The following is a 56858-nucleotide window of genomic DNA, read 5'->3' as shown; positions in this document are numbered from 1 at the left end:
TTCGACACCGCGGTGGATGCGAGATTGGCGGTCTCGATCACCTTGGTGACCGCATCGTACCAGGGCGCGGTCCGCTCCAGCTTGCGCTCGGCGCGCGGCAGCTTGGCCTCGTCGTAGAACAACTGGAATTTTGGCGCGGCCTCGCTCCAGCGCTGCTTCAGCGTGCTGGCGAGTTCGTCGCGGCGGGCGAATTCGACGGTGGGGAGCGCCGCGCTGATGGCGTCGAAGCCGGCCTGTTCCGCCTTCTCGGCAATGCCGAGCTTGGCGCGCGGGTCGTCCTCGCCGAGCAGGGCGCTCTGGGCATCGCCACGGTTGCTGCGCAGGGCAACCACGCCATGGAAGATCGACTTGTCGGCATTCGCGAGCCGCTCGGTCTCCAGACTGTCGCTATAGCGGCCGAAAGCCCCGACCATCTGGATGGCCGTGCTGGTCAGCGCGCCGGCCGCCAGCAGCGTCATCAGGACCAGGAGGAGCGTGCTTACCGATTTCTTAAAAATGGACATGGGTCGAGGGATCTAACTCTCAGGAGAGGCCCACCTTGCACCGCCACGTGCCAATGTTTCGTTAAGGTTTGAGTTGAATCGAAGCGATCCAACCTGCACGCATTCGGAATACTATCCTATTCTGGTGAAATCCGGCGGGCGGCGCTCCGCAAACGCCGTAAACGCCTCGCGCGCTTCGGCGGTGCGCAGGCGCTGCGCAAACTGCTCGCCTTCGGCCTGCATCTGCGCGACCAGCGCCTCGCCGTTGCGCATCAGCCGCTTGGTCGCGATGAGGGCCCCGGCCGGCTGGCGGGCGAGACGCTGCGCCAGCGCAAGCGCTTCGGCATCGAGCCTATCGAGCGGCACCACACGGTTGGCGAGTCCCCATTCCAGCGCCGACCTGGCCGGCACGGTTTCGCCAAGCGCGAACATCTCGTAGGCGCGGGCATAGCCGATGCGCGCCGGCATCAACAGGCTGGAGGCGGCTTCAGGCACCAGCGCGAGGCTGACGAACGGCGTCGACAATTGCGCGTTGTCGGCGAGCACGACGAGGTCGCAATGCAGCAGCATCGTGGTGCCGACGCCGACGGCACGGCCCTGCACGGCCGCGACCAGCGGCCGGGTGCAACGCGCCAGCGACTGGATAAAGCGCACCACGTTGCGGCTGCCTTCGGACTTGCCGGCCGCGACCGCCGCAAACTCGCCGACGTCGTTGCCGGCGGTGAACATGTCGCCCTCGCCGCGGATCAGAATCACGCGGGCGGACGGGTCGAACTCGGCGGATTCGATCGCGTCGGCGAGCTTGCCGTACATCGCATCCGTCAGCGCGTTCTTCTTGTCGGGACGTGCCAGCGTGAGGGTGAGGATTCCGCCGCTATTCTCGATCCGGACGTGCTCGGTCATTAGTCTGCTCCGTGTTATTCGTCTGAACGTCTTGCAAACTTGTCCTGAATGCTCGTCAGCCAGCGTGCGACGATGTCGATTTCCGCGGCCGTGAAACCTTCCGTCAGCGCCGCATTGACCTCCGCCGCGCTAGTCTTGGCCTGCGCCAGCGCGGTGCGCCCCTTCGGCGTCAGCCAGATGCGAAAGGCGCGGCCGTCCTCGCGATCGGCCCGCCGCTCGACCAGCTTCGCAGCCACCGTCCGGTCGACGAGACCCGAAATGCCGGCCGGTCCCATGTCGAGCGCCGCCCCAGCCTCGCCCATCAGCGCGCCATCCTGCTTGCCGAGAATGAACAGCAACCCCGCCTGCGCCGGCGTCACCGCGCTCTCGGGCCGCGCCGCCATCCAGCGCTGCAGCCGGCGCTGGGCGACACTCAGCAAGTAGATCAGCCGATGGTGCTGCGCGCCGGCGCCGTTATTTCGCATGCGAAATAGATAGTGAAACGCAGGCGCGTTGTCAAACGGGCCCTCTTGGTTACGGCGCGCAGGTGAAGCTCGCCGCTTCCGTCACCGGGCCGCTCTTGTAGTGCGGCCAGGCCGGCCAGCGGCACAGCGGCAGCGCGCGCGTCGCGGCAAACGACGGCGCCTCGACCTTCTGCTCCCTGACCTCTAAGTCGCCGGGCGCTTTGCCATTCTCGACCCAGTCGACCAGAACGCTCAGCATATCGACATTGGCGGGCGCGCCGGAGCCGACATGGTCGACGCCGGGCGCGGTGTAGAGGCGCGCGAACTCCGCGGTCTCGGCCTTGCCCATCTTGCGCTCGACGCTCTCGAAGTAGCGGATGCCGGCATAGGGGCTTTGGGCGTAGTCGGCCATGTGCTCGAGCACGATCAGCCGGCCGCCCCGCGCCCGGAACCGACTGAGATCGGGATCGGTGGAATCCATCAGGCTGGACACTTCGAGCAGCCGCGCCTTGTGCTCTTCCACCTTGTAGGTGGTGACGTCGAGCTTCGGATCGCGCGCGAAGACATATTGGATGCCGCCGGCGCCGTAGATCCAGGCGATGCCGTTGTTCGGCGCGGGCGGCTGCGCCGGCGGCGCGGTGCCGAGCCACCAGGAGACCCAGCCGCCGGTCGGCCCGACCGCGGGGATGTCCTCGCCGGAGACGCCCCAGCCCGGATAATCGTCGAGGCCATTGGCGAGCGCGAAGGGGAATTTATAGGTGGAGTGCAGCGTGTTCACCGCCTTGATCTGTGCATCGGTGAGACACTGGTCACCGCTCTTGCCGGCCGCGCAGCGCAGCGTCTCGACCTTGAAGGCGGCCTTGCAGCCGACGGGATCCTGCACCAGCGCATCGTCGGAGCCGTCGGGCTTGTCGCAAGCCGCGCGCACGGCCTCGCCTACGAGCTTGACCTGCGCCGGGTTGATCCAGCCCTCGCCCATGGTGACGAGACCCGAGCGCGTACCGGCATGCTGCAGTCCGACCCAGTTGATCACGGGCACGCGGGCGAAGATTCCGTCGAAATCATCGGGATAGCGCTGCGCCATGGCGAGGCCTTCGCGGCCGCCCTCTGACGAGCCCATGAAGTACAGCTTCTCCGGCTTCCTGCCGTAGGCACGCTGCATCAGCCCGACCGCAGCGTCGCGCACCTTCTTGTAGGCGCGATGGGCGAAATTCTCGAACGCTTCGTCGTTGAGCGCAAAGACCTGCGGCGGCTCGCCCTGCTTGGTCTCGTGGCCGGAGTCGGTGCCGTAGGTGACGAAGCCGCGCGCCAGCGGCGAGGGCTTGTCGAAGGGGTAGGCCGGCGGCAGCGCAAGGCCCGTGATCAGCACACCATTGAAGCCGCCACCGCCATATTGCAGCGAGCGACCGTTCCATTCGACGGGAAGGTTGACCTGGAATTTGATCGGGGGCGCCGTGGGATCGGTGGGATCGATATGGCCGAGCACCTTGCAGAAGCGCGGATTGGCCGGCGTGATGCGTGCCGATGGCGTCGGCCCACGCTCGGCGACGGCCAATTGGGATGGCGCCTGCAAGGTCGCGGAATCGATCTTGACGGCGTCAGCGCCGCCGACGAGGCCTTTGCAGACGGTCTCGGCGTCTTCGGCCAGCGTTGCCGCTGAGGCACCACTCGCGCTCATTGCGGCCCCAGTGCCCACCAGCCATGCACACAGCTTCGCTCTGTTGCGCTTCATCGTTTCCACCCGGCTTGTCCTGTTGCGTTCGGCACTTGGCCGCATTCAATGCAACCTTCGCCCGTCCGTCAATCGCTGACGCCGGCTTTCCGTCAGAACGAGCCCAGCGCAGTGCCCAGGGCGATCACCGCCAGCAGCGCCAGGAGCGAGGTCACGATACCGACCATGACGATATCGAAATAGCTGTCGCGATGGGTCAGGCCGCAGATCGCGAGCAGGCTGACCACCGCACCGTTATGCGGCAGGATGTCCAGCGTTCCCGCGCCGATCACCGCCACGCGATGCATCAGCGCAAGGTCGATGCCGTGGCGCGCGGCAAGTTCGACATAGGTCGGGCCGAGAGCATCGAGGGCGATGGTCAGGCCGCCCGATGCCGACCCGGTCAGCGCGGCCAGGATGTTGGTCGCGACGGCGAGCGAGACCAGCGGTCCCCCTTCGATCGCCAGCACCCAGTCGCGCACGATCGTGAACGCCGGCAGCGAGGCCACGACGGCGCCGAAGCCGACGAGGCTGGCGACGCTGAACGCAGGCAGGACCGACGCATTGGCCCCGGCGTCCATGGTCCGGCGCAGCACCGGCAGGCGCGCCCAGTTCAGCGCGATGGTCGTGACGATGGCGGCAGCCAGCGCCACCGCGACCGACCACACGCCTGCGACCGCCGCAAGCGTCGTGTCGCCAAAGCGCGGCTCGGCGAGATAGCTGACATCGAGCCGCGGCAGCACCACCAGCGACATCACCAGGTTGACGGTCACGACAACGACGAGCGGCGCCATGGCGTTCAGCACGGGCGACGGCCGCTCGCTGCGATGACCGTGCTGTAGCTCCGCCGGATCGAACTCGCGGGCAGTCGTCGCGCGCTCGCGCACGAGCTCGTCAGCAGCGGCCTGCTCGATCGCGCCCTCGGCGTCGTCGCCATAGCCTTCACCGGCGCGGCGCGCCGCAGCTTCGGCGCGATGCAGCCACCACAATCCCGCGCCGAGCATGATGAGCGAGCCGACGATGCCGAGGCCCGGCGCGGCAAACGGCGTCGTGCCGAAGAACGGCATCGGAATCGCATTCTGGATCGACGGCGTGCCAGGTAGGGCCGACATGGTGAAGGTCGACGTTCCCAGCACGATCGCGGCCGGGATCAGACGACGCGGAATCGAAGCGGCACGAAACAGCGAGCGGGCCATTGGAACGATGACGAAGAACGCAACGAACAGGCTGACACCACCATAGGTGACCAGCGCGCCGGCGAGCACGACCGCCAGGATCACGCGGCGTTCGCCGAGGCGCTCCGCCATGAAGCCGGCGACCGACGTCACCGCGCCACTGTCGTCCATCAACTTGCCGAAGACGGCACCAAGCAGAAAGATCGGAAAGAACTGCGCCAGAAATCCCGCCGCGTTCACCATGAACACCTGGGTCAGGTTCGCGAGCAGCGGCTCACCGCCGAACAACGCAGCAATGAGTGCGGCGAACGGCGCGAGCAGCAGGACGCTCCAACCGCGGAAGGCGAATAGGACGAGCAGACCGAGTCCGACGAGGAGGCCGAGGAGACCCATGCCTCAGCACTCCGACAGCAGGACATCGAGATCGGCGGTCGAGCGGCGGCCGATCTCCGCGCCGTGCTCGGCGAGGAAGTTGTCCGCGGCCATGCGTCCCTCGGCGCGCAGCATCGAGACGAACTCCCACTCCGCGTTGAGCTTCGAGGAGGCCCCGAACTTCGCCAGCATGTCGCTCTTGATCCGGTGCGTGCGCATCTTCGCCCAGCGCGCGCCCTCGCCGCTGCCCGGATCGGCCGCCTGGCGCAGCAGCGCGATCATGCGCAGCTCCTTCATCAGCGGCGAGTTGAAGGAGATTTCGTTGAGACGGTTGAGGATCTCCGCAGCCGTCCGCGGTTGCTCCGGCCGCTCGGTCGGATTGATCTGGACGAGAATGGTGTCATGCGCGTCGCTTTCGCGGACCAGCGGCGTGATGGTCGGGTTGCCGGCATAGCCGCCGTCCCAATAGGGCTCGCCGTCGATCTCGATCGCGCGGAACATGGTTGGAAGACAGGCCGATGCCAGCAGCACGTCGGCCGTGATCTCCGCGTTGCGGAAGATACGTCCGCGCCCGGTGCGTACCCGGGTCGCGGTGATGAATAGCTGGATCGGCGAGCGCACGAGCCGTTCGAAATCGATGCTCTCGGCCAGCACCGCGCGCAGCGGATTGTAACCGGTAGGATTGAGGTCGTAGGGCGAGAGCACACGCGACATCAAATCGGTGAGGATGTAGAACGGCGACGTATCGAGGGTCCAGCGCCCCATCAAGCGGTCGAGCGGAGAGCGCTGTAGCGGGCTGAAGGCCGCGGCCTTCGAGATACGACGCCAGTATCGGTCAAGCGCCTCACGCGCCCCCTCGGCGCCGCCGGCCGTCCACCCGTCCGCCAGGACCGCCGCATTCATCGCGCCTGCGGAGGTTCCGGAGATCGCGGTGATCTCCAGCCATTTCTCTTCCAGAAGACGGTCGAGCACACCCCAGGAGAAGGCGCCATGCGAACCGCCGCCCTGCAGCGCGAGATCAATCAGTACGGCGTCCCGTTCCATGGCGGACACTCACGCAACTGAAGCTCAAATTCGACGCGATTGGAACACGTCGAATTCGACCGCAGTGTGGGAGCACCGGCCGCAAGATGCAACCGGAACGTGGGCGGTTTAGTGCTCAAATACCAGCCGCGCCCCGACCGTTCCCTCGAGGCCGCGGATCTGCCGCAGCAGCTCGCCGGAATCCTGACCGCCGAGATCGGCGTCGAGCACGACGTAGCCGAGGTCGCCGGCGGTCTCCAGATATTGCGCGGCGATGTTGATGTCGCGCTGGAGGAAGACCTCGTTCAGCCGCCGCAACATGCCGGGCACGTTGCGATGGACATGGCTGAAGCGTGCACCGGAGGGACGAAGATGCAGCTGCACCTCCGGGAAGTTGACCGCGCCCATGGTCGAGCCGGTAATGAAATAGTCGACCAGTTTTCGCGCGACTTCCCCACCGATGCGCTCCTGCGCCTCCTCAGTCGACCCACCGATATGGGGGGTGAGGATGACGTTCTCGATGCCCTGAATGGGACTATTGAAACGATCGGCATTCGACGAAGGCTCGACGGGAAAGACGTCGACGGCCGCACCGGCGAGATGACCGTCGCGCAAGGCACGCGCCAGCGCATCGAGATCGACCACGGTGCCGCGGCTGTTGTTGATCAGAAACGAGCCCGGCTTCATCGCCCGCAGCTCCCTCTCGCCGATCATGCCCGCAGTCTCCGGCGTCTCCGGCACGTGCAGGCTGACGACGTCGCTCTGCGCCAGCAGATCTTCCAGCTTCTCGACCGGCTCGGTGTTGCCGTGGCGAAGCTTGTCGGTGCGGTCGAAATAGATCACGCGCATGCCCATGGCTTCGGCCAACGTCGAAAGCTGCGAGCCGATATTGCCGTAGCCGACGATGCCGAGCGTGCGGCCGCGCACCTCGCGGCTGCCCGCCGCCGATTTGTCCCAGCCCCCGGCATGGGCCGACACCGAGCGCGGAAAGATCCGCCGCAGCAGCATCACGATCTCGCCGATGACGAGCTCGGCGACGCTGCGCGTGTTGGAGAACGGGGCGTTGAAGACGGGAATACCGCGCTTGCGCGCCGCCGAAAGATCGACCTGGTTGGTGCCGACGCTGAAGCAGCCGACCGCGAGAAGCTGGCCGGCCGCCCCCAGCACCTCATTGGTGATCTGCGTGCGCGAACGGATGCCGAGCAGCGACACGCCTTCGAGCGCGCGCCGCAGATCCGCGCCGTCCAGCGCCTTGGTCAGCCGCTCGACATTGGTGAAGCCCGCGCCCTTGAAAAGGTCGACAGCGCTATCATTGACGCCTTCGAGCAGCAGCGCCTTGGCGCTTCGCTCAGGGCTTTGGCCTGGGGCGGACATGGCATCTCCGTAGATGGCAGCTTTGCCTTCGCACATAGACCGCGGGCGGTGCGCAGCACAATAGGGAACGGATACGGGGAGAAGACGGCCGGAGCTGAGGATGCGCTTGGCATCCCAGAGCTCGGTCAAATCACATAGAACCCGTGCGTGCCGTCGCGGCGGAGCTGCTCGACGAGGCCGTATTCCCAATCGAGATAGGCCTGCATCGCGGATTCGGCCACATCGGTGCCTTCATAGGGCCGGCGATAGCGATGGGCCGGGTTGGGCTTCGGCAAGACCTGCGGTGGACCGATTTCCAGCGCGCAATCATAGCCGCCCTCGAGCACATAGACTTCCCAACCCATCTGCGCCAGCCAGGACGCCGTCATGTCGGCGCGGACGCATCTGTCATCGGTCAGGACGATGCGCGCGCCGCGCACGGGCGCGGCCATGTCGGTTTCCTGCACGAGCTGGCCGCCGGGATAATGGCGGAAGCCGGGGAGATGGCCGGCCGCATAGTCCTCGGCATCGCGCACGTCGAAGCGATACAGCGTGCGATCGGTCTCTGCGACCAGCGCAGCCATCTCGTTCGCTCCGATATGGCGAACACCGGCGCGATAGGCGACGTCGCGGGCATTGGCTGGACCGCCCTCGAACGGGCCGATCGCGCCGCGCCTGTCGGCGCCGTGATTGAGCCCGTGCCGCGCCAGGGTCCAGCCGATGGTGCCGTTGCGCAGCGCCCGCACCTTGTTGGGCACGCCGGCATTGATCAGCGATTGCGTGCCGATGATAGAGCGGGTGCGGCCGGCGCAGTTGACGATGATCGTCGTTTCAGGGTCGGGCGCGGCCTGCCCTGCCCGCAGCACCAGCTCCGCGCCGGGCACGCTGACCGAGCCCGGGATGTTCATGGTCGCATATTCGTCGAAGCGGCGGACGTCGAAGATGGCGATGTTGGCCTTCTCCGCGATCAGCTTTGCCACCTCGTCGGCGCTGAGCGAAGGCGTGTGGCGACGCGACTCGACCAGCTCACCGAAGGCCTTGGAATACGAGTTGACGTCCTCGAACACCTCGAAGCCCGCATCGCGCCACGCCTTCAGCCCGCCGTCGAGTGCGCTGACATTGGTGTAGCCGAGTGAAGCCAGACGCTCGGCGCCGGTCGCAACCAGCCCCTCGCCGTCATCATAAAGCACGATCGCAACGTCCTTGCGCGGCAGCCGCACCTCGGCCTCAACTGCAAGCCGGTCGGCGGCCATGTTGGCGGCGAACAGCGGATGGCCGGTGGCAAAGGCGGCCTCGTATCTGAGATCGAGCAGCGCGATCTCTTCGCGCAGGAGCAGGGCGCGGCGGATATCGGCGGGGGTGACGGTCGGAAGCTTCATGGCGAAAACCTGACAAGGACGTGCCCACGGGCTTTTGAACGATTGTCGAGGTGTTGGCTAGCCTCTTCGGCTGCAACTCACTCGCCCGGAACGAGCCGCCCAAGCGGCGGCTGCGCCGGGCGCCGCAGCTTGCGGCGCGACAGATAGAGCAAAATGCCGGTGACCGAGAACAGCGGCATCAGGGCCGCGGCAATCATGAAGGCGAGCTTGCCGGGCCAGCCCAGGACCGCGCCGCGATGGATATCGAGCATGTTGGCGATGATCTTCTCGCCGAACGTCTTGTCGGCGTAACGTTCCGTGGAGGCGACCTGACCGGTGACGGCATCGATGCGGAATTCATCGCGCTTGGTGTCGAGCGTCGAATCCTTCCCCCACGACCGGATCCGTATCGCCGTGCCAGGCCCCGGCGGCAGCGTCAGCCAAGCCCTGGCGAAGCGGTCGCCCTCCTCACGCCGGAACGTCGTCCACGCCAGGTCGAACCCGATCGGCTGGGCCGGCTCGGAACGGGCCGCCGCACGCGGCGCCTTCGCGGACATTCTTGGCTGCATCTTCGCGGCAGAGACTTCTGGACGCGACAGCAGCCAGACGACGCCGTCCTTGTACCAGTCGAACGAATACCACAGGCCCGTGAGCGTCATCACAAGATAGACCGGAAGAACCCAGGTGCCGATGACCGCATGCAGCGAGCGATGCAGCCCGCGTCCGCCGAGACCGAGATTGGGCTTGAGCCACATCTTCACGCTGCGCGCGCGAGGTGGCCAGCGCAGCACGAGGCCCGAGACCAGCATGACGATCAGGCCGAGTGCGGCCACACCGGTGATCTGGCGGCCCCAGCCCTTGGCATCGCCAGGGATCAGCAGCCAGCGATGCAGCTTCCGAACCGTCGCGAAGAACGCCTCGCCGCGCGGCGCACCCAGCACGCGCGCATCATAGGGGTCGACATAGAGCGAATTCCGCCGCTCGCCCTGCTCGTCGCGCGCGAAGCGGACCCGCACGGCCGCAGTCGGATCGCTCGACAACATGACGGCCGAGACCTGACCGAAATTTTGCCCCGCCCCCAGCCGCGCGACCAGTTCGTCCGGCATCAGCGCCGGCATCTCGCGCGGCACGACGTGCATGATGCCGGCGTTGAGATGATCGACGATCTCGTCCTCGAAACTCATGATCGCGCCGGTCAGCGCGATCAAGGCTAGCAGCAGCGCGAGCACCAGGCCTGCGATGGAATGGACCTGGAGCAGGACAGTTTTGATCATGTGCCCGGGCCGCGTGGCCATGGCTAGAACTTCACCGTCGCCGAGAGAGACACCCGGCGCGCGTCGCCGATAGCGACGTTTAAATTATTCACGGCTGAGGGATAGTAGACCGTGTCGAACAGGTTCTTGACGTTCACCTGGTACACCACCGGAAACTGCTCGTGTTTCGTCTCGTAAGTCGCAAAGAGGTCTGCGACGACATAGGACGGCAGGAAGAAGCTGTTGATCGAATCGCCGGGACGATCGCCGACATAGCGCGCCCCGCCGCCGAGACGGAACTGGCCGGGCAATGCGGTGCCGAAGTCGTGGACCAGATAGAGCGAAGCGGTGTTCAAGGCGACGTTTTGCAGCTTCTTGCCGAGCAACGTCAGATCCTCGGAGGCCGTCACGCGGGCGTCGGTATAGCCATAGCTCCCAATCAACGCCCAATCGTCGGTGAGCCTGCCGGTGACGTCGATTTCGAGGCCGCGCGAATGAGCGCGGCCGACGGTGTGAAGCTCCACCACGCCCGCGCTGTTCGTCTTCGTCGTTTGCACATTCTTCTTGTCGAGGTCGTAGAATGCGACGGTTCCGGAGATGCGCTGGTTGATGTCGAACTTCACGCCGGTCTCGTACGACACACCCTCCTCGGGCGCGACCCTGGAGTCGATCACCACGCCGATCGGCGCAATCGTCGAATTCGGCTTCAGCGATTCGGTGTAGCTCGCATAAAGCGAGATCTGATCGGTCAGCTTGAAAATCGCGCCGCCAAGCGGGAGCACCTTGTCTTGCGACACGTTTGTGTTGGTGTAGAACGGCTTTCCGCGTCCGGCGATCTGATCGTAGTCCATATAGCGCACACCACCGACCAGTGCGAACCGCTCGGTCAGATGCAGCGTGTCCTGGAAGAACAGCGACCACTGGCCAAGCTTGTCGGTCTGGGCGCTGTCGGGGTTCGACACCCTGGTTCCAGGCCCGATCAGCCCATAGACAGGATCGTAGACGTTGAAGGCGGGAGTTGTCTGCCGGATCAAGACGTCGCGATAGATCGTGCGATACTGACCGTCGCCGCCGAATAGCACCTCGTTGCGCATGTCGCCGAGCCAGAAGCCGCCCGAGACATAGGATGTCCCATAGCTGACATTGCTCAGCGAGCTTCCCGTGCCGTCGTTGCTGCGCGTCTCGACGCCGGTCGTGAAATTGATGCCGGTGATGCGGAGCTGGTTGGCGCTGAAGGTTTCGGTGTTGTAGCTGTAGCCTGCGTAGAGCTTCCAATCCTGGTTGAAGCGGTGCTCGACCGAAGCCTGGATCAGATCGGACGTGCCCCAGGTGTTGTTGAAAGGCTCATCCAGCCGGCGCGTAGCGGGCACGGCCAGCGGCGCCTTCGTCACCGGATTGAACGCGGTGCCGCGGTCGAACGGATAGATGAACTCGCGGTGCTCGTAGTTCAGCTGCACCGTGGTGTCCTGGCCGTACCACGCGAGCGAGGGCGCAACCAGCATCTCGCGGTGACGACCGAAATTCCGCCAATAATCCTCGCTGACGCCGTAGCCAATGAAACGATAGGCGAGCCCCTGGTCGCCGATCGGACCGGTGACGTCGAGCAGGCCGTCGGCACCGGTCTTGGAGGCACTGAAGGCCGAGCCGAGCAGCGTGACCGAGCCATGCTGATAGAGCTCGGGCCGCTTGCTGATGGTGTTGACAATGCCGCCGGGATCCATGATGCCGTAGAGCAGCGAAGCCGGACCTTTCAGCACCTCGACGCTTTCGACCGCAGGATTGAGACTGCGGCCCTGCACCAGCGGCATGCCGTTGCGCATGATCGAGCCGTCGCGGTTGTCGCCGAAGCCACGGCGGATCACCGCGTCCTGGCTGCCGGCGAGCGTGTTGGTCTGGGTGACGCCGGAGACGTTGCTCAGCGCGTCGTCGATGTTGCGCGGGAGCTGGTCCTTCAGCACCTGCGCGGGCACGACGTTGACGGCCTGCGAGGTGTCGAGCGGCGAGGCGCCGCTGCGCAGCGTGGTCGCGCTCGGCATCGCGCGGTAGCCGAGCTTTGCGGCTTGCTGTGCGGCGGCTACGGCAGCGGCGCGCTCCGACAGCGTCGGCGCCGCGGGTGCGGGATTGCGGCTGGGCTGGCGGCGCGCCGCCGTTTGCGCGCGGCGTGACGACTGCTCCGATGCACGTGCCGGCTTCGGTCGTGGCGCCGGCGCCTCCACCGTCACCGGCGGCAGAGCCGATTGCGCCTGTGCGCTCGTCGTGATGGAGGGATATTCGATGAGCAGCACCGCTGCTCCCATGAGAAGACCTGCACGGCTCTTGCCGGCACGAGTTCGATGGCCGTTGTCACGTTGGCCATCCACGAAGGCACGCACTTTCATTCCACTTCAAGTCAGGAGCATTGAAGTGTGCGCCTGTAACAGCCGCCGCGATCAAGGAGAACCGTAGCCGGGCTTGAATCGCTCTAGTGTTGAATTGTTCTAAGAGGAGGCGGATGCTGAACAGCAATCATGAATTGCCGGTGCACCGCGCATGACACGCTGCACGCGAAATCGTGGCCCGATATTTCACGATCACGCGATGGCGGGAGCGATCAACTCGTCGAGCTTCCGCTTGAACGCACTGCCGTCCGACAAAGCGCGGAGCGGCGGACGCACGCGCAACCAACCTGCATCGCCGGTCTGCGCCGCAAGGATCGCCTTCAGCGTTGCGACAAGGGAGGGCGTCTTCAGCACGACGTCGACCGCCGCCTGCATGCGCGCTTCGACGTTCTTGCCGTCAACCATCGCCTTGACCAGCTCCGGCGCAATGTTGGCCATGCCGCAGATGGTGCCGGCGCCGCCCGCAGCGATCGCGCGGGCGATGTCGGGTTCGTTGCCGACGGTGATGGCGAGCTCGGGCGCGGCGGCACGGAATGCTTGGAACTGCTTGAAGTCGCCGCTGGAGTCCTTCAGACCGGCAACCACTTGGCCGTAGCGCTTGCGCAGGCTTGCGGCGACTGTCGTCGGGATCGCAACGCCCGAGACTTGCGGAATGTGGTAGAGCGAGGCGCGCAGGCGATCGTCGGCAACACCGTCGATGACGGCCGCAAAGGCGTCCTCGATGCCTTCATGCGTGACACTCCGATCGAAATAGGGCGGCAGCAGCAACACGTGGCGCAGGCCGAGGCCGAGCACGGCGCGCGTCAGCGCAATGCTGTCGGTGATGGCCGGAAAGCCGCCGCCGATTCCGATGCGCTCCGCCGCGACCCCGGCCTTGAGCATCGCTTCGATCGTCGCAATCCGTTCGGCGGCGTTGAATGAGGTCCCCTCGCCGGTGGTGCCGAACAGCACGACGCCGTCGACGCCCTTGCCGAAGAGGTGCTTGGCGTGAGAGGCGAGCTTGGCGGCGTCGACACTGCCGTCCGTCGCCAGCGGCGTCGCCGACGCCACCCAGAACCCGCAAATTGCCTCGGCCATCACACCACCTTTTGCTGCCGCACCCGGCCAAGCCGCTGATCTCCAACGATCTTTCGCGCTTGCCGAGACCTTGTTTTCACTTTACTGTTGCTCTTGTACCTTACATACAACATTGGTGCAAATCCTCCGCGCCATGTGCGCGGCCAGATCTTGAGGAGGTCTCGCATGGGCATGGTGACCCCCACCGGACGCCCCGACCAATTGCTCGGCGCGTTGCGCGACAGGCTCGGCGCGCTGGCAGTGCTTGTTGGCACAGATGTGCCGGCGCGCAATTGCAACGACTGGAGCGCGAGCCTGCCGCAGACGCCGCGCGCGGTGATCCGCCCCGTCGATGCGCAGGGCGTCGCCGATGCGATTGCGACCTGCCGGCAGGCGCATCTGCCGTTCGTGCCGCAGGGCGGACTGACCGGACTGTGCCGCGGTGCTTCGCCCGAAGCGGGCTGGGTCGCGATCTCGCTGGAGCGCATGACCGGCATCGAGGAGATCGATCGCGCCTCGATGACGATGACGGTGAAGGCCGGCACGCCGCTGGAGACGATCCAGAAGGCGGCGGACGAAGCCGGCTTCTTCTTTCCGCTCGATCTCGGCTCGCGCGGCTCCTGCGCGATCGGCGGCAATCTCTCGACCAACGCCGGCGGCAACCGCGTGATCCGTTACGGCATGACGCGCGAGCTGGTGCTTGGTCTCGAAGTGGTGCTGCCGGACGGCACCGTCATCACCAGCCTCAACAAGCTGATGAAGAACAATGCCGGCTATGATCTGAAGCATCTGTTCATCGGCTCGGAAGGCACCCTCGGCATCATCACGCGCGTGGTGCTAAAACTGTTCCCGAAGCCGCGCTCGACCATGGCCGCGCTGTGCGCGCTGAAGGATTATGCCGCGGTGATCGCGCTGCTCGACGCCGCGCGCTCAGGGCTCGGCCCGCTGCTGTCCGCCTTCGAGGTGATGTGGCCGGATTATTGGGACGTGATCACGAATCGCGCCGGCGTGAAGCCGCCGGTCGCCCCAGGCCACGGTCTCTACGTGCTGGTGGAAGCGCAGGGCACCGACGAGAGCATGGATGCGCCGCGTTTCCAGAGCTGGCTCGAGGAGCTGATGGAGCGCGGGCTGCTGGCGGATGCCGCTGTCGCGCAATCGCTGGCGCAGACGCAGAGCTTCTGGCGCGTGCGCGACATCTGCGCCGAATTCGGCCAGGTGCTGGGGCCGCACATCTCCTACGACATCGGCCTTGCGGTGGCACGGATGGACGAGTTCGTCACACGCTGCAAGGCGGCGCTCGCTGCGGGCATCAAGGGCTGCGAGAGCGTCTATTACGGCCATATCGGCGACGGCAATCTGCATCTCGTCTCCTGGGTCACCGGCCTTTCCGTCGCGCAGCAGCCGAAGGAGGAGATGGACGCGATCATCTACGGTCTGGTCCGCGAGCTCGGCGGCAGCGTCTCGGCCGAGCACGGCATCGGCACGTTGAAGAAGCAATGGCTGGGCCATGCCAGGAGCGAGGCCGAGATCGCGCTGATGCGCACGCTCAAGGCGGCGCTTGACCCCGATCACCTGCTCAATCCCGGCAAGGTGATCTGAGCGCACAATGCGATCGCTCAAGCTCGATACGCCGAAATCGCTGTCGCAGCGTGTGATGCTGCGGCTGCGCCAGGCCATCATCGACGGCGAGTTCGCGTTAGGCGCTGCCATCTCCGAGGAGATGGTGGCCAATTCCTTCGGCGTCAGCCGCACACCGGTGCGCGAGGCCATGGGCCAGCTGCAGGCGCAGGGACTCGTGGTGATCCGACCCCAGGTCGGCAGCTTCGTCTTCACGCCGAGTGCGGACGACATCCATGCGCTCTGCACCTTCCGCATTGCGCTCGAGCCCAAGGCCGCCGAGCTCGCCTTCCGCAATGACCGCGACGGCGCGATTGCGTCCATGAGCGCGGCGATCGCGGCGATGGAGCCGGCCGTCGCGGCAAAGGACAACATCGCCTATGGCCGCGCCGACACCGCTTTTCACGAGGCGCTGTTCGCCCATTGCGGCAACCGCTATCTCGCCGAATCCTATCAGCTCGTCTCCGGCCGCGTCGCCGCGCTGCGCACCAATCTGACCTCGCCGATCGACGTGCGCACCCGCACGTCCTTCGACGAGCACCGCAAGCTGCTCGATCTGTTCGCGCGCGGCGAGTTCGCCGCCTTCGAAGGCCTGATGACGACGCACATCACGAATTCGGGAATGGTCTATGCCACGGCGCTGAAGGTGGATTGAGCGCGTCTACCGCTCCTCCTTCGATCCCGGCCTGTCCAGAAAATCCAGCGCGGTGTTGATCTGCTCGAGCTGGTGCTCGATTCGGTCGCGATCCTCCACCGATGGCGCCTGTTCGAGCTGTTCCACCAGCTTCTGCTTCCGCATCAGCAAGTTCTCTATGACCGTACCCACGATTCCCCCATCGCCAGAGGCGACGTCACGGACGCCGAGACGATGGAGGCGCGCGCAACCCGGGCCCGCGTCGAACCCTCCATTTGAATGTTGCTGGGAGCGATTGGTTCCTCCGGCGCCGTGCCGGATCGCACTACTTCTTGGTGATGTTCCAGTAGACCGGGACCGCTCCCTTTACGAGGCCGTCAACGTTGCTGCGTACCGCCCGCACCAGATAGAGCTGTGCAGCCGGCCAATACGGCACATAGTCGACGGCGCGGAGCTGGAGGTCGGCTGCGATCTTCTTTTTCTGCTCGGGATCTGTCGCCAACGCGAATTCGTTGCGCAGCTTTTCGATTTGCTCGTCGCAAGGCCAGCCGAACCAGGCCTTGTCGCAGTTTGCGCGCAGCCCAAGGTGGCCGACCGGCTCGAACATGTCGGCGCCCGTCGGTCCCGACATGAACAGTGACCAGCCGCCCTTGTCGACGGTTTCCTTGGACGCGCGCCGTCCAACCAGCGTGCCCCAGTCCATCGCCTGCGGCTCGACCTTGAGGCCGATCTGGCGCATCATCTGCTCGGCAACGAGGCTGAACGTATTCGTGGGCCCGCTTTCGGTCGCATGCAGCACCACGACCGGCGTACCGTCATAACCGCTCTCGGCAATCAGCTTCTTGGCTTTTTCGATATCGGGCTTGGTCCAGCCGGCGGCCGTGAAATAGGGTGACGAGCACATGTAGAAGCTCGGGCAGCTCTTGTAGAGCTTGGGGTCGCTGACATAGGCTCGCGCGAACTTGTCCTGGTCGATCATGTAGCTGATCGCCTGCCGGACCTTTGGATTGTTGAACGGCGGGACCGAAATGTTCATGCGGAACACCATCTGCATGCCGAGCGTGTCCTGCGGCATCGTCTTGATGTCGGGATTGCCGGCAAGCGTCGGCAGGAAGTCCGGCGGCACCTCCTCGAAAATGTCGATCTCGCCGGCCTGGAGTGCATTGAGCGCGGTCTGCGCATCCGGGATGTAATGCCATTCGACCCGGTCGACCTTGGCGAGCTTACCGCCGGCAAGCCCGCTCGCCGGCTCCGCGCGCGACTTGTAGGACGGGCTCTTGACGTAAACGACCTTGGAGCCCGGAACCCACTCGTCCTTCTTCATGATGAAGGGACCCGAGCCGGTCGCATCCGTGATGGCGGTGTCCGCCGGCGTCGCAGCGATCCCCTTCGGCATGATGAAGGGCACATTGGAGCTCGGCTTGGAGAGCGCCTCGATCACCAGCCCCCACGGGCGCTTGAGCTTCAGTTCGAAGGATTTTTCGTCCTTGACCGTCAGGCTGTCGCTGACGGAGGCAAGCTGTTGGCCAAGGCCATCGCGCTGCCACCAGCGCTTCAGCGATACGACCGCATCCTCCGCGGTGACCGGCTGGCCGTTGCTGAAGGTCAGGCCGCCGCGCAGCGTGAAGGTGTAGGTGAGTTGATCGCTGCCGACCGCAAAGGACTCCAGCATCTGCGGCTGCGCGACGAGCTTCTCGTCCAGTGAGAACAGCGTGTCGTACACCATATAGCCGTGGTTACGAACCATATAGTCGGACGTGATCACGGGATCGATCTGCTTGAGATCGCCGAAGGGGCGGATCTTGAGCACCGTCTCCGCAACGGCAGGCGATATTGCACCCAGCCAGCCTGCCGCCATCATGACCGCAAATATTCTGTTCGGCGATCTCATTTGATACTCCTCCCGTTTTCTGTTTCTAGGCAACTGCGTCGGGGGCTACGGCCCGGCCCGGACCCGGCGCGCCGAAGCGTGGCAGCGATCCTGCGTGATGACAGGCGACGGCATGGCCGGGCGTGACTTCAGTCATCGCCGGCGCCGCTTGCGCGCAAATGTCCGTCGCGAACGGACAGCGCGTGCGAAAGCGGCATCCGGACGGCAGCGAAGCGGCACTCGGCACCTCGCCTTCGAGAGCCGCGCGGCGGCGCCGGTTGCGCGGGTGGACCGCAGGGACGGAATCGATCAACGCCCGCGTATACGGATGCGCCGGTGCAGCGAATACGGCCTTCGCCGGCCCCTGCTCGACGATGGCGCCAAGATACATCACCGCCACGTCGTCCGCGAGATAACGCACCACGGCGAGATCATGCGAAATGAAGAGATAGGAGATTCCGATCTCGCGCTGGACATCCTTCAGGAGATTCAGGATCTGGGAGCGGATCGACACGTCCAGCGCCGCGACCGCCTCGTCCGCGACGATCAGCGCGGGATCCGCCGCGAGCGCCCGCGCGATGCCGAGGCGCTGCCGCTGTCCGCCCGACAGATGATGCGGCAGACGTGCGCGAAAATGTTGGGGCAGTCCGACCTGGTCGAACAGACGCGCGACCTTCCGCCGTCGCGACACCGCATCGCCGATGCCGAAATTCTGCAAGGGCTCTTCGACGATCTCCGCCGCGGTCATGCGCGAGTTGAGGCAGGCGAAGGGATCCTGGAACACCATCTGCACCTGCTGGCGCTTCCTGCGCAGCGTCTCGCCGGAGAGATTGCCGAAGTCCTCGCCATTGATGTGGACCGAGCCGGCCGTCGGCCGCAACAGGCGCACGACCATGCGGCCGATCGTGGTCTTGCCGCAGCCGCTTTCACCAACGAGGCAGAAGGTACGTCCGCGCGCGACGACGAAGCTGACGTTGTCGACGGCGCGAAGATCGCGCCGGCCGAACAATCCGAACGGCCCCTGCCGTGAGGTGAAGATCTGGGTCAGACCTGAGACCTCGAGGACGGCGCTCATGCCGGCACCATCGCGCCGGCCTTGCCCAGCCAGCATGCCGTCAGGTGCTCGTCAGCGCCCGACAACAACGGCGGCTCCGAGTGACACACCGGCATCGCCGCGCCGCAGCGCTGGCGAAAGGCGCAGCCCGTGCCGAGCGAGACCGGGCTCGGCACGCTGCCGGGAATCTCGGCGAGACGATCGCGGGTGCCGCTGTTGAGCTGGCCGATCGCCCCAAGCAGGCCGCGCGTATAGGGATGGGCCGCGGCATCGAAGATGCCGTTGACGCCGGCCTGCTCGACGATGCTGCCGGCGTAGAGCACGACGACCCGGTCGGCCATTTCCGCGACCACCCCGAGATCGTGCGTGATCAGGAGCACGGACGTGCCGAACTCGCGACGCAGATCGTCGATCAGGGTCAAGACCTGGGCCTGGATGGTGACGTCGAGCGCGGTGGTCGGCTCGTCGGCGATCAGCAATGCAGGGCGCAGGGCGAGCGCCATCGCGATCATCACGCGCTGCCGCATGCCACCGGAAAGCTGGTGCGGAAATTCGGAGGCCCGTCGCCGCGCATCCGGAATGCGGACGAGATCGAGCAATCCGACCGCCTGCCGCCGCGCGTCCGCCTCGGACACGCCACGATGCTCGACGATCACCTCCGCGATCTGCTCGCCGACCCGCAGCAGCGGATTGAGCGACGTCATCGGCTCCTGAAACACCATGGCGAGACGGTCGCCCCGGAGCTTGCGCAGTTCCTCGGCGCCGAGCGTGACGAGATCGCGCCCCTCGAAGAGGATGCGGCCGGAAGCGACCTGCATGACGCTTCGGTTGAGCAGACCGATGATTGAGAGCGCGGTCAGGCTCTTGCCGCAGCCGCTCTCGCCGACGAGGCACAGCGTCTCACCCGGATCGATCGCAAACGAGACGTTGCGGACGAGCGGCACCGGGGTGCCTCGGGTGTTGAGCGTAATGGAGAGGTTCTCGACGGAGAGCAACGGCGCACTCATCGCATCTCGCCTCCCACAAAGCTCGGATCGAGCAGGTCGCGAAGCCCATCGCCGAGCAGGTTGGCGGCGAGCACCGTCATCGCCAGCATCAAGGCCGGGAAGCCGAGAATCCACGGCGCGATCTGCAGGAACTGCCGTCCCTCCGACATCATGTTGCCCCAGCTCGGCACGTCGGGCGGCGTGCCTGCACCGAGAAACGACAGGATCGATTCCAGGATCATCGCGGAGGCAAAGACGTAGGTCGACTGCACCATGATCGGCCCGGCAGCGCCGGGCAGGATGTGACGATGCAGGATGGTCACGGTACGCCCGCCACAAGTGATGGCGGCCTCGACATAGACGCGTTCGCGCAAACTGAGAACGCTGGCGCGCACCACGCGCGCCATGCGGGGAATTTCCGGGAGGCTGATCGCCGTGACGATCACGATGGGCGAAGCGCCAATCAGCGCCACGAGTGCGATCGCGAGCAGGATCGCGGGGATCGCCATCACCGCATCCATCGCGCGCATCACGATCTTGTCGACGCTGCGGAAATAACCGGCGATGACACCGATGCACACGCCGATCAGCGTGGTGAGAACAGCAACGGCAATGCCGACCGACAGCGAAACCCGCGTTCCCACCAGCGCGCGGGCAAACACGGAACGTCCGACTTGATCGGTGCCGAAGGGCTCCGCCGGCGACGGCGGTTGAAGCCGGTTCAGCGGGTCCAGCGCAGCGGGATCCGCGGTGATCCACGGGCTCACGACGGCCGTCACGCCAAAGGCGAGCAGCAGAACGCAACTCAGAGCCAGTATCGGCTGGCGAACCGGCAGGCTCGCGATCTTCGCAAACCGGTTGACACCTATGTCCGGCGCATCGAGCCCTTCAGCTGCGTGGGTCATCGCCATCGGCTCGTCCTGCATCAGTACCGGATCCGCGGATCGACGACAGCATAGAGAATGTCGACCACGAGATTGACGACGACATAGACGAAGGCGAACAGCAGGATCAGGGCTTGCACCACCGGATAGTCGCGCCGGAGAATGGAGTCTGCGGTCAGCCGGCCGAGGCCGGGAATGGAAAACACGGTCTCGGTAACGACGACGCCGCCAAGCAGCGCGGCAAATCCGATGCCGACGACCGTGATGATCGGGACTGCGGCATTGCTGAGCACGTGCCGTACGATGATTTTGCGGGCCGCGAGCCCCTTGGCATGGGCGGTGCGGACATAATCTTCGCGCAGCACCTCCAGCACCGCAGCGCGCGTCACCCTCGCGATCAAAGCGATATAGAGGAAGCTCAGCGAGATCGCGGGCAGCACGAGCGAATGCAGGCAGGCCAGCACGCCCTGCGACAGCGGCTTATAGCCCTGCACCGGAAACCAGTGCAGGCCGAGTGCGAGCGTATAGACAAGCGCGAAAGCGACGACGAAGACCGGCAATGAGAAGCCGAGCACCGCCCCCGCCATGGTCAGGCGCGCGACGAGCCCCCTCGGACGATAGGCGGCGACGAGGCCGAGCGGCACGGCGACGACGACCGCGATCGTGATCGTCATGAGAGAGAGAAGCAGCGTCGGCTCGATCCGCTGGGCGACGAGCTGCGAGACCGGGATGCGGCTGAACAGCGACAGGCCGAAATCGCCGCTCAGGATGCGGCCGGCCCATGCGATGAAACGCGGCAGCAGCGGCAGATTGAGTCCGAGCGCCTGGCGCACCGCCTCCACCTGTGGCGGCGAGGCGAAGTCACCGGCGATCAGCACGGCGGGATCACCCGGCACGAGGCTGAGCAGCAGAAAGACGAATACCGCGACGGCGAGCAGCACGGGGATGGCCGCGAACAGCCGACCGACCACATAGCCGGTCATGCCGAGCGCCTGCAAATGCAGACCGGCGATCGCCGGACGCCATCCAGCCCACGCACCATTGCCTCCCTGGTCTTAGTTAAACGTTTTTCTAATGAAGCACGGAAGCTGGTCTATCGCAACGGTATTGTACACTTATCATGCTCTTTTGGCTTGCCTCCGGTCAATCCAACCAATACAAAAACGTTTAACAGGAGAATGGTTGATGCCGGCAGGGCCATTGCCCACTATCCACGAGGTCGCCCGGCTCGCCGGTGTCTCCGTGGCCACCGTGTCGAAGACGCTCAACCGGTCGGGCAAGGTCAGCGAGCTCCTCCAGGCGCGCGTCAATGCGGCAGCACGCAAGCTCGGCTATGCACCGCATGCCAGCGCCCGCAGCCTGCGCAGCGGCGCCACGCGCATCCTCGGGCTGCTCGTGGCGGATCTCGCCAATCCCTACTTCCTGAAGCTCGTCGAAAGCATCGAGTGGCTGTCGAGCGCCGCGGGCTATTCCGTCATTCTCTGCAACAGTGCCGAAGACCCCGGGCGCGAAGAGCGGCATCTTGCCATGCTGCTGTCGCAGCGCGCCGACGGCGTCATCGTCATCCCAACCCGGCGCGGCTGGAGCGGACGCCAGGCCGCGCTGGCGGACTTGCCGATGCCGGGCATTCTGGTGGACCGACGCATCGAGGGGCTCGACCTCGATTCGGTCACGACCGACAACGTTGCGCTGGGACGGCTCGCGGCCGAACATCTCGACGATCTCGGCCATCGCCGCATCGCCGTGATCATGGGATCGCCCGAGCATCAGATCGCGCGCCACCGCCTCGATGGCCTCAGAAGCGGCCTGGCCTCGCGCGGCACCACCCTCGACGAACGGCTGATCGAGAAGGACAATTTCTCCGAGGCCGCCGGCCATGCCGCCGCAATGCGGCTCCTGCGGCATGCGCAGCGACCGACCGCGATCTTCGCCACCAACAATCATCTTTCGCTCGGACTGCTTCGTGCCATTGCCGAGAGCGGGCTCACCATTCCCGACGACCTCTCCGTCATCGCGGTTGACGAGCCTCCGTGGGCCGGCCTGGTGCGGCCGGGCATGACCATCGTGACGCAGCCGTCCGAGGCGATTGCCCAAACCACGGTCTCGACCCTGCTGTCGCGAGTTTCGGAGGGACGTTCCGGCGTCGAGGGAGAGGCGAGATCGATCCAGCTTCAGCCGGCGCTGGTGGTGCGCGGGTCCACCGCCGCGATCCGGACATAGAGATGAGTGATGCGCCCGGCCTTGCGCCTTCCACCGGCATTCTTGCGCTGTCCGCCGTCGACGCCATTGCCGAGATTCGCAAAGGCCATCTGTCGCCGCTCGACGTGGTCGATGCCGCGATCGACAGGATCGAAGCGACGGATGCGGGAATCAACGCGATTCCGGTTCGCTGCTTCGAGGCCGCACGGGGTGAAGCACGGCGGCTTATGCAGAAAAAGGCGGCCGGTGAGGACTGGCCCCTGCTCTGCGGACTTCCGCTCGCGGTCAAGGACAACACCGATGTCGCAGGCGTGCCGACCAGCGGCGGCAGCGCGCTGACGGCCCGCGGCGCCCCCGAGATATCGACTCCCGCGATCGATCGTCTCCAGCGCAATGGCGCCATCGTCGTGGGCAAGAGCAATCTGTCGGAGCTCGGCGGCGCCAACACCACCAACGCGCTGTTCGGCGCGACGCGCAATCCGTTCTTTCCTGCGCTGACCGCGGGCGGCTCCTCCGGCGGATCGGCAGCGGCGCTGGCCGCGCATCAGGTCTATCTCGCCCATGGCAACGATGTCGGCGGCAGCCTGCGCACGCCGGCCGCATTTTGCGGTGTTGCGGGGCTGAGGCCCACACCGGGCCTCGTGCCGAGAAAGCCGCTCTCCGATCCGTTCGACACCGTTTTCGTCGAGGGACCGATGGCGCGGACGATTCCCGATCTTGCCTTGATGCTGGATGCGATGGCCGGCTTCCATCCGCCCGATCTGTTGTCGCGCGAGCATCCCGCATCGTTCCGCAACGCCGCCGCACGACCCGGATGGGCGGGGCGCATAGCGGTGTCCGAGGATCTCGGCCTGCTGCCGGTCGATCACGACATTCGTTCCGCCTTCCGCGGCGCGATCGACCGGCTCCAACCCGCAGGCTGCAGGATGAGCGAGACCGCCCCTGATCTCGCCGGGCTGCCGCGCGTGATCCGCGCGCTACGTGGTCTCGCCTATCTTGCCACCTGGAGCAGACTTTGGCCGCAATCGCGCGCGGCCTTCACGCCCGAGGTGGCAGGCGACATCGCCCATGGTGAAAGCCTCTCCGCAACAGACATCGCGGCCGCGATAGAGCAGCGCGCGGCCATCTATCAGCGCATGCAGGACTTCTTCGGCGACATCGACGTCCTGATCTGCCCGACCGTGCAGGTCGCGCCCTTTCCGGTCGAGATCATGTGGCCGGCCGAGATCGAGGGGACCGCGTCGAAGATCTACATCGACTGGATCATGATCACCTATGTCTGGTCGATCCTCGGCTGCCCTGCGCTGGCGGTGCCCGCCGGCCGCGATGGAGCCGGCATGCCCGTCTCCTTGCAGATCGTCGGCCCACCGCACAGCGAGGAGCGCCTGATCTCCTTCGCGGCGCGGATCGAGCAGGCGTTTTCCTCGCCATCCTGAGGGAAAGGCGATGTCCCGCGGAACCTGATCTTTCACGCGCCCGTCGGTTGAATTCATCGCCTCGGAGCCCTATGCGTAGGCGCCATGGACACCCAGATGATCACCGCCGAAAAGCCGCTGATGGCCCAGGCGCGCCCGCGCAAGCCGGCGCCGTTCCTCCCCATGAGCCGCGCCGAGATGAACGCGCTCGGCTGGGACGCCTGCGACATCGTGCTGGTGACTGGGGATGCCTATGTCGACCATCCGAGCTTCGGCATGGCGATCATCGGCCGGCTGCTGGAGGCGCAAGGCTTTCGGGTCGGCATCATCGCGCAGCCGGACTGGCATTCGGCGGAGCCGTTCAAGGCGCTCGGCAAGCCAAGAGTGTTCTTCGGCGTCACCGGCGGCAACATGGATTCCATGGTGAACCGCTACACCGCCGACCGGCGCATCCGCAGCGATGACGCCTATACGGCGGGCGGCGAAGGCGGCAAGCGGCCGGACCGCTGCACCATCGTCTACGCCCAGCGCTGCCGCGAGGCGTTCAAGGACACCCCGATCGTGCTCGGCGGCATCGAGGCCTCGCTGCGCCGGATCGCGCATTACGATTACTGGTCCGACAAGGTGCGCCGCTCGGTGCTGGCGGACGCCAAGGCGGACTTGCTGCTCTACGGCAACGCCGAGCGTGCCGTGGTCGAAGTGGCGCACCGGCTCGCGGCTGGCGAAGCGCCGCGCGAGCTCGACGACATCAGGGGCGTGGGGCTGTTCCGCAAGGTCCCGGACGATTACGCCGAGCTGCACGCCGACGATCTCGAGTCCGCCGACGAGGGCGCATCGCGCCAGAAGGGCTTAACCGTGATCCGCCTGCCGGCGCTGGAGCAGGTCGAGCAGGACAAGGAAGCCTATGCGCGCGCCTCGCGCGTGCTGCATCGGGAGAGCAATCCCGGCAATGCGCGGCCGCTGGTGCAGCGCCATGGCGACCGCGACCTCTGGCTCAATCCGCCGCCGATCCCGCTCACGACGGAAGAGATGGACGCGGTCTACGATCTGCCTTACGCGCGCGCGCCGCACCCGTCCTATGGCGATGCCCGCATCCCCGCCTGGGAGATGATCAAGTTCTCGGTGACGATCATGCGCGGCTGCTTCGGCGGCTGCACCTTCTGCTCGATCACCGAGCATGAGGGCCGCATCATCCAGAACCGCTCGGAAGGCTCGATCCTGCGCGAGATCGAGCGCATCCGCGACAAGACGCCGGGCTTCACCGGCGTCATCTCGGACATCGGCGGCCCCACCGCCAACATGTACCGGATGGCGTGCAAGGACCCGAAGGTCGAGGCGGCATGCCGCCGGCCGTCCTGCGTCTTCCCCGAGATCTGCCCGAACCTCAACACCTCGCATGACGATCTGATCCGGCTCTATCGCAAGGTGCGCGAGACCAAAGGCATCAAGAAGGTGATGGTCGCCTCCGGCGTGCGCTACGACCTCGCCGTCGAGAGCCCCGAATACATCAAGGAGCTCGTCACCCATCACGTCGGCGGTTACCTGAAGATCGCCCCTGAACATACCGAGCGCGGCCCGCTCGACAAGATGATGAAGCCGGGCATCGGCGCCTACAACAAGTTCAAGCGCATGTTCGACGAGGCGGCCGAGCGCGCCGGCAAGAAATATTATCTGATCCCCTATTTCATCGCGGCACATCCGGGCACGACCGACGAGGACATGATGAACCTCGCGCTGTGGCTGAAGAAGAACCGCTACCGCGCCGACCAGGTGCAGACCTTCCTGCCTTCGCCGATGGCGACCGCGACCGCGATGTACCACACGGGCGTCAACCCCTTGCGCGGCGTGCGCCACGGCGGCAGCGACAAGGTCGAGGCGATCAAGGGCCTGCGCCAGCGGCGCCTGCACAAGGCATTCCTGCGCTACCACGACCCCGACAATTGGCCGCTGCTGCGCGAAGCCTTGATCGAGATGGGCCGCCGCGACCTGATCGGCTCGCAGCCGCACCAGCTCGTGCCTGCGCACCAGCCTCCCGGCACCGGCAAGGCCGCCGGCACCAAGCGGCCAATGCGGCCCGGCGGCAAGACGCAGCGGTTCACGACCAAGGGCCTGCGGGTGATGAAGTAGCGGGCGTGAGCCGGATCTGGCACGGTTTGGTGTGGCGTCTTCGCGTCGGCAAGACGAAAGCTCGAAAACAACCCCATGCACAGTAGCCGGGGGTAGCAAGATCAACGGCTTACGAGCGCGATGAGATCGGCGCGAACATCGACCGCAAATCGAGGCATGATCGGCCCGGGGAAACGGTCAATTTTCTGTTTTTGCGAAATTCGCTTGATCGTCGGGCAAAACAGGCGTATGATGCCACCAGCGCGGAACGTGGATGAGACGAACCCGTCCTGCTGCTCCGTATCGATAGCTTGAGCTCACCGCGCCGCGCCCGAATTTCTCCGGCTTGGCTTGCAGGTTCGCCACGAGCGCCCTCTTGCCCGTCCTCAACGCGCTGACGACGCAGCGGCCGCTGTGGCACAGCCTGGCGCAAGGCGACTGGGTGTTCGCCGGCATCGACGTGACGTGCTGGGCACTCGCACTGCTCCACGTTGTTCTGGCTGTTCGCACCGCCCGGAACCGATCCATTGTGCAATCGAAGCGCATGCCGCAGGTGCCGGTCGCCATTGCTTCAAGCGGTGCGGCAGAATGATCCATCTGCTTGCCCTTGGGCTGTGTCTGGCGGGCTTTGCTGCGCTGGCTTTCGCCACGCACCGCCAGCAGCGCGATATTTTCGGCAAGGCGCTGCCGCGGGTGACGACCTATGGACTTCGGGCTGCCGGTGCAGGGGTGCTGCTGCTGGCGCTCGGCATCCTCGTGGCCGCAAAGAGCTGGAGCGTGGGCCTCGTGATGTTCAGCGGTCACACCACGATGGCTGCCGCCATCGTGTTTTGTGCGCTGATCGGGTGGGGAAGACTGGCTGCCCGCACGGCGCGACGTCGACAGAATGATGCTCGCATCCGCTCCGTCACTCGACGTTGAAGGTATTCGTTTCGTGATCAAGCTGGCCAGAAACGGTTGTGGATGCGGCAAATAGATGGTCGTGACTTTGTCTGCTTCTGGTCCAAAGCTGACCTTGCCGCGCTGCCTGCCTAGCGTCAGCTTTTGACCCGAAGCCGACTCTTTGTGATCATCGCCTCCAGTCCGCTTGGAAATGCCTGCCAAAGGCGGACCGAACGTCCGCGACGGTGGTCGACTTCGTTAGGCTTTGATCCAAAGCCTCTCGGTGCGAGAGGTGGATAAACCACCTTACGCAACCACGTAAGTCGCACATCCGCAGCGCGAGACCAGATGTCGAAAGGTAAGAAGAAGTTTTGACCATGCACATGCACCTGCGCTTTTCGTCAGCAACTGAATTGCATCAGGTTCAAATTGGGCAAATGCGACCAGAAGCCGATTCCGGGGACATTTACTGATCCTAACGCCAGATTTGGACATATCAGGCGCCCATTGCCCGTAGCGAAAAAGAAGCCGCCGCGCACTCAGGACGACGATCCAGCCTGGGCGATCTCTGCCCGATAGAGGATTACCCGAGTCGATTATTGACCCGAACCGGACATCGACCTGAGCGGGATGTCTACATCGAACGACAAACACTGCACCCTCGGCTAAATTATCATCCCTTAGCGGCACTTCAGGTCGTGATATTGAGACCACGGGCGCCGTGAGGCGGCGGCTGTTTGAAAGGAAAGCTATGTATAGTCCTTCTCAACAACTCATTCACCTGGGCCTTGGCTTCATGGTCTCCCAAGCCTTGCGCGTTGCGACAGATCTCAACGTTGCGGATCGCTTGGTCGCCGGAGAGCGGAGCGTCGACGATCTGGCGGAGGAAACGCATTGTCACTGCGATGCGCTCTATAGGATTATGCGGCTTCTCGCCGCCGAGGGGGTCTTTAGCGAAACCTCGGCCCGCCGCTTCCAACTCACCGAATTGGGCGCAGCCTTGCTTTCCGACGCGCCCTCAAGTCCCCGCGACCTGATCCGAATGATGAACAGGGAGCCCTATCTCGCCTTCGCTCAGCTCACTCATTCAGTGCAAACGGGTTTGCCGACGTTCGAAACCGTATTTGGAAAGCCCAGGTTCGATTGGCTGGCGGACCATCCGGACGCGGCTTCGCTATTCCAGCAGGCGATGATCGCGCTTAGCCAAGGCGCCAATGAAGCTGTAGCAGAGGCGTGTGATTTTGGTGCGTTTTCTCAGATTGTCGATGTCGGCGGCGGCCATGGACAGCTGCTTTCGGAGATCCTAAAGAGACACCCTCACCTTTCCGGCATATTGTTTGACCTACCGGCGGGGGTTGAGGCAGCGCGGGCTGATGCGGCAAGTTTCCCGCCACAGACCTCGTTCGTGGCCGGCAATTTCTTCAACGCCGTTCCCGCCGGTGCGGACGTCTATATCATGAAAAAGGTCATTCACGATTGGAATGACGAGCAAGCGGTACGCATCCTGCGCAATTGCCGAGAGGTAATGAAACCCCACGGACGAGTGTTAATTGCGGAGACTATTATTCCCCCGGGAAACGAACGAAATACGATCAAGCTAATCGATGCGAACATGCTTGTCGTTACGGGGGGCGTCGAGCGAACCGAGAGCGAATTTGCCGCTTTGCTTGCCGCCGCAGGTCTGCGGCTTGAGCGGGTCATTTCGACCGCCCGGGCTATCTCAGTTCTTGAGGCAAGCCGAGCCTGAAGTCTTCGAAAAAGCATCGGGTCATACATGCGCAACGAACCTTTAGATCGTCGAAACCTCTGCATGTCAGCTTTTGCCCCATCGCTGCGGCATCCCGCGACCGAGGATATGTCGGCTGTCAGGGGTAGACCGGGCCTAACCTAAGCCGGGCCAGATCGCCGCGATTGACCCATCGCGGCCTCCGTGTTGCCAAGGAGGGGATTTGCCATCGGCAGCGTTGGAGCAGATGAGCTGGCCGGTGCCAGCCGGCCCGGAACCCTTTCAATAGTATTTTCTTGAACAGATGGATCGAGGCTCGATCGTCGGTGGAATCCGACAAAAAATGAGCTCCGTAGACGTCGTTGTTCCCTGCTTCAGGTATGGGCACTTCCTGCGAGAGTGCGTCGAGAGCGTTTTGACGCAATCCGGTCCCGAATTGCGCGTGCTCATCATCGATGATGCGTCACCTGACAATACCGCGGAAGTTGCGCAAGAGTTACGGTCCGATTCCCGCGTCGATTACCGCAGGCACATCTCGAATCAAGGTCTCATCGCGACCGCCAACGAAGGCATTGCCTGGGCGAGCGCCGACTATATGCTTCTGCTGTCTGCGGACGACTACCTGCTGCCCGGTGCCCTGTCGAGATCGGTCGATCTGATGGACAATCACCCTTCTGTCGCTTTCACCTTCGGAGGCGCGGTTGTTCTAGACCAGCGCGGGGATCATCCATTCTACAGAAGCTATTATGGAACGGAAGTGGATCTCCGAACGCGCATCTTGTCCGGACTCGAGTTCATCACTCTTGGTCGTGCACAATGTATTGTGGTGTCACCGACCGTCGTAGTTCGCACGAGCCTGCAGAAAAAACTGGGCGGGTATCTAGCAGACTTGCCCTACGCCTCCGACATGGAAATGTGGTTGCGGCTCGCCGCACATGGCGACGTCGGATTCATTGGTGCGGACCAGGCCGTGTATCGATACCACTCACTCAACATGTCGAGTGAGCCTTCACCGGAGCTAAACCTGCTCCAACGCAAGGCGGCTATCGAACATTTCCTGAATGGCGGCGCCGCGATGCTGACAAACGATCTCAGGAACTGGTTGACCCGCCAATTGGCACTTGACGCGATCGTCCGCGCAAGCATTGCCTTCAACGAAGGAGCGATAGACACCTCAGCACGCCTTGCCGAACTTGCGTTGAGTATTGACCCAAGCGTTCAACATTCACGTCGTTGGTGGTTTCTTGCCTGCAAGAAGGTGCTTGGATTGCGAGGATGGCAGCTGGTGCGGCCTTCAGTTGAGTTGTTCAGATCCATCTTCCGGAACGAGCGGCGCTGAGTAGCCGAGCTCGCCGCGACGCATAGGCTGCCCGCTAGAGCCATTGGCGCATCATTTCCGCTTCTGGCCCGTAGCCGAAGGTTCCGGTGGCTGTCGGCGCGTCGGTTGCGGGGTGTAGCGCGGAAGCCGCTGAGATCGGATCCCATTGCCAGCATGTGCGCCCATGGCCGACCCACGAGCGTCCTCCGCCAGGAGCCGCTTGTGGCCCAAGAGGGACATATCGGGTTGCGAAGCAGAATGCCTGCTCTCGTTCACCACATTTAAACCTTAAGATTGTACGAAGAGTGCTCACCCACAGGCTGCAGGAACATGCGAACAGCCCTCGTACGGAAGCCAGCATTGGACTTCGGGCAATGAAGGCCTGGCAGACCAGCTGCATCGTGGCTGTTCTCGCATCCGTGGGACTCTTTCTGGCCGCCGCTAACAGACCGGCCGCGACGGTGCCCGATGTCATGTCGCAAGCGGCAGCGAGCATACCGGCTGCAGCGAGCATGGCGGCTCCCACGAACGTGGTGACGCCGGCCGCCTACGCAGAGGCATCCGCCAGACTTGCGGCAGCGCTTCGGGAAGAAAGAGCAGAGCCGCGCGCGGTGATGTCGGCAGGTTCGGCACCGCTACGCACCGAAGCCGAGATCGTCGATCAACCCGTCGCGCCGAAATTGGCCTCGTTGGGACAGGATGTCGTCCAATCGCTGCCGCCGGAACGCGATGCGTCCAACGGAGCTCCGAAAGCGGCGTCGACGCGGGATTTCCGTCATCTGGCCTACTACGTCTGGTCCGAACTGCCGCCCGCCGAGAAACCGGCGGAGATCGTCTTGCGTGCGTTCAGGGACATTCCGCTGGGAACGCCGACCGAAGAAATCAAGCGCGCTGCCGACGCGTTTGGTCTCGATTTCAATTTCATGATGGCGGTTGCCAAGATCGAATCCGGTTTCAACCCCAATCAACGCACCGGGTCCTATATCGGGCTGTTTCAGCTGAGCTATTATGAGTTCGGAAAGTTCGGCTTCGGGCAAATTCGCAGTCCGCGGGATAACGCCGTCGCCGCCGCCTACAAGATCATTACCGAGGGCGTCCTGTTCGAGTGGATCACCCACCGTAAGCCGGACATGAGCGATCTCTACCTGATTCATCAGCAGGGCTGGGAAGGCGCCGCCGAGCACATCAGCCGGCCCGCTCGCGCCGCGTGGAAATCGATGTGCGCCACCAGCGAAGGCAAGGAGAAGGGTGAGCGGTGGTGCAAACGCGCGATTTGGGGCAATGCACTTCCGGCCTTCAAGCGCACCTGGAAATCGGTCGACAACGTGACGTCAGAAGCGTTCGTCGGCATGTGGCGCGGCCGGGTCGCCGAATTCTACACGAAATATGTGGCGACTGCTGCGGCGGCGGCAAACTAATAAGTCGGTCGTCGGCAGCGCCGCGCATGCTTGCTTGTCTTTAGCGCAACTCGCCGGCCGTCGGCCTTACCCAGGGTGTGTTGGGCCCTCACCTGAACGGGCTATTGAGCCGTGTAAACGCAACGCAACCCGATATAGACCGCGTGAAAGTCGGCCGATTTCCACTGTACGGCCGACGCTTTTGTCTTGTCCGCACCGTACCACCACGACCCGCCGGCCGTCAGTGCCTCATCGCCCCGCCGATCCGCGAGCCATTCCCAGACATTGCCACCCATGTCGTACAGACCGTTGACACCCCGCTTGGTGGTACCCACGGCTGCATGCCGCGGCCAGCGATCTCTATCGGATGTGTTCATGCCGTCAGGTCTATCGCCGACAGGATAAGGATAGGTGCGTCCATTTACGAAATCGTCGGTAGGATTCGCACGCGCTTCGGTATAGGCGGCTCTTTCCCATTCTTCCAGGGTCGGCAAGCGTCCGCCCACGGCTAAGCAGTAGTCACGAGCTTCGTTCCACGACACATGCACCGCCGGCTCATCGTCGCTGCCCGGTTCTCCGAAAGGCGTCGCCCATGTCCAGCCGCGGCGACGGATCCAGCCGCTCGCGAATTCGTGTCCGCCTCCTTCCTGTTCGGCCGCGGTCTTCAGAGCTTTGTCAGCCGCGAAATTGCGAAACTGGCCGATCGTGACCTCGGTCCGGTCGATGGCAAACTTGCCCAGATTCTCGCGTTGGGCAGGCTCGGCGAATGCAACGCCGGTAACGGCCATCAAGCCACATCGCAAAGCAATCGAGCGCCATTTCATGTATGAACTTCTCCTGTATTGCTTCCAGGTGAGAAGGGCAGGCGTCGACCCTGCGCGCCTGCCATTCATCGATCAACTCATGCGCTGACGCAATGCCGCCTGCGAACGGCGGATGACGCCCTGGTACATGCTCTGCTTGTCAGGATACCATTGCATCGACGCGAGATTGGCGAAGCCGGGAATGCTTTCCATATGCCGTGCCATCCGCTGCCGCATGGATTGATCCGGCTGAGGACCGCGCAGCGCGCCGACATTCTCGGCCGCGTGATCCGGGTTCGATGTCGCGGCAAGAACGGTCGTCACCGCCGGATGGCCCATGACCCATTTGATGAAGAACTGCGACCAATTCTCCGCAGCGATATCGCGGGCAAAATCGGGCAGCGGCCGGCCCTCGACGATCTTGTGCAAGCGGCCTTTTTCCAGCGGCATATTTGTGAGCACGCCGACGCCCTTGTCGCTCGCCGCGCGAAGGACGCGCTCCTCGGCGTGACGATTGAAGATCGAATAGTTGACCTGGATGATGTCCACCAGATCCTTGTCGATCAATCCTGCGAGAATGTTGTGATAGTCATTCTCGTGGACGGAGGCGCCGACATAACGAATCCTGCCCTCTCTCTTCCATACGCGCAGCAGTGGCACGATCGCGTCGACATTGACCAGGCTGTGGCAGTGGAGCACGTCGATCTTGTCGCGCCACAGCCGAAGCCTCGATTGCTCCATGCTGGCCAAGGCGTGGCTTTCGTCGGCCAGGTAGCCGCCGGTCGACCAGATCTTGTTGCTGATGAACATCTGGTCCGTCACGCCCATCGCGCTGAGAAATCCACCGACGCTGACCTCGCCGGTACCGTAGAGCGGCGATGTATCGATCACCCGGACGCCGGCATCTATATATTTCCTGGTGACCTCTCGCAGCGCGTCGCGATTGCTGCCGGGCAGCAGGTCAAAAGTCAGAAACGTTCCCAGTCCGAGCGCGGGCAGACTTTCGTTGGTGCGGCCGATCGTTCGGGTGAGTACCGGCCCCGCCGCAGGCGCCCGCGATGCAGTGCCGGCTGGCGCTTGCGCACTGGCGCTCGAAACGCCGACCGCAGTTGCGTGAACAGCTGTCGCCGCGACGGCGCCCATCGCGGTGGCGGCGCCGAGGAACTGCCGGCGGTCGGTCGAGGTCGGCCAATCCTGTGGTGTCTTGTCCATTGCAAATCTCCGTGATTTCGCCTGCGGCACTTGTCGCCTGCCAATAGAAAGGATCGACCTCTCGCTTTGTCGCGCGGGATTCTGATCAAATCACCCCGATCCTGACGCGACGATGCTCCCTTTCCGGCCTGCAAGGAATTGCGGTTCCAAGCTTGAATGTGTATTCAGGCGACATCGCTTCGCAGGAAGTCGCGATGCACCGTGTCATTGAGAATGCGTCGACAATCGATCGGTTGAGTTCCCGGCCGGATGGCTGGCGGCGCACTCAATGGGCGAACGGCGCATTCGAAACGGCGTACCGGCCGATGACCTCCATCGTCGAAGGACGCATCCTGTCGCCAAATCACCTCATCATGGCGACCCTGTCCGGCGGCGCCGAGCGACATGAAATCTCGGCCGATGGCGGGCATCGCTATGACGGGCCCGATTTGCCGTCGACCGTTTCATTTCTCCCGGCTGGCTGCGAACGACGGCTTCGGCTTCACAATGTGGGTTGGCGATGGGCAGCGATCGCCCTCGACCCCGCCAGGATTTCAGCAATCGCCGGTGCATCGATCGAAGGACTCGGCCCCCTGTCGGGCTCGGAAGACAGCTTCGTCTGGAACATGCTCGCGGAGTTCGAACGAGTTGACGCGCTGGAGGGAGGTCTCGACGCGATCTATTGCGACACGATGAGCCTTGCTCTCGTTGTATACCTTGCACGCCGATACGGTGGTGCAAGCGTGAAGGATACATCGATCAAGCTGCCGGCGTGGAGGTTACGGCGCGTCACCGAATTCATCGACGCGCATTTAAGCGCGACAATTCGGATTGCCGATCTCGCTGATCTTGCGCAGCTCTCGGAAGGCCATTTCCATCGCGCATTCAGGGCAGCGACGGGGCAGACGCCGCTGGCATTCGTCCATGCGCGGCGAGTCGCGATGGCAAAACAACTGCTGGCGAGCAGCAAGCTTTCGGTCGCGCAGATGGCGCTACGCGTCGGTTTTATCAGTCCCGCGCATTTTGCCCGCGTCTTCCGGTTAATGACCGGCCAGAGTCCATCCCAATATCGACGCTCATTCCATCTTTGACGGGGGAAAGTAGCGCCTGACGGCCAATGGCGGACAACGGCAGCCGGCAAATAGCCGACGACACGCCTCAACCCTGCGTCATTTTCCGACGAGCCTGCGGCCCCGGCGTCAAGACGCAGCGGTTCACGACCAAGGACCCCTGCGGGTGATGAAGTCGCGGCACTGCCCGCGCTACAGCGCGAGCACGACCTCGCCCGACACCGCGTCCGTCACGCCGCGTCCGTTGCCCTGGTCCTCGAGCACGGACCTGAAGCTGTCGAGGGTCTTGATCATCGCCGAGCGGGCCGCGACCAGCGCGTCCTGGCTGGACCACGTGCCGATGAGGCAGAAGGTCTGATCGCCGGTCCTGATGATGACGCCGTGCTCCAGTCCCGGCCATTTGGCCTTGCCGTCTCGGTGCGCATCGAGAAAGGCGCCCTCCTGGCCCGGCTTCACCTTGAACTTGACGACGTTGTAAACCTGCATGATGCGCCTCCGGAAAATGATTGGATGAAAATGCGAGCGCCGTACCAGATCGGGTTCGGACCGATATCTTTGCACCCCCGCAACAAAAAGTCGAAAACAACCCGACGCACGGGCTTCACACCTCGTGGAACCAACGAGGGTGTCGCGCGTTGCCGCGCTGCTCTTGAAGGTGACGCGGCTGAAGCCGGGTCGCATTTCTGGGCCAATCAAGACGGGAAAGCCGGGCGAGCCAAACCAGATGCGTCGTATCCGACTCGTGATCGCAGATCGCCGTCCGATCGTCTTGCAGGGTTTTGCCACGCTATTTGCGACCGAGCGTGACTTCGAGATCGTTGCATCCTGCATCAATGGAGCCGATTGCCTCGAAGCCGTCCGGACATTGGCGCCGGACGTCGCGCTCGTCGAGGACCGATTTCCCGACCTGACGGCCTCGGCCATGCTGACCGCCGTCAACACCGAACGCCTTCCCACACGGCTGGTCTTCTACACCGCATCGATCGCGCGCGGCGATCTCGCTGCGGCCGTCGCAGCGGGTGCCTGCACCGCCATACCGATGCGCGAGGAGCCCGAAAACCTGTTGCAGTCGCTGCGGCTGGTGGCGCCGAACGCGCACCCGGCGGCCCGCAAGACAGGCAATGGCGCGTCTGGCGAAAATGGCCTGGCAGCGCTGACGGACCAGGAGCGCAGGATCATGCGTCTGGTCGCCAGCGGCATGTCGAACAAGGAGATTGCGCGCGAGCTCAAGGTCGCCCCAGGCACCATTCAGGCGCGGATCGATCACATATCCGCGCGGCTCGACATCAAGGGCCGGACGGAGCTCGCAAGCTTCGCCCTGACGCGCCTTTACGGCGGGGTCGGCGCGCTTGCAGCTCTGATTTGGGCGGCGCTCGAGGACGTTCGATCCGCCGGCGCGACCGAAGTCGATACTGTGGATGCCGACACTGTCACGGTCATGACCGCAGATGGCACCGGCGCGATCGTGACCATCAAGATCACCTCCGCAAAAACGACTCCTGCTCCGGGCAAGATGGCCAGAGCCGTCCGTATCGAGAACTCCCCGACGGACATGCCGACGCGGGCCGCCAAGCTCATCGAATCCCGAGCCGATATTGCTGGCAGCACGATCACAGTGCCGCCACTCAACCCTGCAAGGCCGGGCTTGAGCAGCGCCGGCACGTTCATGATGACGGCAGTCGGAGTCTCGCTCCTGAGCAGTCACGCCCAGGCGTTCACTGCTTGGGAAAGACCGAGCGATGTCTTTGCGTGGGCTGACGCGAACGCCCCCCGGGAGTTGGTCGCCCTCGATAGTCCCGGCAGGCCCGATCTCGACGGCTTCGACAAGCTGCCCTGGCTCGATCCCGACACACACCATGAATCATTCGCGTTGGAAGCTGCCCGAGGCGACGCCATGGCCAGAGCCGACGAGGTTCAGATCATCGATGCGGCCGCGCGCGAGGACGGCTTCGGCGACAACGGCAACCCTCATATCGGATCCGGCGCCATCGACGCTCTGAGTGATCATGGCGGCTTGGAACAGGCGGCCGCAACGGGCGCGAGGAATGCCGAACGCGCCACGACACAGGCAGCGGCGATCGACGCACGCGATCATGGACAAGCGCAGCGCGATTTGCACGCTTCGGAAGACGGCGCAGCAGCCGGCAAGCCGGAGACCGAGCACGGGCCACCCGACCACGCATCAAGCCAGGGAAAATCGCACGCTTCGGAGAAGGATGAAGCAGCCGGCAACAAGCATGCCGAGCTCGGCCCGCCGGAGGGCGATTCCGCTCGTGGACAATCGCAGCGTGATTTGCATGGTTCGGAAAACGGCGCAGCGGCCGGAAAGCATCAGGACAAGCAGGGCTCGACCGGGCACGACTCCCATCATGGGCAATCGCATCACGCTTCGGAATCCGGTTCCGCAGCTGCCAAGCAGCTTGCCGACGATGACGGACCCGCAAGCCATGCCAATTCCGGCCAATCGCAGCGTGACTTGCACCAGGCGCATCCAAACGCTTCTCAAAATCCGCATGCAGAGCCGGGCCAAAAGGCTGACGGCCACAACCCGGCGAACCACGGCGCCGGTGCAGCACAAGCGGCTGCCGCGCCCGGGGCCGGAGATTCCTTTCATTTCAGGAACGATATGCCATCGGCCAAGGGTTCGGATCATCGCGAGAGTGGCTATGGCACCGACACGGCAGAACACGGCCCGCACCGCGCCGGACATCCCGAACTGTCGCTGATCCCAGATGCAGACCTGATTGGCCATTCGCACGCGGAGCAAAGTGCCGTTGATCACGCGAGGGGCGTTGAGCATCATCCAGTGCATGATTGGTTTGTGTAGCTGACCAAGCAGAAGCTGCCAAAGCAAGAGGACGAATGACGCCGCTTCGCTCGACGATCTCCCGCGCGGCCGCCGCGGGCTCAGCCGGCGTTAACCATGGTCGACGGTTCCGGTCCCAGCAAAATCGCTTCGAAGTTTCTTAAATCTTGCTGGGTACTCCTCCTGGGCGTGGCGACCTGGGAGAAGACATGAGCAAGCGGGCCAAACGCCGGAAGGTCGAGACGATCGCACTGCCGATGGCAGCGAGAGTCGGAATTGGCGCCGTGGCCATCGCAGCATTGGGGTATGGCCTGCTGGCTCGCCCGGGAAACGTGCAACCGGTGCGGAAGCCGTCCGCGCCCCAGGCCATGGCATCGTCAACGCCGGTCTACGTGGCACCGCAGGTTCACGCAGCAGCGCCCGCGCCGCCCCCGGTTCCTACTCCGGCGCCGCTGGTCGAACCGCCCAAAGCCGACGCCGAAATTCCCGGAGCCTTGGTCCGGCAGGTGGTCGACTATGCCAGCCGCCAGACGCCGGGCACCGTGATCATCGATACCAACAACACGTTCCTCTATCTCGTCCTGAGCGACACGCAGGCGATGCGCTACGGCATCGGTGTGGGCCGCGAAGGTTTTGCGTGGTCCGGTGAGCAGACCGTGGCGCGCAAGGCAGAATGGCCGGATTGGCGCCCGCCTGCGGAGATGGTCTCGCGTCAGCCTTATCTGCCGCGGTTCATGGCGGGCGGTCCCGGCAATCCGCTCGGCGCCCGGGCGATGTATCTCGGCGACACCGAATATCGCATTCACGGCACCAACAAGCCCGAGACGATCGGCAAGCGGGTGTCGTCCGGCTGCATCCGCCTGACCAACGAGGACGTCGTCGACCTCTATGAGCGGGTGAAAGTCGGCGCGAAGGTGATCGTGCTTCCGACGAATGCGGCCCGTCGACCGTCCCAGGGTACGCCGCCCGATGCCGCATCCCGATCTCCGGACCCGGCCTCGCCGTCGAACCGGCCGTCGGCAACGAGCGCACAGGTGCCATCACCCGGACCGAAGATCGCCGAGGTGCAGTAGTTCGGTCCTTCCTCCTGGCTCTGCCCCGAGGACAAAGAGCAATTCAAGTCGTCACTTCACGTCGATAGCCACGGCCGAACAGACCATCTTGCGCGACCAAAGCCGGTCTGCGTTGGCAAGATGCGGCACCGAATTAACCCTATCGACAAATGATTGCCGTTGGGCGGCGGCCGCCGGCAAAGTTGCCTCATTGACGCGCAGAATTTTCAGCGGCGCTAACCTGGGTCAGAGGCGCGTTATGCTGAGAATGGCGTTGTTGGGCCTCCTCATCCTGTTGAGTGTGGGAATGCTGTCGGCCATGGAGCTGAGCGCTCCACCGCGTCGCATCGCCGCCACGGTCCAGCCGCCTGCCGAGCAGAACGCAAGCATCCCCGCTTCGCACGATGCGCTGGCGAAGGCCGATCGCCTCGAGGTTGCCGCTGAGAGCCGCGCGATGCCGACACAGACCGCTTCGATGGATAACCCGGTTGCTCCGCAGGACGTGCATGTCCGTTCATTCGCGCCGACGCCGATCGTCCGTCCGCGAAGCAAACCGAAACGGATCGCGACCGCTGAACCTCCCAAGCCGAAGCCAAAGGCATTTGTCGTCAAACGAGCCGCCACTGTTCAGCGCGAAAAGGCGGCCAACGAGACCGAGCAGTGTCGCCTCAAGGCGTTCGGCGGCCTGCTCAAGGCTTTGAACTTGACCGGCTGCGAAATCTGAGGCCGCCTCCAGGAACGTCTCGCAAACTCTTCCGATCAGCCATATGTTGCCCGCATGAAGAAGATCGGATTTCTCTCCTTCGGGCACTGGACGCCCTCGCCGCAATCCCGGACGCGCTCGGCGGCGGATACGCTGCTGCAATCGATCGAGCTGGCGGTCGCGGCCGAACAGCTCGGGGCCGACGGCGCCTATTTCCGCGTGCATCATTTCGCGCGGCAGCTGGCCTCGCCGTTTCCGCTGCTCGCGGCCGTCGGCGCCAAGACCAGCCGAATCGAGATCGGCACGGCCGTGATCGACATGCGCTACGAGAACCCGCTCTACACGGTGGAGGACGCCGGCAGCGCCGATCTCATCGCCGGCGGACGGCTGCAGCTCGGCATCAGCCGCGGCTCGCCAGAGCAGGTGATCGACGGCTGGCGTTATTTCGGCTATCGTCCGGCCGAGGGCCAGAGCGATGCCGACATGGGGCGGCGCCATGCGGAGGTCTTCCTCGATCTCCTGCGCGGCGAAGGTTTTGCCGAGCCCAACCCGCAGCCGATGTTTCCCAATCCTCCCGGGCTGTTGCGCCTGGAGCCGCATGCGCCGGGCCTGCGCGAGCGGATCTGGTGGGGCGCCGGCTCGAACGCCACCGCGGTGTGGGCGGCGCAGCTCGGCATGAACCTGCAGAGCTCGACGCTGAAGAACGACGAGACCGGCGAGGCCTTTCACGTGCAGCAGGCGGCACAAATTCGCGCCTATCGCGCGGCGTGGAAGGAAGCCGGCCACAGCCGCGAGCCCCGCGTCTCCGTCAGCCGCAGCATCTTCGCGCTGATGGACGAGCGCGACCGCGCCTATTTCGGCGGCGAGCGCGGCAGCGAAGACCAGATCGGCTTCATCGACCCGCGCACGCGCGCGATCTTCGGGCGGAGTTATGCGGCCGAGCCCGACGTGCTGATCGAACAGCTGCGCCAGGACGAGGCGATCACCGAAGCCGATACGCTGCTGCTGACGATCCCGAACCAGCTCGGCGTGGATTATTGCGCGCATGCGATCGAGGCGATCCTGATGCATGTCGCGCCGGCGCTGGGGTGGCGGTGACCTGAAAGGCGTGACACGACCGCAAGTCGTGATTGACTTCATGCACCACCGACGCCAATGATCCCCCGGGGCATTGTTGGACTGATCGGGGGTTGAATGGGCTTGCGTCCAGGAATTTTCGTTGCAGCATTCTTGCTAGCGGGGTGTGCGTCAGGGCCGATGGGCAGCTCGGCGCTGACAGAGAACGTCAAGGCCAACACTGCGCGGCTTGTCATCTATCGCTCGTCCGCCCTTGGTTTTGCGATCCAGCCAAATTATGCGGTCGATGGAAACGTCGTTGGAGGCAGCCAGGCTGCAGGGTTCGTCGCCTGCGAGCTGCCTCCGGGCCGCCACGAGGTTGCGGTCAACAATCTTCCACTGAGTACCAACCTGTTCGGGCAGGGAAGCGAGAAAGTGAGCCTCGATCTGCGCGCCGGCAGCACCACCTACCTCTCCGCCCAGCCACAGGTGGGAATCATCACGCCCGGTGCGATCACGTTGGTTCAGGTCACGGAAAGCCAGGGTCGTGCCGACGTCGCCAGCTTGCATCAGAGCAACAGCTCATGTGGCAAGGCGTGATCTGAGGCTCTCCGCGGCCGAAACGCGGATGAAACGCCTTATTCTGCAAATCGTCTTGCGCCTTGGTCGCTATGCGGTGCTTCCCGTCGTCGCGCTGGCATGCACGATTCTCGCCATCTGGCTGATGATCATGGACCGCTACACGATTGCGGCGCTGGCCACGGCACCGATTGTGTTCACAAGCTCCATGGCCACCATAGCACTCGCAATTGGGCTCCTGTTCCTGCCTTCGCGCAAGCATGGCGGTTTCGAAGCCGACGAACAGACCGCCCCGGGGCTTTGGGCCGCATGGAGGGAGCTCGATCGCAGTTTTGTCAGATCGAACCGCACTCTGCTGGTCGACACCGATTTCAACGCTTCGATCTCGGAAGAAAGCCGGTATGCGGGCGTGTTCGGGCAGCATGTCACGATGACCATTGGTCTGCCATTGTTGATGATCCTGGACCAGCGATCGGTTCGTGCCGTTATCGCTCATGAAGTGGCGCACGCCCGGCTTCGGCACACTTCGGGAGGCACCAACCTCGCCGATTTCATGGCGGCCGCGGAGAACGTTTTCTTCTACGCCGATCCGGAGCACACGATTACCGGATACATTGCTCGCATCCTACTCCATTCCCTGCTCGAAAGGCTGGAGAAGGAATACAAGGCATTGTCACGGGAGAACGAGCTTGCCGCCGATCTGGAAGCGGCCGAGCAGGTTGGACGCGAGGAGATGGCACGCGCGCTGGTGATGATGGAGGTTTGTGGAGCACGTCTGGCCGATCTCGTCTTCGCTCCCCTGCAGAAGGAGGTGCTCGGCGCAATCAAGGCGCCATCGCCGCCATTCGCGCGAATCTTAGATCAGATTCCAGCTATAAGAGCGCCCGGATTCATGACCGCCGCCGTCGCCAGTCTGAGCCGCCAGCACGATCCCGATTCGACACATCCGCCTTTTGGCCAACGGTTGGCCAGCCTCGGATACATCGACGTACCTGACGTTGGCGAGATACAAATGTCCGCGGTTGACCAACTTCTCTCACCGGACGCTGCCAACCAACTCACCTTACGATTCGATGAGGAATGGCGGAAGAAGGTCCAGGAGTGGGTCAGCGTCGGCAGATGAACGTGCGGGCTCTGGCCGAGCGAACAATTGCTCGACGATCTTCGTGTGTCCGTGCTAGCTCTTGGGACCGGCGGCAGGATCACGCGAGCTGGACAGTGTTATGCTATCCTGTCTCCTCCACAGCGAGCTTGCCGCCATTCGCCGGGTCGCGCGATGAATCAGCGTCTGTCACTCGTCAGTCTCGTGGTCGCCGACTATGATGAAGCGATCGCCTTCTTCACGCGCGCTCTGGATTTCGAGCTTTGCGAGGACACGCCGCTCGGCGGCGGCAAGCGCTGGGTGGTGGTGCGGCCGCGGGGCAATCCTGGTTCTGGCCTGCTCCTGGCGCGAGCAGACGGGCCGGCGCAGACGGCGCGCATCGGCGACCAGACCGGCGGGCGCGTTTTCCTCTTCCTGGAAACGGATGATTTCGAGCGCGATCATGCGCGCATGGTTGCCGCCGGCGTGCGTTTCGTCCGGCCGCCGCGGCACGAGGCCTATGGCGTCGTCGCGGTTTTCGAGGATCTGTGCGGCAACCGTTGGGACCTCATCCAGCCCTCCAGCCGCAGTTGACGCCCGACGACGCCGCTTCCGCGACGCTCACCCCGTCTTCGTCCCCGTGATGACGGCCAGCGCCTCGACGAGGCGGTCGAGATCGGCCTCGTCGGTGAAGAGCGCCGGAGTCACGCGGATGCACTGGCCTTTGGCGATGCCGGCGCGGCGCACCGTCATGATCCGGTAGCTGTCCCGAAGCTTCGCAACGATGGCCTCGTTGTCGGTCTTGCCGGTCTTGCCGGCGAGGCGGAACGACGTGATCGCGCCATATGAGCCGGCCTCATCCGGCGTCAGGATCTCGATGTCCTTGAAGCCGCGGACGCGGCTCACCCAATAATCGCGCAAGTGGCGCAGGCGCGCTTGCTTCGCCGCCGCGCCGATCTCTTGATGCAGCGCCAGCGCCGTGGGCACCGTCAGCATCGTGGCGAAATTGACCGTGCCGGTATGCACCCGCGAGCGGATATCGCTTTCCGGAAAATCCTCGTCGCACATGTTGCGGTCGATGGCGGCGAGGCGATCCTTCCTGATGTAGAGGAAGCCGACGCCGAGCGGCGCGCCGATCCATTTGTGCAGATTGAAGCCGACGAAATCGGCCTCGAGCTCGCTCACCCGGAAATCGAGCTGCCCCCAGGAATGGGCGGCATCGACGATCGTGTCGATGCCTTTGGCCTTGGCCATGCGGGCGATCTCGGCGACCGGCATGACGAAGCCGGTGCGGTGGCTGACATGGGTCAGGAGCAAAAGCCTCGTCTTCGGGTTCGCCTCGATGGCGCGGGCATAGGCGTCGAGCACAGCCTGGCGGGTGGCGGGCTCCGGCACGTCGAACTTGACCACTTCGACGCCACGGCGCGCCTTCAGCGCGTTCATCGCATATTGCATCGAATCATAATCGAGATCGGCATAGAGCACGCTGTCGCCCGGCTTCAGCCTGTTGTAGCCGCCGATGAGGAGCTGGAGCGCTTCGGTGGCGCCGCGGGTGAGCGCGATCTCAGCTGGAAGCGCGCCGACCGCCTCCGCCACCTTGGTGCGCACCGCCTCGAAATCCGCACCCGCACGCAGCCGCGCGTAATAGGTGTTCTGATAATTGACCATGTCGGACTGGCGGATGAACTCGCGCCGCACGGGCTCGGCCATGATGCCCCAATAGCCGTTCTCGAAATTGACGATGTCCGGCGTCACGGCATAGAGCCCTTTCACGGCCGCCCAATAGGACTTGTCGGTGGCGATGGCAGCCACTGAGCCGGTCGGCTGCGGCGGAAGTCCCTCGGCGGCAAAGGCCGGCCCCGCAAGCGGCGCCACGGCTGCTGCCGCGAGGCCCTTGAGCATCGCGCGGCGGTCCGCTGAAAACGTCCTGATCAGTTGCATGTCAGCTCTCCCCAGAGCGTTCGAGCGAAGCGGCGTCGGGATCGCATCGCGAAAACGCCAAACGACGATCCAGAGCTCCGTTCCGACGTCACCGGACGAAGCAGGCTCTGGCGCGCGGGACAAGAGCAACGGACGATGCAGCGGAGATGACCGGAGCGTGACAATGCGATGATCGGAAGCCGATGGCGACGGCGCGGCCGGAGCACCGGCCTCGACGCGCGCGAGCGGATGTGGGGTCCGGTTTCTTCCTTTGTCCGGAAACCGGAACCTTCACATTCATTGCAGGTAGCCGATGAGATAGATGCCGCCGCCCAGGACGATGAGCGCGGGCACCGCCCAAAGAATCAACACAGGCATTTTCCTCTCCTCCAGTTGAGTGCTCCCCGTGAGAGAACGGGAAAAAACGGCAAACGTTCCGGGTTTTGCCGGAACGGCGCAGCTGATGGCGAGTTCATTGCAGCGCCGCATGCAGCGGCGAGGGAGAACGCAATGAAGAAGCTCATGTTGATTTCGGCCGCCGCTCTGCTCGTGTCGACGGGCGCGATGGCACAAACCACCGTCACCACCACGACCGGAGCCGGGCACGGCGCGGCCGTGCAGATCGAACCGGAGTACCGCACCAAGATCCGGTCCTACGTCACCGAGCGCAAGATCCGTCCGGTCGAAACGCGCGAAAAGATCGTCGTCGGTTCGCCCGTGCCGAGCGACGTCGAGCTCGCAGCCGTGCCGAGTGACTGGGGTCCCTCGCTCACCAAGTACCGCTACGTCTACTCGGGCAACCGCGTGATGTTGGTCGATCCCGGCAGCCGCATGGTCGTCCAGGAGATTGACTAAACCGCCGCACGGCGGGTCGTCGAGGCGGCCCGCCCGTGCATTCTTTCGACAGCTCGTTTGCGGTAGCGCCTGATGCCGATCGTTCGATATTTCGTGTTTGCAAGCAGTTTCGTCGTGGCGCTGCTCTTGTTGCTGGATCGCTCTCTGCCGCAGCCCGCGGAGCGTGCTGCCGGCCCGGAGGCCGCTCGGGCCACCATTCGCATCCACTCCGCACGGGCGCTGCCTGAAAAAATCATCTTCGACACATCCACTCGGATCGCTGCCACCGTCTCCACTCCCCTGCTCGCCGCCGACGCGCCTGATCGCGGTACGAGCGGCGCATTGACGATGCTTGAAACGCGAACGCCGGACGTCGCGGCATCTCGGCGCGAGACGGCGCGCGCAGCCGGTCTGCATTCGAATCGGAATGGCCGCGCGGCTTCCTCTCGCCTCTCCACGCGTCAGGTGACGGCCGGAGCATTCTGAGAGCCGGCGATCGTAGCGAACGCGACTCCATGGCCGCAGCACCAGATGAACGCTGAATGAATAAAAGCTGTGCGCTTCGCGTCGCGGAACTGTCTCAGGCTGAATCGAAGCGTCAACGTGTCCGACACAAGGAACGTTTCCGCGATTGCCAATTTATCCCGGGCCTGATTGGCGATTTGATTTTTGGAAACCTGGAGGAAATGCACATGAGGATCCTGAAGCTCTCTGCGGCTGCGGCCGCGCTGCTGGCCGGCACGGCGCTCGCCGTTGCGCAATCGAGCTCGACGGTCGGCACCGGCGGTTCATCGGCCGGCGGCGGCACCAGCTCTTCGACGGTGGGCACCGGTGGCTCTTCGGCTGGCGGCAGCGGGTCAGGCTCTGCTTCGACACTCGGCACCGGCGGCTCTTCGGCCGGCGGCGGCACCAGCTCTTCGACCGTCGGCACCGGCGGATCGGCGGCCGGCAGTGGCTCGGGCAGCGGCTCGGCCTCGACGCTCGGCACCGGTGGTTCATCGGCGGGCGATGGCAAGAGCTCATCCAGCGTCGGCACTGGCGGCTCGGCTGCGGGCGGCTCGACCGTTGGCCAGTCCGGTTCGTCGAAATCGCCCGGCATGGGCGACGGCAAGTCCGGTAGCCACGCCAGCGACATGGGCCTCGAAAAGGGCAAGGGCCATAACAAGGACGAGTGGAAGAAGGACAAGAACTAGTGCCTTGACCAGGAGCGGCAGCGATGCCGCTCCTTCGTCTTTGTTGGAGGAGAACTCGCATGAACAGATCAATCATTGCGATCGCAGCGTTGGCACTGACGTTTAGCGCAGCTCAGGCGGCTACCATGGAAAAGACCGGCAAGACGGCGTCGGGCGAGACGTGCAAGGTGACGGTGGTGAAGCATGCGGACGGCAGCATCACGGCCGCGGGCGCATCGGGTTCAGGCACGACGGGCTCGACCGCATCGAGCGGCTCGCTGTCGAGCTCGAGCTCTGCCGGCGGATCGTCGGTCAATGTGCAAGCGGGCGGCGGCCACGTCTCGAGCTCCTCGTCGACGGCGGGTGGGCCCGGCTCCACCAGCGCCAGCACCATCACCGTCAACGGCTGCACAATCTCGACCTCGTCGCCTTAGGGTACAGAAAGGATTGAATCATGAGAACGCTCGTTACGACCTCGGCGGTCGCGCTTCTGCTTGCCGCCACTTCACCATTGCTGGCGCAGACCAGCATCACCGGCGGCAGCGGCGGCTCGGCTGCAGCAGGCGGCACCTCCGCCTCCACCGTCGGCACCGGCGGAACGTCCACCTCGGCGACGGGCCGCACGGGCTCTTCGATCGCGGCCGGCGGAAGCGCCGCTACCGTCGACGGCAAGACCAAGACCGGCGTCAGCATGAACAAGGGCAACGGTCCGGTACTGAACTCCAACGCCCGCGCGCAAGCCCATGATGGCGGCACGTTCAGCCGCTCGCACACCCGCACCAAGGTCAAGGCCGGCGAGCAGGTCGGCTCGACCACCAAGACGATGTCGCATGTGCCGGGCTCGAAGCCGACAATGTCGAGGACGACGACGACGGCCCGCTAGCATCGCGCGGCTCTATTCCTCACCACCTGCTGCCCGGCTTGGCCCGGGCAGCTTTTCCGTTTGCGACTTTCCGTCTTGCGAGCCGGCTCAGCCACCACGCAGGCTGTGGCTGATCCGGGTGACGACGGCATCCCATCGCCGCTTCTGGGCGGCCGGGTAGTTGATCAGAACGCAGTGCACGTAGCCGCGCCCGAAATTGCAGCGGTTGTACCAGATCTTGTCGCGCTTGATGCTCGAGACCACGAAGAAGTTCGAGCTGATCCGTTTGTAGATGATCCCCGTCGGCGGATTCTTGCTGGCGAGGAATTCGGCCGGCGACAGACCTTGCCGGTTCTCGACGGCCTGAACGGTGAAGTCGGCATTGCCGTCGGAGCTGCGGAAATGCTGCCCATATCCGTCAGGCTTGCCGGCCGGTTCGGTGAAGATCGCGGCGGGAATGTCGACCGACGTTCCGGATTCCGGGATGCGGTAAGTCCTCCAGCCGCTTGCCGAGGCGATCGAGGATGTCGCACAGAGCGCGATGATTGCGGCAAGCAATGTCTTCATGTCCGCCTCGTCATTTGCGCGGCGCCAGTTGCAGCTCCATCAAGGCCATCCTTTGCAGGTTGGAGACGTCCCGCTCGCCAGCGCCGGCGGTGCGCAGGATGGATTCGGCGAGCGCGTTGACATGCGAGGAATGCACAGGATCCGGCAGGGTCGCAACCGCAGCTTCCAGCGCGGTCGTCATGATCTCGATCACCTCGGGAGAAAATTCGGCGTTGGAAAAATTCTTCATCGCGTGCGTCGGCCGCTTGTGCGGGTCGTGTTCAACGCCGGGAAAAACCGGAAGTTCCTGGATGGGCACGGTCCCGAGTACTGGGACCGTCGGCAGGTCGGCAGCTCACGCAGCCGGCTGGTAGCCGGTGAGCCGAGCGGGCTCGGCATGCTCGTTTGCAACGCTCTGCACCCTCGCATGGCTGCCGATGACGAGACCGGCGAGCGAGAGCATCAGGCCCAGCGCGAGCGGCGCGAACAGGGCCTCTTCCTGAAATAATCCGTTGAGCAGAACGACCAGGATTCCGAAGCTGGCGAGGCCCTGCGTCAGATATCCCGACGACGCGTACAGGCGCCAGGCCTTGAGCGCCATCGCGAAATAGAAGGCCAGCGGCACGAAGGCCGCAATGCCCATCTGGTACAAGAGGACGCCGATCGCGCTTTCGACCGCGCCGTCGATCGTGCCGGCCGCCTGCGCGGCGCTCCAATCGATCGAAAAATAGCTATCCGACAAATTGCCGCCGATGCCGAGGCCCCGGCCGTAAGGTCTCTGCACGAATCCGTCGAGGCCGCCCATCAGGCCGATGACGTGATAGTCGCCGATCTGCAGGCCGATGCGGATCGCCAGGATCGCAAAGGCGATCATGCCGGCGAACCCCAGCAACAATGTCGCTACGGCACCGATGAGGCGGGTCCCGATCCAGCCCGCAGCCACGAAGATGACGGTGATGAGCGCTCCCTTCACGCTGCAGAAGACCAGCAGCGGCAGGGCTGCCAGGGCGAGCAGCGGGCGTCCGACCGAGAACAGGAACAGGGCGAGAAAGCCGATCCCGTAGGCGAAGCTGATCGGGTGCATGTTCGGGCCGTGAATGCGCAGCATCTTCGACAGGCCGAAGCCTTCGAGCAAGGGCGTGTTCAGGAAATCGAAGCTGAAACGATCCTTGAGTGTGACGGGCACGTTGCCGGTCTGCCGCATCTGGGTTTCCCAGACGCCGGAATGGGTCGCCTTGAGCTCGTCGAAGCCCCAGAACGTATGGCCGTTGGTGACGGCCAGCCAGACATCGCGCAAGACGAGCTCGACATAGCCGCACAGCATGAGGATGACCGCTAGCGCGACCAGGAACGGCGTGATGCGCACCTCAAAGGTTGCCGCGGTCAGGAGCGACAGCTGAAACAGAAACAGCGGCAGAACGATGTTGCGCAAATAGACCGCCGCCGGCTGTCCGTCCTGGACGAAGCCGATCGCGAAATAGAGCGAGACGACGGCGAGGGTGACGACGCCCCAGCGCATGATCTGATTGATTTCCCTCGACTGACTCCTCTGGCCCAGCACGTAGAGCGCAAACGTCGCCAGCCACATCACGGAGCAAATCAGGAAATTGTAGCCCTTGATGAAATCGAGATCGGAGGGGAGCGGGACCAGCGGCGACAGGATGGAGACGAACAGGTTCTGGAAGAACAGGACGAAGATCGCGACCGCCGGGGCCCAGGTCGGGACCGCAACGACGATGGCGATACCGATCAGGACCTCGATGATGATGGCCAGCGCGGGATTGGCGAGATGCAGAACCGGCGCAGAGCTGATCGTCGCGATGGCGATGCAGAAGGTCGCGGCCAGCTCGCGCCAGGCCGGAGGCGACGGCGCGGCCTGCACGCTCTGGCCTTGCGGTGAGTACCCGGCGCTCATCAATCGTCCTTTGCCATCGCGCCGGACACGATAGCCGCGCGAGGGGTAAGGATCCGTTAACGATCACGGCGCGTGGCGCGAGCCCCTTCAGGCCGGACGGGCGCGCCGAGCAGCGCTTCCATCACGTCGGGATCGGGCTTGCCGGTCGCGGCATCGACAAGGCCAAAGCCTTGCGCCAATTCCCAATGCGCCCAGCCCCAGCAATGCGCGCGGGCATATGCTGTGACCTCCGCCAGCCAGCGCAACCGGCTCTGCCTGGGCGCGCCGGCTTTCAACACGCCGAACTCATTGACGACGATCGGCCGCGAAAATTGCTGCTGCCATGCGAGCGCGGGCGCGAGCCAGCGATCGGCCCCCGGCTTGTCCCTGGCGGCGGCAATCGCGGTATCGAGCATGGCGAGCGCCTTGACGGCGGCCCTGTCCTGCAAATCCTGCCGAAGCGCCTGAACCTTGGGATCGCCGGCATTGATCGGATAAGGCAGATCCATGATGTCGTGCAGCGGATCGCGCGCGTCCCAGTGACCCTGATGGGTGAACACCATCGGATCGTAGAAATGGATGGCATAGACGACGTCAGGGTCCGCCAGCGGACGAAACCGCGGCAGCGAGTCCGCGCGCTGCCAGTTGACCGGGCCGACGATGAGCGTGGTGGCGGGCAGCAACCGGCGAACGAAGGCGGCGAGCGCCTCGACCTCCTTTTGCCATCGGTCCGCTTCGATATCGGGTTCGTTGAGCAACTCGGCGAAGACTAGATCGGCTGGATATGACCGAATGACCCCAGCAAGCGCGCGCCAGGCCTCCTGCATCTCGCCCATCGCTGCATCCGGATCATCCTTGTGCAGGCGATTGAAGCGCTCGCCCGGATGAAGGTCGACGGAGCTGGAATAGCCGAGCGAGGTCAGCTGCTTCAACGCGCCGTCTAGCACGCGCAGCGTCGCCTCGCGCTCGTCCTTTGCGGCAAAGCGCGGCATCACGCGTTCCGCCGGCACCGGCAGGCGGACATGGCTCATGCCCGCCTTGCGCAGCTGCTGCAGCAGCGCGCGGCTCGGTGGCGCACCGTTGATCCAACCGTCGGCGTTGAAGCCGCGCGAGAGGGCGGCCAGCCGCCCGGGCGAAACCGTCGACGGCAGTGGCACGCAATCCTCGGCGAATACCGGACGGCCGAACGAGATCGACAACAGCATCGCCGCAGCCAGCAGACGGCAGCGCAAGGCTGTCATCGTCACACCGCAAGGCCCAAAGCGCCACCGTCGGGCTGAGCCACCATTGAATCAGCGGGCACGTGATTGACGACGAGGCCGGTCGGCACCGCCGCGTATCTTGCCAGCGCCGCGGTCACCCTGCGCATCGCGGACGAGTCGAGCTCGCCGGCGCGCGCCACCAGGACGATCAGGTCGGCATGCGCGGCCAGCGCAATGGCGTCGGGCTGCAAGGCGAGATTGCCTGCGTGGACGACAATCAGGTCGAACTCCGAGCGGATATCGTCCTCGGGCCGCGCATCGGGCTTGCGGCCGGCACTCAGCAACTCGTCGATCGACTGAAGTCCCGCCGTGGTCGAGCCGTCCTGCCATTCGGTCACCGGCGGCTGGGAGCCTGCAAATTCCGGCTGGAGCCGGATCAGCACGCTCATCATGCCGCGGTTGACGGCGGCGCGATTGAGGGAGCGCGCCACCGTGTTGCCGCCGGCGCTCTTACCGACCGACAAGACCAGCGCGACCTTGCAGCCGCGCACCGGCACGCGGTCGATGCGTTCGAGCAGCGGCCGTAAGTGGGGGCCGAGATCGAGCTCGGCCGACGCGCCGACCGGTCTTTGCCAGACCGTGTTGATCCCGCCTCCGTTGATCCCGGCGCCTGGCGCCAGCTCGGGGATGCGAGCCCAGACAGGAAGGCGGGGCATCGCCTCGGCTGGGCGCGCGGCGGCGGCAGGAGGGGAAACTTGCCGGTTGGGCGTCTCCGCTTCACGTGAGACAGGCGCCTCAACGGATTCGGGCTTGTCGGCGGACAGGCTCGTCGTCACCGCAACGGCGGCGGTCGACGTCAGCAGCGAGCCGATCGCCAGCGCCGCGAGCAGCAAGGCGAGCGGCGGACGCGTCGAGCGCAACGGCGGAATGGCAACGGATGCGATCTTGGTCTGGGACGCCTGCAGCTGACGCTGCTCATTGGTGGTCTTGAACCGCGACAGGAACTGCTCGTAGATGTTGCGGTTGGCATCGGCGTCGCGCTGCAGCTCCTGCAGCTTCACCAGCGCCTGGCCGTCGCGCAGCATCTTGGTCTCGACCGCCTTGAGCTGCTTTTCCAGCGCGTTCTGCTGCTCCAGCTGAGCCTCATATTCGGACTTGGCCGTATCGATGTTCTTCTTCCGCTCGATCTCGATCTGCCGGTTGATATCCGCCAGCTGGCTGTAGGAGATCGCAAGGTCGGGATGGCGGTCGCCATAAACCGCCTTCTTCTGCGCGATCTGGTCGTTCAGCGCCGAGCGCTGCGCGCGCAGCATGCTGAGGAGATCCTGCTTCACCGGCCCTTCGACATTGGCCTTGACGTCGCGCTGCACCTGCTCGTAGCGCGCCTTGGCCTCCTCGGTGCGGGCGCGGGCGGCGGAGACCTGCTGGGTCAGGTCGGTCACCCGCAATTGCTGCGTGGTGGATTCCTTGCCGGCATTGACGATGTTGTGCTCGAGCCGGAAGGCGGCGACGGCGTCTTCCGACGCGCGCAGGCGCTCGCTCAGCGTCTTCAGCCGGTCCTGGAGCCAGCCGGCCGCCTCGTCCGTCGCCTCGGTGCGGACGCGGCCCTGGCTGACAACGAAGGCCTCGGCGATGGCATTGGCGTAGTAGGCGGCGCGATCCGGCCGGTTGGAGGTGAAGGAAATCGCGATGACGTAGGTCAGCCCGCGCCGGGTGATCTCGAGGCGGTTGCGGAATCTTTCGAGCAGGCGCGTCATGTCGGTGTAGCCGCCCGCGATGTCCTCGTCGTCCGCGATCTTGAGCTGCTCGATCAGGGGGCGGAGGAAGCCGTCGGATTTGGCGATCTCGATCTGGCTTTGCAGCGCCGCGGCATCCTGGCCGATGCCGGGCAGCACGTCCTGCTCCGAGGTCACGCGCAGCTCGCGCGGATCGAGCACGACCAGGGCCGTCGCGGCATAGCGGACCGGAAGCACCATCAGGGCGACGACGCCGAGGGCGAACAGCGCCAGCGCCAGCGTCAGAATGCGCCGGCCGTTCTCGCGCAGAAAGGACAGCGTCCCGGAGACGGTCAGCGATCCCTTGGTCATGCCCGGCGAGGCGCCGTCAGGCTTCGCCTTCGCAGCGCGCGGCGCTTCCCACGAAGCCGCTTGCTCCGTCGGGGCGATGCTTCGCGGAGATGCGCGGCTACCGAACGCCATGGGTTGGACTCGAAATCAACTGACAGTCATAGCTCTGAGGCTTGCTACACCGTAAATATCCATGGTTAACCGGCGGTTACGGCTGGGCCGGGCTGGGATGGTCTTGGGCGGTGAACGATTCGTTAACGCGACGCTGCCAGCCATTCAGGCGCGGCGCACATCGGCGGCGCCTGCCTGCGCTCGCCTCGATGTGCGACCGCTCACAAGGCGATGACATATCCATCCCGCCTCGGATCGGCGGCACCCGTCATCACGCCGGTTTCCGGATCGAGCGCGATGGCCTGCATGCCGCCGCAGAGCATGGTCCACCCGGTGTCCAGGATCTCGATCTCGTGACCGCGGCGTTTCAGTTCGACGATCGTTTCCGGCGCGATGCGGTTCTCTGCCTGAATGAAGCGGCCGTCCCACAGCCGTGAACGCGGCGCCTCGATCGCCTGCTGCAGCGGAAGGCCGAACTCGATGTGCTGCACATAAGCCTGGGCCTGGGTTTGCGGGATGCCGTAGCTGCCGGGCGTCCCCAGCGCCAGCACCGGACGGCCGCCGCGCGTCGCAATCGACGGTGCCATCGTCACCGGCAACGCGTCGCCCGGCTTGGCGAGGTTCGGGCTTCCCGGCTGCACGTCGGCCCAATGCAGATGATTGTTGAGGCAAACGCCGGTCCCCGGCACCACGACGCCGCTGCCGAACGGGCTGCCGAGACTTTGCGTCATGCAGACCAGATTGCCTTCGGCGTCGGCGATCGAGAACGAGGTGGTGTGGCCGGGATCGGCACGATCCTGCGGCATCCATTGCTCCGTCGGGCCCGCGATCGGCCGGCCGTCGCTCACACGCTGGCGAAGCCGCGCGATCGTCGCCTCGGACATTGCTGCAGCGGCTTGATCCGGTCCCAGATTGCCATGGGCGATGCGCTCGCCGGCGGCGAGACGGATCGCGCGATAGACCGTGTCGAGATGATCGGCGCCGTCCTTCGGCAGACGCCCGAGGTCAAAGCCTTCAAGGATCTTGAGGGTCAGGGCGAACTGGAAGCCGCCGCATTGCTGCGCCGGGACGTGAAGCTCGAGCCCCCGATAGGACACGGTCAGGGGATCGAACCAATGCGGCTTGACGGCGATGACATCGTCCAACGTCAGGCTGCCGCCGAGCGTGGCGAGATAGTCCACGATCCGCCGGCCGAGCTTGCCGCCATACAGATGCTCGGGCCCCCATTCGGAGATCTCGGCAAGAGTCTGCGCAAGATCAGGCTGCGCGACGATGCTGCCGAGCTTCACCGGCATTCCATCCGGGAGATAGTTCCTGACCAGTGCGGCGTGCAGCTCCGGCCAGGGTTCGAGCAGCGGCACCTGCTCGTTGATCTCATCAACACCGAAGTCCGAGAGCGCAAAGCCGCCCTGCGCCAGCGTGATCGCCGGCGCAAAGACGTCTGGAAGCGATTTGCGTCCATAGCGCGAGAGCAGCTCGCACCAGCCCGCGAGATTGCCGGGCGTCGAGGCTGCCTGCGGACCGCGCTCGAACTCGAATCTGCTGGTGTATCTGCCGACCGGGAAGCTTGCGGGCATCGGCGGCGCGAAGTCGAGCACGCGAATGCGCTGCTCGATCGCCACCCAGATCGTGGCCAGTCCAAACCCGGCAAGCCCCGACATGAACGGCTCGACCACGTTGAGGGCGGCCGCCGTGGCGACGGCCGCATCGAACGCATTGCCGCCCTGCATCAGGATTCGTGCACCGGCCTGTGCCGCGAGCGGATGCGCGGCGGCGACCATGCCGTGCCGCGAGAACAGCGTCGGACGCCCATATGTCCTGGCGAGTTGCATCCGGAAAAGGCCTTCCGCCGATCAGTGCGTCGTCACAACAGCCTGGATCGCCTCCGACATGATCTCGAGACCGCGATCGATTTCGGCCTCGGACACCGTGAGCGGCGGCGCGATGCGGAATACGCCGCCCATGCTGGGCAACTTGACGATGTTCATGCTGAGACCGCGACGCATGGTCTCCTCCATGATCCGCGCGCCGAGTTCAAACCCCGGCGTCTTGGACTGCCGGTCGACGACGATTTCAAGACCAAGCAGAAGCCCGCGGCCCCTGACGTCACCGACGCATTCGAACTTTTGCTGCAGCGACAGCAATCCATCCCGGAGCCTGTTGCCCCTGGCGGTTGCCTGCGCCACCAACCCGTCGCGCGCGACAACGTCGAGCACCGTGACGCCGATCGCGGCGGGCAAGGGATCGGAGACATGCGTGGTGTAGAACAGGAAGCCGCGCTCGAACGCGGTCTGCTCGATGGCCTTTGTCGTCATGACCGCGGCGAGCGGCAGACCGGCGCCGAGCGTCTTCGACAGCGTGAGAATATCAGGCACCACGCCGTCACGCTCGAAGGCAAACATGTGCCCGGTGCGGCCGATTCCGGTCTGAGCTTCGTCGAGGATCAGCAGCATGCCGCGCTGCTCGCATTTTTGCTTCAAGGCCGCGAGATAGCCGAGCGGCAGTTCCAGAATGCCGCCGCTGGAGAGGATCGGCTCGGCGATGAAGGCCGCCAGACTACCGGTCGACTGGCTGTCGATCAGTGCGAACGCATCGTCGAGCTCGGTCTGCCAGTCGTTGCTGCCGTCGACGTTCCTGAAGCGCGGCCGATAGGCGTTCGGCGCGGGAATGACGAACGATCCGACCGCGGCCGGCCCATAACCGCGCCGGCCCGCGCTGTAGGTCGCCGACGCCGCCGCGCCGGTCATGCCGTGCCAGCTTTGCGCGAAGGCGACGATTTCGTGCCGGCCGGTGACGAGCTTGGCCATCCGGATCGCCGCTTCATTGGCTTCCGCGCCTGTCGTCAGCAGCTGCACGCGGTCGAGACCGGGCGCAAGCGCAGCGAGACGCTCGGCCAACGTCACCACCGGACGCGAGAGCATGCCGCTGAAGAGATGAGCGACCGCTCCCATTTGCCGCGCGACGGTGGCAACGATGTCGGGATGCGTGTGCCCCAGCACGGCGCTCATCTGACCCGAGGTGAAGTCGAGGATGGCGCGCCCGTCGGCGTCGTAGACGAAACTGCCGGCCGCACGCTCAATGATGACGGGTTCGAAACTCGGCCCATAGCGGGTCAGATGCGTGTTGGCGGACGCCCAGAAATCGGGATCGGCATTCAAGGTCATGACAGCCACCTCTCGCTTAGGACGTCTGACCTCTAGTCAAGAATCTGGCTTCAGGCTAATTGATATAATTCAATCTGGATATCAATCTTCCTGATGTCGACGCTGGATCTCACCCTCCTGAGGAATTTCGTCGTCGTGGCCCGCACCGGCTCAATCAGCCTGGCGGCCTTGCAGATTGGCCGGACACAGTCCGCGCTCAGCATGCAGATGCAACGGCTGGAACAGACGATCACGCAGCCGCTGTTTCACCGCAGCGGATCCGGCATGAGGCTGACCGCGGCCGGCGAGAAACTGCTCGCCCACGCCGAGACGCTGCTGGCGCAGCACGACGAGATTCTCGCCGACATGAGCGGCGAGGGTCTCAAGGGGACGCTGAGCCTCGGCTGCCCGGAGGACTATTCGATCGCTTTCCTGCCGGCGCTGCTGAAGGGGTTCTGCGCGCTGCATCCCAATGTCGAGCTGCGCATGGTCTGCGCACCGACCTCCGAGCTGCGCCCGATGCTAGCGCGGCGCCAGATCGAGATGGCGCTGGTCTCGCTGTCCGATGCCGGAGCGCGCGAGGTGATCCGAGAGGAGCGCTTCGTCTGGGTCGCGAACGAGGCCGAACCGAAAATACTGACGCAGGATGTGCTGCCGCTGGCGCTGGCGGCGCCGATGAGCCTGGACTACCGCGCCGCCTGCGCCGCGATGGACGCGGTCAATCGGCGCTACAGGGTCGCCTACGCGAGCAACAGCCTCGCCGGCCTGATCGCGATCGCGCGGTCCGGTCATGCGATCAGCGTCCTGACACGAACCGCCGTTCCGTTCGATCTTCATGTCGTCTCGGCCGGACTGCCCCTGCTTCCAACCATCGGCATCGCGCTCGAATTCTCGGAGGCGAGGCCCTCGCTGCTGGCGACGACGCTGGCCGAGCACGTCCGCACCGTGTTGCCCGGACTGAAGACCAAGGCGGAGATCGATTAGTGACCTATTGCACTCGATGTTCGCGCGTGCGCGGCGAGCATAGCGCTCAGCTGATGTTCAGGAGGATCCGTCCCGATGTGCCGCTGCGCATCAGATCCAGGGCGTCGTTGATGTCGTCGAGCGCGAACTCGTGGGTGACGATGCCGCGGTAGCTCACCTTGCCGGCGTCGCTGAGTCGCACCAGGCGC

The 56858-nt window shown here is 64.6% G+C and carries 54 protein-coding genes (2 of these 54 running past the window's edge); 23 read left to right on the top strand and 31 right to left on the bottom strand.

Annotated elements, in window-relative coordinates; all coding sequences use genetic code 11:
• The 11 genes from I6F24_RS15660 to I6F24_RS15610 form a co-directional block, all read right to left on the bottom strand.
• A protein-coding gene (locus I6F24_RS15660) for a methyl-accepting chemotaxis protein (protein ID WP_225150914.1) crosses the window boundary here: on the bottom strand, positions 1 to 503 show its 5' end (the start). It extends 1579 nt beyond the left edge of the window; only the first 503 of its 2082 coding nucleotides appear in the window; it begins with the start codon at positions 501 to 503; the stop codon falls past the left edge of the window.
• Between the two features lie 111 nt (positions 504 to 614).
• Complete coding sequence (locus I6F24_RS15655; protein WP_036026870.1) at positions 615 to 1385, bottom strand: enoyl-CoA hydratase; 771 nt, start codon at positions 1383 to 1385, stop codon at positions 615 to 617.
• Between the two features lie 14 nt (positions 1386 to 1399).
• Positions 1400 to 1849 carry a MarR family winged helix-turn-helix transcriptional regulator gene (locus tag I6F24_RS15650; RefSeq protein ID WP_225150913.1) on the bottom strand — a complete coding sequence of 150 codons (450 nt, stop codon included), beginning with the start codon at positions 1847 to 1849 and terminating at the stop codon, positions 1400 to 1402.
• 49 nt (positions 1850 to 1898) lie between these two features.
• Positions 1899 to 3560 carry a tannase/feruloyl esterase family alpha/beta hydrolase gene (locus I6F24_RS15645; RefSeq protein WP_225140556.1) on the bottom strand — a complete coding sequence of 554 codons (1662 nt, stop codon included), beginning with the start codon at positions 3558 to 3560 and terminating at the stop codon, positions 1899 to 1901.
• A gap of 92 nt (positions 3561 to 3652) precedes the next feature.
• Positions 3653 to 5107 carry an SLC13 family permease gene (locus tag I6F24_RS15640; RefSeq protein ID WP_225140557.1) on the bottom strand — a complete coding sequence of 485 codons (1455 nt, stop codon included), beginning with the start codon at positions 5105 to 5107 and terminating at the stop codon, positions 3653 to 3655.
• 3 nt (positions 5108 to 5110) lie between these two features.
• Positions 5111 to 6130, bottom strand: coding sequence for a patatin-like phospholipase family protein (locus I6F24_RS15635; RefSeq protein WP_225140558.1), 1020 nt, complete (start codon positions 6128 to 6130; stop codon positions 5111 to 5113).
• Between the two features lie 108 nt (positions 6131 to 6238).
• Positions 6239 to 7483 carry a phosphoglycerate dehydrogenase gene (gene serA / locus I6F24_RS15630; protein WP_225150911.1) on the bottom strand — a complete coding sequence of 415 codons (1245 nt, stop codon included), beginning with the start codon at positions 7481 to 7483 and terminating at the stop codon, positions 6239 to 6241.
• Between the two features lie 125 nt (positions 7484 to 7608).
• Positions 7609 to 8841 carry a rhodanese-like domain-containing protein gene (locus tag I6F24_RS15625; RefSeq protein ID WP_225150909.1) on the bottom strand — a complete coding sequence of 411 codons (1233 nt, stop codon included), beginning with the start codon at positions 8839 to 8841 and terminating at the stop codon, positions 7609 to 7611.
• 77 nt (positions 8842 to 8918) lie between these two features.
• A complete protein-coding gene (locus I6F24_RS15620) occupies positions 8919 to 10094 on the bottom strand; it encodes a PepSY-associated TM helix domain-containing protein (protein ID WP_225150906.1) in 1176 nt (391 codons plus the stop codon).
• Between the two features lie 23 nt (positions 10095 to 10117).
• Positions 10118 to 12451: a TonB-dependent siderophore receptor gene (locus I6F24_RS15615; RefSeq protein ID WP_225150904.1), complete on the bottom strand. Its 2334-nt coding sequence runs from the start codon at positions 12449 to 12451 to the stop codon at positions 10118 to 10120.
• A 192-nt stretch (positions 12452 to 12643) separates the two neighbouring features.
• Positions 12644 to 13528 carry a dihydrodipicolinate synthase family protein gene (locus I6F24_RS15610; protein WP_225140562.1) on the bottom strand — a complete coding sequence of 295 codons (885 nt, stop codon included), beginning with the start codon at positions 13526 to 13528 and terminating at the stop codon, positions 12644 to 12646.
• Positions 13529 to 13693: 165 nt separating this feature from the next.
• Here I6F24_RS15610 and I6F24_RS15605 point away from each other — a divergent pair, with 165 nt between their 5' ends.
• Together I6F24_RS15605 and I6F24_RS15600 are read left to right on the top strand one after the other, a co-directional pair.
• A complete protein-coding gene (locus I6F24_RS15605; RefSeq protein ID WP_225150902.1) occupies positions 13694 to 15106 on the top strand; it encodes an FAD-binding oxidoreductase in 1413 nt (470 codons plus the stop codon).
• A gap of 7 nt (positions 15107 to 15113) precedes the next feature.
• A complete protein-coding gene (locus I6F24_RS15600; protein WP_036014455.1) occupies positions 15114 to 15779 on the top strand; it encodes a GntR family transcriptional regulator in 666 nt (221 codons plus the stop codon).
• Positions 15780 to 15785: 6 nt separating this feature from the next.
• On the opposite strand, the gene I6F24_RS15595 is transcribed toward I6F24_RS15600, so the two are convergent.
• From I6F24_RS15595 to I6F24_RS15570, 6 genes are all read right to left on the bottom strand, one after another.
• The gene (locus I6F24_RS15595; RefSeq protein ID WP_162130853.1) at positions 15786 to 15923 is read right to left on the bottom strand and encodes a hypothetical protein; all 138 of its coding nucleotides are present in this window, start codon (positions 15921 to 15923) and stop codon (positions 15786 to 15788) included.
• A 160-nt stretch (positions 15924 to 16083) separates the two neighbouring features.
• Positions 16084 to 17649: an ABC transporter substrate-binding protein gene (locus tag I6F24_RS15590; RefSeq protein WP_225150900.1), complete on the bottom strand. Its 1566-nt coding sequence runs from the start codon at positions 17647 to 17649 to the stop codon at positions 16084 to 16086.
• Between the two features lie 25 nt (positions 17650 to 17674).
• Entirely contained in the window at positions 17675 to 18703 is a 1029-nt protein-coding gene (locus tag I6F24_RS15585; RefSeq protein ID WP_225150898.1) for an oligopeptide/dipeptide ABC transporter ATP-binding protein, read from the bottom strand.
• Positions 18700 to 19689, bottom strand: coding sequence for an ABC transporter ATP-binding protein (locus I6F24_RS15580; protein ID WP_225150896.1), 990 nt, complete (start codon positions 19687 to 19689; stop codon positions 18700 to 18702). Before I6F24_RS15580 ends, I6F24_RS15585 begins: the two co-directional genes overlap by 4 nt.
• A complete protein-coding gene (locus I6F24_RS15575) occupies positions 19686 to 20594 on the bottom strand; it encodes an ABC transporter permease (protein WP_225150893.1) in 909 nt (302 codons plus the stop codon). The genes I6F24_RS15580 and I6F24_RS15575 overlap by 4 nt, the downstream gene beginning before the upstream one ends.
• Positions 20594 to 21535 carry an ABC transporter permease gene (locus I6F24_RS15570; protein WP_225150891.1) on the bottom strand — a complete coding sequence of 314 codons (942 nt, stop codon included), beginning with the start codon at positions 21533 to 21535 and terminating at the stop codon, positions 20594 to 20596. Before I6F24_RS15570 ends, I6F24_RS15575 begins: the two co-directional genes overlap by 1 nt.
• A gap of 202 nt (positions 21536 to 21737) precedes the next feature.
• Between I6F24_RS15570 and I6F24_RS15565 the strand changes: the two genes are divergently transcribed.
• From I6F24_RS15565 to I6F24_RS15555, 3 genes are all read left to right on the top strand, one after another.
• Complete coding sequence (locus I6F24_RS15565; RefSeq protein WP_158644886.1) at positions 21738 to 22772, top strand: LacI family DNA-binding transcriptional regulator; 1035 nt, start codon at positions 21738 to 21740, stop codon at positions 22770 to 22772.
• 2 nt (positions 22773 to 22774) lie between these two features.
• Complete coding sequence (locus I6F24_RS15560) at positions 22775 to 24187, top strand: amidase (protein WP_050995997.1); 1413 nt, start codon at positions 22775 to 22777, stop codon at positions 24185 to 24187.
• Between the two features lie 84 nt (positions 24188 to 24271).
• Entirely contained in the window at positions 24272 to 26293 is a 2022-nt protein-coding gene (locus I6F24_RS15555) for a YgiQ family radical SAM protein (RefSeq protein ID WP_036026851.1), read from the top strand.
• Between the two features lie 177 nt (positions 26294 to 26470).
• Here I6F24_RS15555 and I6F24_RS15550 read toward each other — a convergent pair whose 3' ends face one another.
• Complete coding sequence (locus tag I6F24_RS15550) at positions 26471 to 26638, bottom strand: hypothetical protein (RefSeq protein WP_225126965.1); 168 nt, start codon at positions 26636 to 26638, stop codon at positions 26471 to 26473.
• Positions 26639 to 26648: 10 nt separating this feature from the next.
• Here I6F24_RS15550 and I6F24_RS15545 point away from each other — a divergent pair, with 10 nt between their 5' ends.
• The 5 genes from I6F24_RS15545 (at position 26649) to I6F24_RS15525 (ending at position 31616) form a co-directional block, all read left to right on the top strand.
• Entirely contained in the window at positions 26649 to 26864 is a 216-nt protein-coding gene (locus tag I6F24_RS15545) for a hypothetical protein (RefSeq protein ID WP_225150889.1), read from the top strand.
• Positions 26861 to 27193: a DUF3325 family protein gene (locus I6F24_RS15540; RefSeq protein ID WP_225150887.1), complete on the top strand. Its 333-nt coding sequence runs from the start codon at positions 26861 to 26863 to the stop codon at positions 27191 to 27193. The genes I6F24_RS15545 and I6F24_RS15540 overlap by 4 nt, the downstream gene beginning before the upstream one ends.
• Positions 27194 to 27905: 712 nt before the next feature.
• Positions 27906 to 28901 (top strand): methyltransferase, encoded by a 996-nt coding sequence (locus tag I6F24_RS15535; RefSeq protein WP_057028272.1) that lies wholly within the window; start codon positions 27906 to 27908, stop codon positions 28899 to 28901.
• Between the two features lie 322 nt (positions 28902 to 29223).
• A complete protein-coding gene (locus I6F24_RS15530) occupies positions 29224 to 30219 on the top strand; it encodes a glycosyltransferase (protein WP_225150885.1) in 996 nt (331 codons plus the stop codon).
• Between the two features lie 353 nt (positions 30220 to 30572).
• Positions 30573 to 31616, top strand: coding sequence for a lytic transglycosylase domain-containing protein (locus I6F24_RS15525; RefSeq protein WP_225150883.1), 1044 nt, complete (start codon positions 30573 to 30575; stop codon positions 31614 to 31616).
• 101 nt (positions 31617 to 31717) lie between these two features.
• Here I6F24_RS15525 and I6F24_RS15520 read toward each other — a convergent pair whose 3' ends face one another.
• Both I6F24_RS15520 and I6F24_RS15515 read right to left on the bottom strand, forming a co-directional pair.
• Positions 31718 to 32419 carry a formylglycine-generating enzyme family protein gene (locus tag I6F24_RS15520; RefSeq protein WP_225150881.1) on the bottom strand — a complete coding sequence of 234 codons (702 nt, stop codon included), beginning with the start codon at positions 32417 to 32419 and terminating at the stop codon, positions 31718 to 31720.
• A 72-nt stretch (positions 32420 to 32491) separates the two neighbouring features.
• Entirely contained in the window at positions 32492 to 33610 is a 1119-nt protein-coding gene (locus tag I6F24_RS15515) for an aldo/keto reductase (RefSeq protein ID WP_225150879.1), read from the bottom strand.
• A 194-nt stretch (positions 33611 to 33804) separates the two neighbouring features.
• Between I6F24_RS15515 and I6F24_RS15510 the strand changes: the two genes are divergently transcribed.
• Entirely contained in the window at positions 33805 to 34680 is an 876-nt protein-coding gene (locus tag I6F24_RS15510) for an AraC family transcriptional regulator (RefSeq protein WP_225150877.1), read from the top strand.
• Positions 34681 to 34851: 171 nt separating this feature from the next.
• Here I6F24_RS15510 and I6F24_RS15505 read toward each other — a convergent pair whose 3' ends face one another.
• On the bottom strand, positions 34852 to 35145 hold the full coding sequence (locus tag I6F24_RS15505) for an antibiotic biosynthesis monooxygenase (protein ID WP_225150875.1): 294 nt from the start codon (positions 35143 to 35145) through the stop codon (positions 34852 to 34854).
• A 139-nt stretch (positions 35146 to 35284) separates the two neighbouring features.
• On the opposite strand from I6F24_RS15505, the gene I6F24_RS15500 reads away from it, so the two are divergent.
• The 7 genes from I6F24_RS15500 to I6F24_RS15470 all read left to right on the top strand — a co-directional run bounded on the left by I6F24_RS15500 (position 35285) and on the right by I6F24_RS15470 (position 42530).
• On the top strand, positions 35285 to 37486 hold the full coding sequence (locus tag I6F24_RS15500; RefSeq protein WP_225150873.1) for a LuxR C-terminal-related transcriptional regulator: 2202 nt from the start codon (positions 35285 to 35287) through the stop codon (positions 37484 to 37486).
• 188 nt (positions 37487 to 37674) lie between these two features.
• Positions 37675 to 38538, top strand: a complete 864-nt coding sequence (locus I6F24_RS15495) for a L,D-transpeptidase (RefSeq protein WP_225140578.1) — start codon at positions 37675 to 37677, stop codon at positions 38536 to 38538.
• Between the two features lie 286 nt (positions 38539 to 38824).
• On the top strand, positions 38825 to 39241 hold the full coding sequence (locus I6F24_RS15490; RefSeq protein ID WP_225140580.1) for a hypothetical protein: 417 nt from the start codon (positions 38825 to 38827) through the stop codon (positions 39239 to 39241).
• A gap of 54 nt (positions 39242 to 39295) precedes the next feature.
• Positions 39296 to 40318 carry an LLM class flavin-dependent oxidoreductase gene (locus I6F24_RS15485; RefSeq protein ID WP_225140581.1) on the top strand — a complete coding sequence of 341 codons (1023 nt, stop codon included), beginning with the start codon at positions 39296 to 39298 and terminating at the stop codon, positions 40316 to 40318.
• Positions 40319 to 40477: 159 nt separating this feature from the next.
• Positions 40478 to 40876 (top strand): DUF2846 domain-containing protein, encoded by a 399-nt coding sequence (locus I6F24_RS15480; protein ID WP_225114314.1) that lies wholly within the window; start codon positions 40478 to 40480, stop codon positions 40874 to 40876.
• Between the two features lie 28 nt (positions 40877 to 40904).
• Entirely contained in the window at positions 40905 to 41978 is a 1074-nt protein-coding gene (locus I6F24_RS15475) for a M48 family metallopeptidase (RefSeq protein ID WP_050995992.1), read from the top strand.
• A 153-nt stretch (positions 41979 to 42131) separates the two neighbouring features.
• The gene (locus tag I6F24_RS15470) at positions 42132 to 42530 is read left to right on the top strand and encodes a VOC family protein (RefSeq protein ID WP_225126981.1); all 399 of its coding nucleotides are present in this window, start codon (positions 42132 to 42134) and stop codon (positions 42528 to 42530) included.
• 27 nt (positions 42531 to 42557) lie between these two features.
• On the opposite strand, the gene I6F24_RS15465 is transcribed toward I6F24_RS15470, so the two are convergent.
• On the bottom strand, positions 42558 to 43877 hold the full coding sequence (locus I6F24_RS15465) for an aminotransferase class V-fold PLP-dependent enzyme (RefSeq protein WP_225150871.1): 1320 nt from the start codon (positions 43875 to 43877) through the stop codon (positions 42558 to 42560).
• A gap of 489 nt (positions 43878 to 44366) precedes the next feature.
• Between I6F24_RS15465 and I6F24_RS15460 the strand changes: the two genes are divergently transcribed.
• The 3 genes from I6F24_RS15460 to I6F24_RS15450 all read left to right on the top strand — a co-directional run bounded on the left by I6F24_RS15460 (position 44367) and on the right by I6F24_RS15450 (position 45883).
• Positions 44367 to 44711, top strand: a complete 345-nt coding sequence (locus I6F24_RS15460; protein WP_036026829.1) for a DUF1236 domain-containing protein — start codon at positions 44367 to 44369, stop codon at positions 44709 to 44711.
• Between the two features lie 72 nt (positions 44712 to 44783).
• Entirely contained in the window at positions 44784 to 45176 is a 393-nt protein-coding gene (locus I6F24_RS15455; RefSeq protein WP_036026827.1) for a hypothetical protein, read from the top strand.
• A gap of 206 nt (positions 45177 to 45382) precedes the next feature.
• A complete protein-coding gene (locus I6F24_RS15450) occupies positions 45383 to 45883 on the top strand; it encodes a hypothetical protein (RefSeq protein WP_057027814.1) in 501 nt (166 codons plus the stop codon).
• Positions 45884 to 45995: 112 nt separating this feature from the next.
• Here I6F24_RS15450 and I6F24_RS15445 read toward each other — a convergent pair whose 3' ends face one another.
• Entirely contained in the window at positions 45996 to 46274 is a 279-nt protein-coding gene (locus I6F24_RS15445) for a hypothetical protein (RefSeq protein WP_192893365.1), read from the bottom strand.
• A gap of 42 nt (positions 46275 to 46316) precedes the next feature.
• On the opposite strand from I6F24_RS15445, the gene I6F24_RS15440 reads away from it, so the two are divergent.
• Positions 46317 to 46745, top strand: a complete 429-nt coding sequence (locus I6F24_RS15440; protein ID WP_036026530.1) for a hypothetical protein — start codon at positions 46317 to 46319, stop codon at positions 46743 to 46745.
• Positions 46746 to 46832: 87 nt separating this feature from the next.
• On the opposite strand, the gene I6F24_RS15435 is transcribed toward I6F24_RS15440, so the two are convergent.
• From I6F24_RS15435 to I6F24_RS15405, 7 genes are all read right to left on the bottom strand, one after another.
• Entirely contained in the window at positions 46833 to 47291 is a 459-nt protein-coding gene (locus I6F24_RS15435; protein WP_036026529.1) for a hypothetical protein, read from the bottom strand.
• 10 nt (positions 47292 to 47301) lie between these two features.
• The gene (locus I6F24_RS15430) at positions 47302 to 47520 is read right to left on the bottom strand and encodes a hypothetical protein (protein ID WP_036026528.1); all 219 of its coding nucleotides are present in this window, start codon (positions 47518 to 47520) and stop codon (positions 47302 to 47304) included.
• Positions 47521 to 47625: 105 nt separating this feature from the next.
• Positions 47626 to 49185, bottom strand: coding sequence for a hypothetical protein (locus tag I6F24_RS15425; RefSeq protein WP_225140589.1), 1560 nt, complete (start codon positions 49183 to 49185; stop codon positions 47626 to 47628).
• 56 nt (positions 49186 to 49241) lie between these two features.
• Positions 49242 to 50405, bottom strand: a complete 1164-nt coding sequence (locus tag I6F24_RS15420) for a cellulase family glycosylhydrolase (protein ID WP_225150870.1) — start codon at positions 50403 to 50405, stop codon at positions 49242 to 49244.
• Between the two features lie 2 nt (positions 50406 to 50407).
• The gene (locus I6F24_RS15415) at positions 50408 to 52564 is read right to left on the bottom strand and encodes a GumC family protein (RefSeq protein WP_225150868.1); all 2157 of its coding nucleotides are present in this window, start codon (positions 52562 to 52564) and stop codon (positions 50408 to 50410) included.
• Between the two features lie 200 nt (positions 52565 to 52764).
• The gene (locus I6F24_RS15410) at positions 52765 to 54375 is read right to left on the bottom strand and encodes a gamma-glutamyltransferase (RefSeq protein WP_225150866.1); all 1611 of its coding nucleotides are present in this window, start codon (positions 54373 to 54375) and stop codon (positions 52765 to 52767) included.
• Positions 54376 to 54396: 21 nt separating this feature from the next.
• Positions 54397 to 55707, bottom strand: coding sequence for an aspartate aminotransferase family protein (locus tag I6F24_RS15405; protein ID WP_225144977.1), 1311 nt, complete (start codon positions 55705 to 55707; stop codon positions 54397 to 54399).
• A 93-nt stretch (positions 55708 to 55800) separates the two neighbouring features.
• On the opposite strand from I6F24_RS15405, the gene I6F24_RS15400 reads away from it, so the two are divergent.
• Entirely contained in the window at positions 55801 to 56670 is an 870-nt protein-coding gene (locus I6F24_RS15400; protein WP_225150864.1) for a LysR family transcriptional regulator, read from the top strand.
• 46 nt (positions 56671 to 56716) lie between these two features.
• Here I6F24_RS15400 and I6F24_RS15395 read toward each other — a convergent pair whose 3' ends face one another.
• A protein-coding gene (locus I6F24_RS15395) for a zinc-binding dehydrogenase (RefSeq protein ID WP_036014035.1) crosses the window boundary here: on the bottom strand, positions 56717 to 56858 show its end. 902 nt of this gene lie beyond the right edge of the window; the window shows 142 of its 1044 coding nt (coding positions 903-1044); its start codon lies beyond the right edge, outside the window; its stop codon occupies positions 56717 to 56719.

This window comes from Bradyrhizobium sp. BRP23, assembly GCF_020194135.1.
GTDB lineage: Bacteria > Pseudomonadota > Alphaproteobacteria > Rhizobiales > Xanthobacteraceae > Bradyrhizobium > Bradyrhizobium yuanmingense.
This window is presented reverse-complemented; position numbering and strand designations above follow the sequence as displayed.

Bases quoted from the DNA above. Each gene is read 5' to 3' on its own strand.
- I6F24_RS15605 (WP_225150902.1), top strand. From the start codon at position 13,694: ATGGGCATGGTGACCCCCACCGGACGCCCCGACCAATTGCTCGGCGCG.
- I6F24_RS15625 (WP_225150909.1), bottom strand. From the start codon at position 8,841: ATGAAGCTTCCGACCGTCACCCCCGCCGATATCCGCCGCGCCCTGCTC.
- I6F24_RS15565 (WP_158644886.1), top strand. From the start codon at position 21,738: ATGCCGGCAGGGCCATTGCCCACTATCCACGAGGTCGCCCGGCTCGCC.
- I6F24_RS15505 (WP_225150875.1), bottom strand. From the start codon at position 35,145: ATGCAGGTTTACAACGTCGTCAAGTTCAAGGTGAAGCCGGGCCAGGAG.
- I6F24_RS15460 (WP_036026829.1), top strand. From the start codon at position 44,367: ATGAAGAAGCTCATGTTGATTTCGGCCGCCGCTCTGCTCGTGTCGACG.
- I6F24_RS15455 (WP_036026827.1), top strand. From the start codon at position 44,784: ATGCCGATCGTTCGATATTTCGTGTTTGCAAGCAGTTTCGTCGTGGCG.
- I6F24_RS15585 (WP_225150898.1), bottom strand. From the start codon at position 18,703: ATGAGCGCCGTCCTCGAGGTCTCAGGTCTGACCCAGATCTTCACCTCA.
- I6F24_RS15580 (WP_225150896.1), bottom strand. From the start codon at position 19,689: ATGAGTGCGCCGTTGCTCTCCGTCGAGAACCTCTCCATTACGCTCAAC.
- I6F24_RS15435 (WP_036026529.1), bottom strand. From the start codon at position 47,291: ATGAAGACATTGCTTGCCGCAATCATCGCGCTCTGTGCGACATCCTCG.
- I6F24_RS15525 (WP_225150883.1), top strand. From the start codon at position 30,573: ATGAAGGCCTGGCAGACCAGCTGCATCGTGGCTGTTCTCGCATCCGTG.
- I6F24_RS15650 (WP_225150913.1), bottom strand. From the start codon at position 1,849: ATGCGAAATAACGGCGCCGGCGCGCAGCACCATCGGCTGATCTACTTG.
- I6F24_RS15510 (WP_225150877.1), top strand. From the start codon at position 33,805: ATGCACCGTGTCATTGAGAATGCGTCGACAATCGATCGGTTGAGTTCC.
- I6F24_RS15465 (WP_225150871.1), bottom strand. From the start codon at position 43,877: ATGCAACTGATCAGGACGTTTTCAGCGGACCGCCGCGCGATGCTCAAG.
- I6F24_RS15560 (WP_050995997.1), top strand. From the start codon at position 22,775: ATGAGTGATGCGCCCGGCCTTGCGCCTTCCACCGGCATTCTTGCGCTG.
- I6F24_RS15655 (WP_036026870.1), bottom strand. From the start codon at position 1,385: ATGACCGAGCACGTCCGGATCGAGAATAGCGGCGGAATCCTCACCCTC.
- I6F24_RS15425 (WP_225140589.1), bottom strand. From the start codon at position 49,185: ATGAGCGCCGGGTACTCACCGCAAGGCCAGAGCGTGCAGGCCGCGCCG.
- I6F24_RS15620 (WP_225150906.1), bottom strand. From the start codon at position 10,094: ATGATCAAAACTGTCCTGCTCCAGGTCCATTCCATCGCAGGCCTGGTG.
- I6F24_RS15430 (WP_036026528.1), bottom strand. From the start codon at position 47,520: ATGAAGAATTTTTCCAACGCCGAATTTTCTCCCGAGGTGATCGAGATC.
- I6F24_RS15400 (WP_225150864.1), top strand. From the start codon at position 55,801: ATGTCGACGCTGGATCTCACCCTCCTGAGGAATTTCGTCGTCGTGGCC.
- I6F24_RS15480 (WP_225114314.1), top strand. From the start codon at position 40,478: ATGGGCAGCTCGGCGCTGACAGAGAACGTCAAGGCCAACACTGCGCGG.
- I6F24_RS15590 (WP_225150900.1), bottom strand. From the start codon at position 17,649: ATGAGATCGCCGAACAGAATATTTGCGGTCATGATGGCGGCAGGCTGG.
- I6F24_RS15440 (WP_036026530.1), top strand. From the start codon at position 46,317: ATGAGAACGCTCGTTACGACCTCGGCGGTCGCGCTTCTGCTTGCCGCC.
- I6F24_RS15615 (WP_225150904.1), bottom strand. From the start codon at position 12,451: ATGAAAGTGCGTGCCTTCGTGGATGGCCAACGTGACAACGGCCATCGA.
- I6F24_RS15475 (WP_050995992.1), top strand. From the start codon at position 40,905: ATGAAACGCCTTATTCTGCAAATCGTCTTGCGCCTTGGTCGCTATGCG.
- I6F24_RS15535 (WP_057028272.1), top strand. From the start codon at position 27,906: ATGTATAGTCCTTCTCAACAACTCATTCACCTGGGCCTTGGCTTCATG.
- I6F24_RS15415 (WP_225150868.1), bottom strand. From the start codon at position 52,564: ATGGCGTTCGGTAGCCGCGCATCTCCGCGAAGCATCGCCCCGACGGAG.
- I6F24_RS15555 (WP_036026851.1), top strand. From the start codon at position 24,272: ATGGACACCCAGATGATCACCGCCGAAAAGCCGCTGATGGCCCAGGCG.
- I6F24_RS15515 (WP_225150879.1), bottom strand. From the start codon at position 33,610: ATGGACAAGACACCACAGGATTGGCCGACCTCGACCGACCGCCGGCAG.
- I6F24_RS15495 (WP_225140578.1), top strand. From the start codon at position 37,675: ATGAGCAAGCGGGCCAAACGCCGGAAGGTCGAGACGATCGCACTGCCG.
- I6F24_RS15420 (WP_225150870.1), bottom strand. From the start codon at position 50,405: ATGACAGCCTTGCGCTGCCGTCTGCTGGCTGCGGCGATGCTGTTGTCG.
- I6F24_RS15540 (WP_225150887.1), top strand. From the start codon at position 26,861: ATGATCCATCTGCTTGCCCTTGGGCTGTGTCTGGCGGGCTTTGCTGCG.
- I6F24_RS15645 (WP_225140556.1), bottom strand. From the start codon at position 3,560: ATGAAGCGCAACAGAGCGAAGCTGTGTGCATGGCTGGTGGGCACTGGG.
- I6F24_RS15635 (WP_225140558.1), bottom strand. From the start codon at position 6,130: ATGGAACGGGACGCCGTACTGATTGATCTCGCGCTGCAGGGCGGCGGT.
- I6F24_RS15405 (WP_225144977.1), bottom strand. From the start codon at position 55,707: ATGACCTTGAATGCCGATCCCGATTTCTGGGCGTCCGCCAACACGCAT.
- I6F24_RS15485 (WP_225140581.1), top strand. From the start codon at position 39,296: ATGAAGAAGATCGGATTTCTCTCCTTCGGGCACTGGACGCCCTCGCCG.
- I6F24_RS15520 (WP_225150881.1), bottom strand. From the start codon at position 32,419: ATGAAATGGCGCTCGATTGCTTTGCGATGTGGCTTGATGGCCGTTACC.
- I6F24_RS15600 (WP_036014455.1), top strand. From the start codon at position 15,114: ATGCGATCGCTCAAGCTCGATACGCCGAAATCGCTGTCGCAGCGTGTG.
- serA (WP_225150911.1), bottom strand. From the start codon at position 7,483: ATGTCCGCCCCAGGCCAAAGCCCTGAGCGAAGCGCCAAGGCGCTGCTG.
- I6F24_RS15595 (WP_162130853.1), bottom strand. From the start codon at position 15,923: ATGCGGAAGCAGAAGCTGGTGGAACAGCTCGAACAGGCGCCATCGGTG.
- I6F24_RS15570 (WP_225150891.1), bottom strand. From the start codon at position 21,535: ATGACCGGCTATGTGGTCGGTCGGCTGTTCGCGGCCATCCCCGTGCTG.
- I6F24_RS15610 (WP_225140562.1), bottom strand. From the start codon at position 13,528: ATGGCCGAGGCAATTTGCGGGTTCTGGGTGGCGTCGGCGACGCCGCTG.
- I6F24_RS15530 (WP_225150885.1), top strand. From the start codon at position 29,224: ATGAGCTCCGTAGACGTCGTTGTTCCCTGCTTCAGGTATGGGCACTTC.
- I6F24_RS15450 (WP_057027814.1), top strand. From the start codon at position 45,383: ATGAGGATCCTGAAGCTCTCTGCGGCTGCGGCCGCGCTGCTGGCCGGC.
- I6F24_RS15470 (WP_225126981.1), top strand. From the start codon at position 42,132: ATGAATCAGCGTCTGTCACTCGTCAGTCTCGTGGTCGCCGACTATGAT.
- I6F24_RS15410 (WP_225150866.1), bottom strand. From the start codon at position 54,375: ATGCAACTCGCCAGGACATATGGGCGTCCGACGCTGTTCTCGCGGCAC.
- I6F24_RS15490 (WP_225140580.1), top strand. From the start codon at position 38,825: ATGCTGTCGGCCATGGAGCTGAGCGCTCCACCGCGTCGCATCGCCGCC.
- I6F24_RS15640 (WP_225140557.1), bottom strand. From the start codon at position 5,107: ATGGGTCTCCTCGGCCTCCTCGTCGGACTCGGTCTGCTCGTCCTATTC.
- I6F24_RS15575 (WP_225150893.1), bottom strand. From the start codon at position 20,594: ATGCAGGACGAGCCGATGGCGATGACCCACGCAGCTGAAGGGCTCGAT.